The following is a 55,601-nucleotide window of genomic DNA, read 5'->3' as shown; positions in this document are numbered from 1 at the left end:
CCGGTTGCTCCGTCAGCCCGCGGACCAGCTCCCGGAACTCCAGAAGATCGATCGTGCCTTCCGGCGCGGCCTCGGCGGTCTCGACCCGGCGCAGCCGCTCGGCGGCCAGACGCTCGCCCAGCGTCGCGTCGAGCGGCAGGAACGTCATCGTGGTGCGCGAAGCTTCGTCCAGGTCAGCGAACGCGGGGTGATGCACTGCGACGTCAACCACGCCGTCGTCCACCTGCGCGACAACCCGGACGTCAGCGAGCGAGATGCGATGCTCGCCCAGGTTCACCGTCACCTCGGTCGGATCCGGGACCGGAGGCACCGAATCGTGGTACTCCCAGATCGCGTCGTCGGGCGGTCCGGCCGCTTTCCACGCGTCGGTGTACGGACGCAGCTCCGGGTCTTCCTGCCCGCTGACGACCAGCGCGTAGATCGCCATCCGACCGCGCTCCAGCGAGAAGTGCAGCCGAGGGTGCAGCGTCTCGACCAGCACGCACAGATCGTGCTCGACGCGATGCGGCTCGCCCTCGCCCAGTGCGGCACTGACCTCGGGCAGGAGGTCGTACCACCCTTCCCAGAACGCGGCCGCCGCGGCGACAGCGTCGGACGGCACCTGCTGCTCAGGCCACGGCGTACGAGGATCTGGCGGCGCGGCTTCGGTGTCGGCTTCCGAGCGGCGGCGACGGAACAAACGCATGATTCGGAATTTCCCCCGGTTGTTTCTCTTCACCAGTCACGGTACGCGCCACGGCAGCGGCGCGTCCGCGAAATCACCAGTTCTCGGGCGGCTCCACGAACCCTTTGCCCAGGTCGCGGCTAAGAGCGAGCGCACGGCGCATCCACTCGTTCGTGGCACCGGCCAGACCGCAAGTAGGCGTCGGAACAGCGCGCTCGGCCAGGATCGAACGGTTGAAACCCAGCCGGTCCACGAGCCTGAACGCCGGCGACGCGACTTCCTTCAACCCCGGAGCCGTCACCGGGTCCGTGGCCGGCACGAGGCCCAGGAAGAACGAAATACCGCTGTCCCAAGCCTCGCCGATCTCGTCCAGAAGCGCGGCGGACGCCCCGGCGAGCATGCTGACGTCGAACGCGACAGCCCCAGCACCCGCGGCGCGGAAGAGCGCGATCGGCGGACGCGAAGCGCAGCAGTGGACGACCACCGGCTGCCCGGTCATCGCTCCGATCCGTTCGATCGTCGTCGCCAGCAGCTCCCGAACCTCGGGTTCAGGCACTGCGGGCACGTTGCCGTATCCCGACGGAGTAGCCAGTTTTCCGGCGAGAACAGCAGGCAGCGACGGCTCGTCGAGCTGCACGACCACCGGCGCGCCGGTCCTCGCGGTCAGCTCCGCGACGTGCTGGGAAAGCCCGTCGAGCAGCGACGAGGTGAAGTCCTGCAACGCCCCGCGGTCAGTGAGCACCCGATGTCCGCGGGCGAGCTCGATCCCCGCGCCTAGCGTCCAGGGTCCGGCGATCTGTGTCTTGAGGACTGATGGCGCACCAGCGTTCTCGCGGGCGGCTTGGACGGCGTCGAGGTCCCACTGGAGCAGGTCACGCCCACGCCGATGGTCGTGACCCGGCCGCCCGGCGACCCGGTAACCGCTGGGCATGACCTCGACGGCGAGGTCCACGAGCAACGCCGCGGTCCGGCCGAGCAGGTCGGCGCCGACGCCGCGAGCCGGCAACTCGGGCACATATGGGAAGCCAGGAAGTTCTCCGAACACGACGGCAGCGGCCTCGACGGGATCGGTCCCCGGCATGGACCCGATTCCCGTCGCCGCGCCCGCGGGCCAAGGTCGTTCACTCACAGGCCGGATTGTCGCGGAACGGACGCCCGCGGTCCGCACCGCCCCTCGGGACAAGCTTCACCCGACCGCGCGGCAATAGCCGGACATTCGCCGCATATCCCTTTGCCTGCACCGAATTCGCGGTCACCGCGTTAGTCTGGATCGTCATGACCAGCCCCGCCCCGCCACCGCCCGGCAAAACACCCGGTGACGCATCCGCCCGGGAGCCGCGGCGGGGCACTATGCCCGGAGCACCGTACCGCCGAGCGTCAAGCCGCTCCTTTGAGCGGACTCTCTTCACAGAGCCGGTCCTTTACGTCAGCCGGGAGGCAAAGCCGACTGCCGTCGGCGAGGAGTACGGCGTGTTCGACCGCCAGGGCCTCCACATTGGCGGAGTTGCTGTCACCGCCCCCAGTTTCCTGCGCAAATTGATTCAGCTCCTGTGGAAATCTGATCAGTACGTCAGCCGCAGGTTCGAGGTCCGCGACGCGAACCAGAGCACTGTCCTCAAGGTCGAGAAACCGTCGAAGGACCCGCTGGCCCGCTTCGTGGTCACCCGCGCGGACGGGACGCCGATCGGCGAAATCATCCCGGCCAGCGCAGGCGGCGTCCGTTTCACCCTGCGTGCCGAAGGCAAAGCAATCGCCAAGGTCGTCGCCCGTGGCAGGCAACGATGGGAAGTCACCGTCGAGGACCCAGCCGGCACCGAAGTCGCCCACGTCGGACACCCGTCGCCCGAGCTTTCGCCGATCAGCGGCAACGCCTGTCTCGTAGAGATCCCGCTGCAGGTTCCGGAGCCCCTGGCCAGCATGCTCGTCGCGACAACGTTGACCATCGACATCGCACTCACCGCGCAACCCGGCTGACCACGTGACCGGTGTCTCAGCGCCGCCAGGTGGACAGCGACCGGAATACGGCCCAATGTAAGGAAAGTCCGGGACGCCGAGGTCCCGCCTGGACGGAGGTCACCGTGGAGCCGTTGCCCGAAGGCAGTAACTCGAACTGGGCGGATCCCGGGGTCTACGAAGTGGCCGCCGGCGTCTACCGGATCCCCTTGCCGCTGCCGAACGACGCCTTGCGGGCAGTCAACGTCTACGCAGTCACCGATGGCACGAATCTCGTGCTCGTCGACTCGGGTTGGGCTCTCACCGAATCTCGCCAGTTATTGGCCGACGCACTCAAGGCGATCGATGCCGAACTCGGCGATGTTCGAGAGTTCCTCATCACCCACGTCCACCGTGACCACTACACGCAGGCAGTCGCGCTTCGGCGCGAGTTCGGCAACCGGATCGCCCTCGGCAAGCTCGAACAGCCTTCGCTCGACGCGAGCGCAAACCCGAACCAGTTCCCCATGCAAGCCCAACTCGACCTCCTCCGCCTCAGCGACGGACAAGAGGTCATCACCGCGCTCAGCAAGCTGTTCGGTTCGGAACCTCGCCACACCGAGGCCAATCTTTGGGAAGAGCCGGACGAATGGCTGACGCCCGGCCGGCGCGCAGTGCTGCCCGACCGCGAATTCGACGTGGTCCATACTCCAGGACACACCAACGGGCACGTGGTTTTCGTAGACGGCGCGGCCAATCTCTTGTTCACCGGCGACCACGTGCTCCCGCACATCACTCCGTCGATCGGATTCCAGCCGGTTCCGGCCGAGTTGCCGCTGAACGACTATCTCGACTCCCTCCGCCTCGTTCGCGGCATGCCGGACCGGCGCATGCTGCCGGCTCATGGGCCAGTCACCGACAGCGTGCATGCCCGGATCGACGAGCTTGTCGAACACCACCGGCAACGTCTCGAAACGATGGCGGCTCAAATCGAAGCCGGGGCCACGACCGCTTTTGAAGCTGCCAACCGCCTCGGCTGGACCCGTCGCGGCCGCAAACTGTCCGAAATGGACGCCTTCAATCAGATGCTCGCCGTACTCGAGACTGGCGCGCACCTGGATCTCCTGGTCTCGCAGAACAAGCTCGCAGCCAAAGACGTCGACGGCATTCGCCGCTACAAGACCACGTAGCGGACAACCGTCCATCACCCGCCCAGTGGAATACTGATCCTCCGTGCCTCCCATCACTGTGAGACGAGCTCGCTCCGAGGACGTCGAAGCCATCGTCCAGATGCTTGCGGACGACCAACTCGGAGCAACCCGCGACTCGCCAACCGACCTTGAGCCCTACCTGCGAGCGTTCAAAGCCATTGCTGCAGAACCAAATCAGCTGCTGGTCGTCGCAACATCAAATGACCGACCGATAGCCACACTTCAGCTCACGATCATCCCCGGCCTCGCACGACGCGGGGCCCTTCGCGGACAAATCGAAGCTGTGCGCGTACACCGCGACCACCGCGGCTCAGGCTTGGGCGCGCAGCTCGTCCAGTGGGCTATCGACGAATCGCGGCGACGTGGCTGCAACCTCGTCCAGCTCACCTCGGACACAACGAGGACGGCAGCGCACCGCTTCTACGAACGATTGGGCTTCGTCGCGAGTCACACCGGTTTCAAGCTGCATCTCTGATCACCTCCTCTGCACAGCTCTAGCCATGCTCGCGCGATCACCCGACTTTCACCGTGCCAGAGTTGTCACGCAAAAGCCAAGCGATTGCACGATGGGTCCCTTCGCGCAATTTAGCTGACTGTGCCCGAATAGATGCGTATCGTGACGATCATGAGCCAGTCGACTACACCGGCGAACCACGCCGATCAGGCCAACAAGACCACCGAAACCGCAGACCTCGCCTTCCTGCTTCGCACCATGCACGCGAACCTCGACCTCTTCAATCGCCTGCAGACAGACCAGCTGATGGCAGCGGTGAAGGACGCGAACCGCCAGATCGCCCGTTTGCAGGCCCTGCAGCTGCATTGCATGGCAGGCATGCGAAGACGAAGATCAGACCCGCATGAGCTGGCGTGCGAGTTCGCGCTTGCCTTGCACATCACCGATACCCGAGCCGGAGCGATGATCGCCGCCGCCGACGCTCTGGCCCAGCGTCTGCCTCGAACCTTCCGGCTGATGGATGAGGGCAAATTCGACCTCTATCGCGCCATGAAGGTCACCGACGGCACGAGTCAACTGTCCGACCGCCACGCACGGATGGTCGACTACCTGCTTGAACACCGGCTGGAGGACAAGAACCCGACCCAGGTCCGCAAGGCAACCGCTTACGCCGCAACGAAAATCGACCCGGACGGCGCAATGGACCGACTGGCTCAGCGGAAAGCCGAGCGCCGCGTCATCCTGCAGCACCAGAGCGAAGGCATCTCGCGGATCTCGGTCGACAACGCCTCGACCGACAAAGCGACAGCGGCCTACCTCCGCGTCGACAAGATCGCTCGATCGCTCAAGACCGGCGACGAGAAGCGAACTCTAGACCAGCTGCGTGCTGACGTCGCGATCGATCTCTTGCTTAGCGGCAAGGGCGGCGTTCCCGAGCAGACCGAGGTGTATCTCTATGTCGATCTGCAGACCTACCTGGGGCTCAACGACAATCCCGCCGAGCTGGCCAGCCACGGTCACATCCCGGCCGAACTCGCGCGCCACATCGCCACCGGCCCCGACACGGTCGTCCGCCGAGTCATCACTGACCCGCTGACCGGACAAGTGATCGAGGTCGGCAAGTTCCGGTATCGGCCGAGCATCGATGTGGACGAGTTCGTGCGGGTCCGCGACCGTGAATGCCGACAGCCCGGCTGCCCGCGGCCCGCGCAGAACTGCTTGACGGAACCGACAGGGCCAGATTCCGCGGACGCAGACTCGACGTTGAGCTACTGCCTACGGCACCGCCGTCTTAAGAATCGAGCCGACTGGACCTACGAGGTCCTGCAGGACGGAAAGCTCATCGTCACGACACCGACCGGCGAGAAAGCTGAAAGCGCGCCTCCGCCGCTGCACGATCCCCAGCCCACGCCAGAACAGCCTGGAGAGGAACGCCTAGGCGCATAAGGAGGTCAGTGCGTGCCAGAGATCTTGGCGCTCCCAAGGACGAGGTCGCCGGCCTGGTCATCTCGCCGATAAAGGACAACGACCTGGCCCGGTGCCACCCCACGCAACGGCTCGCGCAACTGGATCGCGACCTGCCCGTCTTCATCCACTTCGGCGACCGCATCGGCGATGCCGCCATGTGCGCGAACCTGGACGGTGCATTCAGTCGGTCCGTCCAAAGCTCGTCCGCTCGGCCAGATCGCCCGGTCCGCGTCGATGGCTTGGACACCGAGGTCTGCTGACGACCCGACCTTTACCGTGCCCGAAACAGGTTCGAGCGAAAGGACATAACGAGGTCGCCCATCAGCGGCCGGCGCGTCGATACCGAGGCCCTTCCGCTGGCCCACGGTGAATCCGTGCACGCCGGTGTGACGCCCGAGCACCGCACCCGTCTCCGCATCGACCAGTTCGCCGGGACGCTCGCCAAGCCGCTTCTCCAAGAAGTTCTTGGTGTCGCCGTCCGGGATGAAGCAAATGTCGTGGCTGTCTGGCTTCCGTGCCACGGAAAGCCCACGCTGCTCCGCCTCAGCCCGCACGTCCGACTTCCAGGAGTCGCCCAGCGGAAACATCGCGTGGCGAAGCTGGTCTGGCTGCAGTGAAGCCAGCACGTACGACTGGTCCTTGCCTTCGTCCGCGCTCCGGCGAAGCTCCAGCTCGCCGTCGACGGTCGCCAGCCGCGCATAGTGGCCGGTCGCAACAGCGTCGAAGCCAAGAGCGAGCGCTTTCTCAAGCAGCGCTTCGAACTTGATCTTCTCATTGCAAGTCACGCAAGGGTTCGGCGTACGGCCCGCCGCGTACTCGCCGACGAATGTCTCAACGACCTCTTCGGTGAAGCGCTCGGCGAAATCCCAGATGTAGAACGGGATACCGAGGATGTCCGCGGCCCGGCGGGCGTCATGGGAGTCTTCGATGGTGCAGCAGCCGCGGGAACCAGTCCGCAGCGTGCCAGGTTGAGCCGAAAGCGCCAGGTGCACTCCGACGACGTCGTGGCCTGCGTCGACTGCACGCGCAGCGGCGACGGCCGAGTCGACTCCTCCGCTCATTGCGGCCAAAACCCGCATTGGTTACACCTCTTGCTTCTGCGTTTGCTTGCGCATGCCGGCGAGACCGGCCTGTCGGGCGCGGGTGACGACGCCACCGATCTCACGGGCCAGGGTATGCACGTCTTCCAGCGTCGACGTGTGGCCAAGCGAAAATCGGAGCGAGCCGCGGGCTGCGGCTGCGTCTGCCCCCATTGCCAGGAGAACGTGACTTGGTTGCGCAACACCGGCGGTGCACGCCGAACCGGTGGAGCACTCGATGCCCTTGGCGTCCAAGAGCATCAGCAGGCTGTCGCCCGCACAGCCGGGGAAAGTGAAGTGAGCGTGGCTCGGCAAACGCTCACCGTCGCGGCCGTTGAGAATCGCGTCCGGGACTTCGCGCAGGACCCCGGCGACAAGCTCGTCACGCAGCTTCTCGACCCGGGCGGCGTACTCCGCGCGACCGCTGATCGTCGCTTGCACCGCAGCGGCGAAGCCAGCGATCGCCGGAACGTCGAGAGTGCCTGAGCGAACGCTGCGTTCCTGGCCACCGCCGTGGAGAACGGGGACGCACGAGGTGTCGCGGTCGAGCAGAAGCGCGCCGACACCGTACGGGCCGCCGAGCTTGTGGCCGGTCAGTGTGAGCGCGGCCGCGCCGGATGCGGTGAAGTCGACGGGAACTGCACCGACCGCCTGGACGGCATCGGTGTGCAGGGGGATCGAGTGTTCGTTGCAGACCTCAGCGAGACCGGCGACCGGATTGACGGTGCCGACCTCGTTGTTCGCCCACATCACCGTCGCGAGGGCAACCGTCTCAGGGGCCGAATCAATCGCGGCGCGGAGCGTTTCCGGCGATACCCGGCCGTGGTCGTCTACTTCCAGCCAGGTGATCTCGGCACCGGCGTGCTGCTCCAGCCACTCGACCGTGTCGAGGACCGCGTGATGCTCGACCGTGCTGCACAGGATGCGACGCCGAGCCGAGTCCTCTCCGCTGCGGGCCCAGAAGATGCCCTTGACCGCGAGGTTGTCACTCTCCGTACCGCCGCCGGTGAAGATGACCTCCGACGGCCGCGCGCCCAAAGCGGCGGCGATCACTTCGCGTGCTTCCTCGACGGCTCGCCGAGCTCGCCGTCCCGAAGAATGCAGCGCGGAGGCGTTGCCCACGGTGGACAAAGCCTCAGTCATCGCCGCAATGGCTTCGGGCAGCATCGGAGTGGTTGCCGCGTGGTCGAGATAGGTCATCGCCCTATCAGGGTAGACCGATGCGGCCTGTGACGAAGCTCGCCCCAGGCCGCAGAGTGGCACGTCACACCTGTTTCGGCCACCTGCTCGTGAGCCAGACGCCGAGCAGCGCGAGCAGGACGAGGGTGACACTGAGCAGTCCCATCGCGGCAGAAGGCTGCGCGGCGGAGGCGACGGCGGCAAGGAGCACCCCGCCGAGGCCAATGAGCAGCGCTGATCCAACCCAGTCGGCCAGCTGCATTGCGGAGGTGTTGAACCCCCGCTCCCCCTCCGGCGAGTAGCGCAACAGAAGGACCGAGACGGCGGGCATCGCGATTCCCATCCCTGCTCCGCCGACTGCGCAGACAGCGAAGGCCACCCAGGCGGGGAACCACGGTTGGGCGACAAACCCGAAGCCGACCAGACCCACAGCGACGAGCACGAAGCCGGTGCGCAGCGATGCCTCTCGCGACCAGTCGAGGAACCGGCCTTGGAGTGCCGACGCGGCGGACCAGCCAAGCGCGGTGATGGTCAGCGGCAGGCCGGCGAGAGCGGGGCTATAGCCGTGGACAGCGGTCATGGTCAGCGGGAGATACGCCTCCATGCCCGCATACGCGCCAGCGAGCAGGGCGCGAGAGGCGACCACCGTTGGCAATCCGGGACGAGAGGTCATAGTTCCGGCGGGCAGGAGTTTGCGCAGAGCGACAGCTAGCGCGACAAGACCTACGGCTCCATAGGCAAGCGCGGCAGGCGATGGGTGTTGCGCGGCCCAGCTCAGGGCGGCGACTCCGAGCGCAGCTACAACAGCGGAGATGACGCCTGCGCGACGTCCGGCTGGGAGTGGCACATGGGCGGGCAAGCCACGAGTGATCTTGTAAAGGAGGACGACTCCGATCCCGACCAGCGGGAGCAGGCCGAGGAAGACCCATCGCCAGCCGACGGTCACAGTCACCAAACCGGCAACGGACGGGCCGATGACCGCTGGGAGGACCCAAGCCGCAGCATTGGCGGCATAAATGATGGGGCGTTCGCGGTCGGTGAACGTCAGGGCGATCAACAGCGAGACGGACACCAGCAGAAATCCCGAGCCGAAGCCCTGCAGCGCACGGCCGACTAGGAGCGTCGGCATCGTGGTGGCGACGCCTGCGACGGCTAGTCCCGCGGCGAACAGCACCGGCCCCACCAGGAGAGCTGGCGCTGGTCCCCTGCGGTCGCCTAGCCGTCCGGACAAAACGGTGGCGACGACGCTGGCCACCAAGAAGGTGGTGAACGGCCAGGAGTAGAGGGCGAATCCGTTCAGTTCGGCGACCAGCGTCGGCATCGCAGTGGCGACGCCCATGTTTTCGAAGGCCACCAGTGTGACCACAAGCAGCAGGCCGACGGTGACAAGACGGTGTTCGCGACTCCAAAGGACGCTTTTTCGGGGCTGTACTCCGACGGTCTGGCTCATGATCGTGAGCTTGCAACCTCCAGCGCTCTGGAGGTCAAGCTGCCGGCCGGCCTTTCGGGGGTGCGCGGTGAGGCACACCGCGGCGGGAGGGGATTCGAAGCGTCAGGAGGTGGGGTTTCGCGGTTCAAGCTTGGGAAGCCGGACCTGCGGGATCCCTGCGCATGCCGCGTCCGGGCAGTCGAGGGGCGTTCGGCGCAGCAAGTCGATGACGCCGGGTAGCTGCTGACGTTGTATTGGTCGCCTAGACCGATGAATCAGGCTTCCTGGGCGCCACCGTTGGGCATCGTCTGCGTCACGACGCCGGGGCAGGGGAAGGTGAGCGAGCGCGACAGGGCGGGGGTGTTGCCGTTTACTGGCGAATCGAGCGTGCGGTTCGGAATGCGCCGGATGCTGGTTGGCTTTAAGTAGGACGTACGGCGACCGAAGGAGAGTGCGAACCGAGATGCGAGCCATCACATTCGCCGAGTACGGCGGGCCCGAAGTGCTGCAACTGAAGGATGTCCCGACGCCGGAGCCCGGTCCGGGGCAGGTCCGGGTCGCCGTCCGGCGCGCGGGGATCAACCCGATCGATTGGAAGATTCGTTGTGGGGCGATGGCCGGCGGCGCGGCGCTTGAAGGTCCGCGGATACCGGGACTGGAGATCGCGGGAGTAGTCGACGCGGTGGGCGACGGCGCTGAATTCGGCGTCGGAGACGAGGTGCTCGGCTGGTCGGCGACCGGTGGGTACGCGGAGTTCGCGCTCGGCGGAGCGATCGTTCGCAAGCCGGCTGGCCTCTCCTGGGACGACGCCGCGGCATTGCCGGTTGCTGGCGAAACCGCGTTGCGCGTGTTGCGTCTGCTGGATGTCAAAGCTGGCGAACTGTTGGTTGTCCACGGAGCGAGTGGCGCTGTCGGCCGGTTCGCGACACAGATCGCGGTCGCGTTGGGCGCGACGGTGATCGGAACGGCTGGACAGCGCAATCTCGATGAGGTGAAAGCGCTGGGCGCGATTCCGGTGCGTTACGGCGACGGGTGGCTGGAGAGGGTCCGTGAAGTGGCGGACCGTCCGGTGGACGCGGTGTTCGACGCGTCCGGGCATGGCGTTTTGCCGGAATCGGTCGAGCTGCGAGGGTCGAAGGATCGCATCGTCACCATCGCAGATGGCGCGGCGTTCGAGCTCGGTCTGCCTTTCTCGTCTGGAGGCCAGGACGGGCAGACGCCAGAGGTACTGAACGAGATCCTCGGGTATGTACACAATGGACTGCGGATTGCGCAGGGGAAGACTTTTCCGTTAGAGGAAGCCGCAGCCGCACAGGAGGAGAGCCGGAATGGGCACCCAGGCGGGAAGCTGACTATTGCCGTTTCCTGACCACGATTGTCGGCTAGGATCGACGATGGCGCACCTGCAGGTGATCGTTAGTGTCGGCGACTTGCGCCAACCGCGGCGAGCAGCCGTTGCCGCTTAGTGGCGAAAGACTGAACTCGACGGGCGGGCCGCGCCGAAGCAAGCGACTGTCGCCGCTCAACGGCGATAGACGCGGAGCGCGGAGACCAGGTGCGCCGACGCGAGCGATTCGTCGCCATTCGGCGGCGACGGATGGCGAGCTGCGGGCACCGGCGGGGGGGGGACGGGCAGTCGTGGCCGTCCGGCGGCGAGGCGAGTTAGGTGACTGTTGCCGTTGAGTGGCGAATGGGCTGACTGTTGCCGGTGGAGAGACCAGCATGCAGGGGTCGGAGAGTTGCGGAGGGGTGTCGCCAAAAAACGGCAAAACCCCTCCGCAGCATCGTGACCAGGGTTTTCGTCAGTGCACAACCGGCTGGGAGGGCGCGCGACGGCCGACCAGGACCCGGCGACGCTGTGGCGGGATGCGGACGGTGCCGAGGGCCGAGTGGACAGAGGCTTCGGCAAGAGCAGCCAGCGAACGGCGGTCCTCGGCGCGGCCGGGAGCGATCTCCGGGCACACATGCACTTCCAGGACCAGGCCGCGCAGCGCGGCGACCCGGCGCAGGGAGGCGATGAGCGACTCCGGGCCGATGAACGCCGGCTGGCTGGTTTCGCGGCCGTCGGCGAGGCGGTAGCGAAGGGCGATCGGCCGGACTGGGACACCGCCGTCGATCGCGGCTTGGAAGGTGGCCGTCGTGAAGCGGCCGGAGGCCAGGCCGCACCAGGTGGTGCCCTCGGGGGTGACGTTGACGAGCGCGCCGGAGCGAAGGCTGTCGGCCAGTTCGGACATGGTGCCCGGCAAGGTGCGCAAACGGTTGCGGTCCAGGAAAATACTTCCGCCGCGACGCACGAGCGTGCCGAGGATCGGCCAGGAGCCGATTTCGATCTTCGCGAGCGCACGCATCGGACGCAGAGCGTTGATGGCGATGATGTCCAGCCACGAGATGTGGTTGTTCACCACGAGCGCGCCGCGGCCAGCCGGAGCGGCGAGGAAGTCCGCACCGCCCACGACAGACATCCGCACCCCGAACGCCCTCAGCACCGCGCGGAAAATCCGGCGCAGCAAGCGTTCCCGGCTTCGGCCGCGAATCACCAGCAACGTCGGCGCGACCAGCAGCGCCGCGAAGACCACGGAAATCGCTGCGGTGAAGCGCAAAATTCGCCGAGGGAAGGCAACAGTCGGCGCGCCTTCGGTGAGGCAACCGTCACCGCAAGGCGACGTCGGCATCCAAGCGTGACTCATCCTTGCGCTCCGAGGAAGAACTTCAAGTACCGCTCGTCGACCTGCTGCAGATCAAGAAGGACGAAGAAGTCCGCGACCCCGAAGTCGGCGTCGAGGGCCGGCGGGCCGCACACTTTGGCGCCGAGCCGCACGTAACCCTTGATCAGCGGCGGAAGCACGGCCCGGTCAGGACGCGCGATCGCGTCCGGGTCCCACGGGTGCAACGGCGAGACGCGCAACGAGTCGTCAGCGTGGTGTTTGGTGCGCAAGACATCCCAGACGCCTGCCGCGTAACTGCCGCCATCGTTCAGCTGGACCGAAGCGCAGCCAGCGAGATAACGGTGCCCGGAAAGGAGCATGTAGCGCGCGATCCCGGCCCACACCAGGCTCACGACGGCGCCGCTGCGGTGGTCGGGGTGGACGCAGGACCGTCCGGTCTCGACCAGGGACGGCCGCAGCGCGGCGAGCGTCGTCAGGTCGAATTCGCTGTCAGAGTAAAGCTTTCCGGCCTGCGCGGCGCGGTCTGGCGGAAGCATGCGGTAGCAGCCGACGATCTCGCCGGTGTTGTCGTCGCGGACCACGAGGTGGTCGCAGAATTCGTCGAAGTAGTCGACATCCCGGCCGGGCTCCGGGGAATGCAGTTCCGCCCCCATCTCCTCGGCGAAAACCCGGTATCGCAGTTTCTGTGCGGCGAGCACTTCATCGTTCCCGTTGGCGACCAGAAGCGAATACCGCGGCGCGCCTGCGGGAAGGTCGGCACCCGCCTGATCAGTACTGACGAGGAGCTGTGACGACGTCATGGTCAAGGTGTACCTGCCGGTAAGCGGCCTCGGAGAGTGCCAATCGATGACCGGTCAGTGCACGTTGAGTTAATTGCGGGTTCTCAGGTTCCTCTCAGACAGACGAGAAGGTTCCGGAGAACGCGGAAGGCCGCCGCGTGGCGAGCACGCGACGGCCTTCCGGGCGAAAGAAAACGTCAGCCCTTGCGCTTGTCGACAGCCTCGGTCAGCTGCGGCGCGACGTTGAACAGGTCGCCCACCACGCCGAAGTCGGCGATCTCGAAGATCGGAGCCTCGGCGTCCTTGTTGACCGCGATGATCGTCTTCGACGTCTGCATGCCGGCGCGGTGCTGGATCGCGCCGGAGATGCCGAGCGCGATGTACAGCTGCGGCGACACCGTCTTGCCGGTCTGGCCGACCTGGAACTGCGCCGGGTAGTAGCCGGAGTCGACAGCGGCACGGGACGCGCCGACAGCCGCGCCGAGCGAGTCGGCCAGCTTCTCGACGACGTCGAACTTCTCCGCAGAGCCGACGCCGCGGCCACCGGACACGACGATCGACGCCTCGGTCAGCTCCGGACGGTCGCCGCCGACGACCGGCTCGATGCCGGTGATCTTGGCGGCCTTCGCCGGGTCCTGCGCCGGAATCTCGACGGTCTCCTCGGCAGCCGCGCCATCGGCGGCTTCCGCCTCGACCGCGCCCGGACGCACCGACACGACCGGCGCGCCCTTGGCAGCCTTGGCCTTCACGGAGAACGCGCCACCGAAGATGGACTGGTCCACGGTGCCGTCGGCGTTGACACCGACCGCGTCGTAGAGCAGACCGGAGCCCAGCCGCAGCGCGACCCGCGCGGCCACCTCTTTGCCCTCGGCGCTGGCGGCGACGAGCACCGCGGCCGGCGAGACCTGCTCGGCGAGCTTCGCGAGCACGTCGACCTTCGGGGTCACCAGGTAACCGGCAGCGTCGTCGCCCTCGGCGACGTACACCTTCGCCGCGCCGTGGCCGGCGAGCGCTTCCTTGGCCTTCGCCGCGGTGCCGGTCGGGCCCACCACGACGGCGGAGGGCTCGCCGAGGGCGCGCGCAGCGGTCAGCAGCTCGAGCGTGACCTTCTTGACATCACCGTCGACGTGGTCGACGAGGACGAGTACTTCAGCCATTTTCCGGAATCCTCCTCGAAACCGTGTCTCAGATGAGCTTCTGCGCGACCAGGTACTCAGCGACCTTCGAGCCGCCGTCGCCCTCGTCCTCGACCTTCTCGCCCGCGGTGCGCGGCGGCTTCGGCGAGGCCTCGACGACCGTCGACCACGCGTTGCCGAGGCCGACCTCGCCCGCGTCGATGCCGAGGTCGGCGATGGTCAGCGTCTCGACCGGCTTCTTCTTCGCGGCCATGATGCCCTTGAACGACGGGTAGCGCGGCTCGTTGATCTTCTCGCTCACGCTCACCAGCGCCGGCAGATTCGCCTCGAGGTGGGTGATGCCGTCTTCCGTCTCGCGGTCGGCCTTCACGGCGGAACCCTCGACGGTCAGCTGACGCACGTAGGTCAACTGCGGCACGCCGAGCAGCTCGGCCAGGATCGCGGGCACGGCGGCGCCGCGGCCGTCGGACGCCTCGTTGCCGGCCAGGATCAGGTCGTAACCCTCGACCTTGCCGACAGCGGCGGCGATGACCTTCGCGGTGGCGATCGCGTCGGAGCCGTGCAGCGCCTCGTCGGAGACGTGGATGGCCTTGTCGGCGCCCATGGAGAGCGCCTTGCGGATCGCGTCGGTGGCGCGGTCCGGGCCGACCGAGATCACGGTGACCTCGCCCTCGCCGGCTTCCTTGATCTTGAGGGCCTCTTCGACGGCCTTCTCGTTGATCTCGTCGAGCACGGCGTCGGCGGATTCGCGGTCAAGGGTGTTGTCGGAACCGGAGAGCTTCCGCTCCGAGTAGGTGTCCGGTACCTGCTTGACCAGGACAACGATGTTCGTCATGGGTCTTCTTCGACCTCCCGGTTGGGGCCGGCTCTCGGCCGCGGGACAGTGCTCTACTGAGCGGTAGATTAGGGGCAATTCCGCGGCCGGACCCCTCGAGGTGACGGCATTCACCTGGATGAGCAATCTATTGGGACCATCGTCCCGGTAGTTGACCGGTTAGCCCGTCCAGCGAGCCACTCGCCCGATCGGAGCAACGGTCACTTACTCGCAGTAGGCCGTTAGGGGTTACGCTCCGGCACCATGTCCGCGCACATCGCCGTAGTCACCGACTCGACCTCGTGCCTGCCCGAGCAGCTCGCCGCTCAGTGGCGAATCAGTGTCGTCCAGGTCCAGCTGCACGTCGGAGACCAGACGGACGACGAGCACCGCTTCGACCGGAGCGAGCTCATCCAGACCATGAAATCCGGCGCGGCCGTCACGACCTCGCCGCCCGATCCCGGCGCGTTTTTCTGGACCTACCAGGACGCGGCCTCCGCCGGCGCGTCCGCCATCGTGAGCCTGCACATCTCCGGACGGCTTTCGCAGACCGTCGAAGCCGCCCGCGAAGCCGCCCAGCAGGTCCGGATTCCGGTGCACATCCTCGACAGCGGGACAGCCAGCATGAGTCTCGGCTACGCAGCGGTGTCCGCCGCCCGCGTCGCCGGGGCCGGCGGACAGCTCGAGCGGGTCCTGGACGCCGCGGAACGGCGAGTGCGCAACTCGACCGAACTGATCTACGTGGACACTCTTGAGTACTTGCGGCGATCGGGCCGGATCGGTGCCGCCCAGTCGATGCTCGGAAGTGCGTTCGCGATCAAGCCGCTGCTCACCGTCCGCAATGGAGAAGTGAGCCCGCTCGCCCGTGTTCCCGGCACTAAACGAGCGATGAACCGGCTCGTCGACCTCGCCGCGAAGGCCGCCGGCGACCAACCGGTGGACCTCGCGGTCACCCGATTCGGCTCGGACGAGAGCGAAGTCGTCCGGAAGTTGCGGGAGCGAGTGCCCGGCGCGGGCGAGATCGTGGTGGGCGACGCGAGCACCGTGATAGGAGCTCACGTCGGCCCGGGTGCGCTCAGCATCACGGTGTCGCCGTCGAACTGACCTCGATTCGCCGCCCGGGGACGACAAGCACCACGAGCGGCAGCAGGACCGTCACCGCGAGCCCGCCGATGATGAGCACCTGGTCGAGCTGCGGATAGTGCCCGACGTGACCCGCGTGATAGACGAGGTGCGGCACGGCGAACAGCAACGCCGCGACCGCGACCAGCCGCGCGACCGTTGTGGTGCCCATCACTGCGGCGCCGACCAGCATCGCGCCGAGCGCCAGGCTGAGTCCGCCGAAATCGATGATGAAGTGCTCGTTGTAGGGCCCGTCCATGGAGACCCAGCCGTGCCGGAAACCGGGAAAGTCCTGGTAAAACCCCATCGGGTCGAGCAGCGGCCACAGCCCCTGCACCAGGGTGTAGAGACCGAGCAGAATCAGGAGGATGCGCGTGATCGTCCGTTGCATACGGCTGGAACGAGACGGCTGCGCGAAACGTGACAGGCGCTAGGGTCGCGCAGGTGACCAACGCAGCCACCCGGGCTGAGGCACTGCACCTCACCGGCGAACGGACCGTCCCCGGCATCCCAGAGGAAAACTACTGGTTCCGCCGCCATGAAGCCGCCTACCTCGCCCTCCTCCCCCACTGCGCCGACGCGACGGTGCTCGAAGCCGGCTGCGGCGAGGGCTACGGCGCCGGGCTTATCGCCCAGCACGCCCGTCGAGTGTTCGCGCTGGACTACGACGTGCCGACCACCGAGCATGTCGCACGCCGGTATCCGGACGTAGCCGTCGCGCGGGCGAACCTGGCGTACCTCCCGCTGCGCGACGGTGCCGTCGACGTGGTGGCGAACTTCCAGGTGATCGAGCATCTCTGGGACCAGGACGCTTTTCTCGCCGAATGCTTCCGCGTCCTGCGCCCGGGTGGGAAACTGCTGGTCACCACCCCGAACCGGCTCACCTTCACGCCGGACAGCGACACCCCGCTCAACCCGTTCCACACGCGCGAACTGGCACCGTCCGAATTGGACGGACTGCTGCGCGCGGCCGGGTTCACCGTCGCCGCGCTGAACGGGCTGCACCACGCGGAAACCCTGCGTACCACCGAAACCCGCTACGGCGGCTCCATCATCGACGCCCAGCTGGACGTCGTCATGGGCTCCCTTCCCGGCCAGGCCATCTGGCCCGCCGACCTCCTCGCGGACGTCGCGGCGATCCGGGCCGACGACTTCGCGGTGCACAACGACGACCTCGACGCAAGCCTCGACCTGGTGGCCGTGGCGGTGCGCCCGTGAGCGCCCGGAATCCCGCGCCCGAAGGCACGTTCTGCCTCGTCCTGCACAGCCACCTGCCGTGGCTGCCGCACCATGGCAGCTGGCCGGTCGGGGAGGAATGGCTGTACCAGGCGTGGACCCATTCGTACCTGCCGGTCGTCGACCTGCTGCGCCGTTTCGCCGCTGAGGGGCGACGCGACGTCTTGACGCTCGGCATGACGCCAGTACTCGCCGCGCAGCTGGACGATCCGTACGCCATCCGCGCCTGCCACGACTGGGTCGGCCACTGGCAACTGCGCACGCAGCACGCATCGACGCTCTGGCACGGCAATCCATTGCTGCGCGACCTCGCCGCCGCCGAGCACCAGGCCGCGATGCACGCCACCGAGGAGCTGGAAACGCACTGGCGACACGGTTTCTCGCCGATCCTGCGGTCGCTTGTGGACAGTGACACGATCGAGCTGCTCGGCGGACCGCTGGCGCATCCGTTCCAGCCGTTGCTGGACCAGCGGGTGCGGCGGTTCGCCCTCCAGGCTGGACTAGAGGACACCGCGCTGCGCATTGGCCGCGCACAAGAGGGTATTTGGGCACCTGAATGTGGTTATGCACCGGGAATGGAACAAGATTATCACGACGCCGGTGTTCGACGCTTCCTTGTCGACGGCCCTTCACTCCATGGTGACACTTCGTCCGCGCATCCCGTCGGCGACTCCGACGTCGTCTGCTTCGGCCGCGATCTCGAAGTCACGTACCGGGTTTGGTCACCGAAAGCCGGCTATCCGGGCCATGCCGCGTACCGGGATTTTCACACCTGGGCACACGAAGTCGGACTGAAGGCGTCGCGTGTCACCGGGAAAACCGTGGAGCCGCAGGACAAAGCCCCCTACGACCCGACTCTCGCCGCGGACGTTTTAGGTTCGCACGTCAAGGATTTCGTCGAAACAGTCGTCGCGCGCCTGCGATCCCTCCGCGAGCAAAACGGCCGCGAATCGCTGGTAGTTGCCGCATACGACACGGAACTCTTCGGGCATTGGTGGCACGAAGGCCCTGCCTGGCTCGATGGGATCCTGCGGGCACTGCCCGAGGCAGGCGTCCGCGTGACCACACTGCGCGGCGCGCTCGAGGCTGGCCACCTGGGCGAGCCCGTCCAGCTGCCCGCGTCTTCGTGGGGTTCGGGCAAGGACTGGCGAGTCTGGGACGGCGAACAGGTCGCGGACATGGTGCAGGACAACACCGCGCTGCAGACCCGGCTGCTCGACTTGGTCGACAAGCAGGATGGGACCACTCGTGACGTCGTTGCCGATCAGGCCGTCGCCGAGGCGATGATGGCGCTGTCCAGCGACTGGGCGTTCATGGTCACCAAAGACTCCGCCGCCGACTACGCCCGCCGGCGCGCCCGCGTGCACACCGAACGATTCGATGCCCTGGCGGGGTTGCTCCGCAGCGGGGATCGTGCCCGCGCTCTCGCCCTGGCCGAGGAATACCGCCGGGCCGACGGCCCGTTCGGACATCTGGACGCGCGCGCCCTGCGCCGTCCTTCCGCGTGACGATCGAAGGGAATTACATGGGAATCCGCGACCTGCCGCTCAAGACCCTGTCCGGCGACGACGCCACTCTCGGCGGACCGCTGGCCGGCAAGACGCTGCTTGTGGTGAACGTGGCGTCGAAGTGCGGGTTGACGCCGCAGTACACCGGTTTGGAACGCCTGCAGGAACGCTACAGCGACAAGGGTTTCTCGGTTGTCGGGTTCCCGTGCAACCAGTTCGCCGGCCAGGAGCCGGGCACCGCGGAGGAAATCCAGACGTTCTGCTCCACCACGTACGGAGTGTCGTTCCCGTTGTTCGAGAAGGTCGACGTCAACGGCGAAGACCGGCACCCGCTCTACGCGAGCATCACGGAAGCTCCCGACGCGGACGGCGAAGCGGGCGACGTGCAGTGGAACTTCGAGAAGTTCCTGATCAGCCCGGACGGCGAGGTTCTCGGTCGCTTCCGTCCGCGCACGGAGCCCGAAGACGAGACGATCGTCGCGGCGATCGAAGCGGCTCTGCCTGCTTGAGTTTCGGCCCGGCTCTCCGGCCTGCGTTTATCGCGGCCGGAGAGCATTTGCCGTTTTTCGGCAACTGGCGGCCAAAGCGGAGTCCGCTGGATTCCGGTTGGAATACCGCTGGCGGTTGATTCGCGCCATGGCCGTTCAGCGGCGAAAAGCCAGGTGTACCTCGCCTCTGCTCCCTTACAGCGTTATCGCTTCTCACCGGCTACGGCCGACCAACGACGCGGGATGCTATGAGCTGACGATCCCACTCGCGGCGGCGTCGGCTCCGCGACACCGGCCGCCTCAGCTGCCGTCGCCGTTGGCGGGCAAATTCGACGCCACCGGCCGCCGCGCCGCTTTCGCCGCTTTCGTCGTTGAGCGGCGAGGCGAAGCAGTACCTCCGGGTTGGACGGCACCGCGCAGGCGTCGAAGCGCCGTTGACCAGCTCGTCGCCACTGGGCGGCGAATCGCAAGTCAGCTGGGTTCGTCCCCAGGCCGCAACCCTGTGCGGGAGGGCAGACCTGGCGTTGCCGCTCAGTGGCGAATCGCAGGTCAACGGCTGTCCTGAACCTCGTCGGCTAGTTCGGCGGCGGTCTTCACCTCGGGGTACGAACCGCGTGCGATCACCGCTCGGTTGTGGTGCGAGGCGTCCGCGAAGTCGAGCTTCTGCACTCGGCGGTCGTAGGTGAGGAGGCCGTTCACTTCGTTCTCTACATCAGTGGTTTGAGTGTAGATCGCGGCGGACAACCCCAGCTCGGAAACCAACCCTTCGAGGCGTTCGCTGACCTCCGCGTACCGGCGAGTGAGGTGCGCCGAATCGGTCGTCATTTCGTAGGCGTTTGGCGGGCCTGGCCAGACGTGGTCTTCGAGGACTAAGCCCAGGCCGCCGTATTCGCCGTCCACCAGTGCGCGATGGTCCCCCTCGTGCGGCTCCCCCGGCCCGACGTAGGTGTGATCGTCGTAGATGTCACCGGCGCCAGTGTCCGGGCGGGAGAAGCAGCAGTTCACGCCGCTGTTGGCGATCACCAGCCGGGTGGGGTCGAGTTCCTTCACGAGCGCGGCTATCCGGGCAGTATCGAATTCTCCCCAGCCTTCGTTGAACGGCACCCAGGCGACGATCGACGTGATGCTGCGCAGCTGGGCGATCATTTCGCGCAGCTCGACCTCGAATCGCTGCTGTCCTTCGTGCACCGGATCCGGCGCGGGCCCGGGCGGGCCCGCGAACGACACGACCAGCGACGGCATGTCCTGCCAGACTGCCAGGCCCAGCCGGTCCGCCCAGTAGTACCAGCGCGCGGGCTCGACCTTGACGTGCTTGCGGACCAGGTTGAACCCGAGTTCTTTCGTCTTCTCGAGATCGAACCTGAGCGCCTCGTCGGTCGGAGCCGTGTAACCGCCGTCCGGCCAGTAGCCCTGGTCGAGTGGACCGTGGAGGAAGGTGATCCGACCGTTCAACGCGATCCGTGGCTGCCCGTCGACATCCGGGACGATCTCTGCCGTTCGCAGGCCGCAATAGCTGGCGACCTCGTCCAGGACGTCACCGTGCGCATCCAGAAGCCGGATGGTGATGTCGTAGAGAAACGGATCGTCCGGAGACCACAGATGGGGTTCTGGGAGGTTGGCCCGCAGCCGCGCGCCGGCGGTGCCGCGAACGCGCGCTGCCTCGTCGCCGTTTTGCGGCGAAACGATCAACTCCACTTGAGTACCGCCAGTGACCTGCGGGAACACCGACACGCCAGACAGGTCCGAGGCGACGTCGAGGCCGGAAATGCGCTCGTTCGGCACCGGCTCGACCCACACGGTCTGCCAAATTCCTGACGTCGGCGTGTAGCAGATACCGCCAGGTTCGTTGCGCTGCTTGCCGATCGGGTACGGCTCGATATCCGTACGGTCCTCTGCGCGAACGGTAATTTCCTGCGGGCCTGATACACGGAGCGCGTCCGTGATGTCCGCTGAGAACGACGTGTACCCGCCCTCATGGGTGACCACCGTCTGGTTGTTGACCCGCACTTCGGCTTTCTGGTCGACTGCACCGAAATGCAGCAACACCCGCTGCCCGCTCCAGCTTTCCGGGATCTCGAACAACCGCCGGTACCACAACACTTCGTCGCGTCGGCCGATTCCGGAGAGCGCCGATTCCGGTGCGAAAGGAACCAGGATGCGCTCGCTGTAGCCGACGGGTCGTGGCTCCTCGGGCGAAGCAGGCCATCCTGCGTACTCCCAGATGCCGTTGAGGCTCAGCCATTCCGGCCGGCGGAGCTGGGGGCGCGGGTACTCGGGCAGCACCGCGGCCGGGTCGACTCGGTCGGTCCACGGTGTGGTCAGCGGCGGATCCGCGCGCTGCCATTCGGGCTCTGTCGGAGTCATCACCGATCATGGTGGCAGAGAATCGCGATCCGCGGGATGGCTTGAGGAGTGCTCGGACTGCCGGTGAACCGATCCTGCTCGATGGGTCAATGTCGGTTGCCGACGGTCGGCGACTGATGGCTGGTCTTCGGTGGGACCTCCTGCGGTGGCGTAGCGGAGCAGGTGTCGACGACCGTTTCGCCGCTCAGTGGCTAACAGCTGGTCAGCCGCTCGCGAGCCGGCTTCAGCGCCGGGAGCGCGGGCGGCTGCATCGGGCGAAGCTGGCAATCTCGACGGGTGGCGGCCGCCGGAACTCACGCAATCAGTCTGACAGTCGCTACTGGGCCGGGATAGCAGTGCTGAGCTGCGCGGATGCTGTCTTCACGGGTCGGCTGGCCGGCCAGGTGGAGCTGTTGCCGTTTTTTGACGAAACGCTCTGACCAGCGGATTCTTCCGCGACCAGGCACTTTTCTGCCAGGTGTCTGAGAGGCGTTCCGGCGGTCGTTCGGGCGGCCGCCCCAGGGTAAGCGACTGGCGAGTAACCTCGGGCCATGCGCGTGCTGATGTTGTCCTGGGAGTACCCGCCGGTGGTCATCGGCGGGCTGGCCCGGCACGTTCACGCGCTGGCGCGACATCTCGCGCAGCAGGGCCACGAGGTAGTCGTGCTCTGCCGGCACACCGCGGGCACTGACGCGTCGACGCATCCGCGCAGCGATCGGGTCATCGAGGGTGTCCGGGTCGTCCGCGTGGCCGAAGATCCGATGCACCTGACCTTCGAGCGGGACCTCGTCGCGTGGACGCTCGCCATGGGCCACGCCATGATCCGGGCGGCGCAGGATTTGCTCCGCACGTGGCAACCCGACGTCGTCCACGCCCACGACTGGCTGGTCACCCATCCGGCGATCGCTGTCGCCGAGGCGGCGCGGGTGCCGCTCGTCGGGACGATCCACGCGACCGAAGCGGGCCGGCATTCGGGTTGGCTGTCGCATCCGCTCAACCAGCAGGTGCATTCGGTCGAATGGTGGCTGGCCAATCGCGCCGACGCGGTGATCACCTGTTCGCAGGCCATGCGCAAGGAGGTCGCGCACCTCTTCGAGATCGACCCGGCCGACGTCGCGGTGATCCACAACGGCATCGAGGGACGCAGCTGGCGCGTGTCGTCCGGCGAAGTCGCGAAGATGCGGGCGCGGCACAGTCCGGACGGTGCTCCGTTCCTGCTGTTCTTCGGCCGGCTGGAATGGGAAAAGGGCGTGCAAGACCTGCTGGCCGCGTTGCCCCGGATCCGCCGTCAGTTCCCGGGGACGCGAGTGGTTGTCGCCGGAAAAGGGCGACATCACGACGAGCTTGTCGCTCAGGCTCGAAAGCTGCGGATTCGCCGGGCGGTGGATTTCGTCGGCCATCTCTCCGACCGCGACCTGCGCGCTCTCCTGGCCGCGGCCGATGCGGTTGTGTTGCCGAGCCGGTACGAGCCGTTCGGGATCGTCGCACTGGAGGCCGCGGCTGCGAAAGCGCCGCTGGTGGCTTCGACCGCCGGCGGGCTCGGCGAGGTTGTCATCGACGGGGAGACCGGCCTGGCTTTCGCGCCGGGCGATGTCGCCGGGCTCGCCTCATCCGTGACGACCGTCCTGAGCGACGTTCCGGCCGCGACCCGGCGTGCGCGGGCGGCGCAGGCTCGACTCGGCGCTGACTTCGATTGGGGGCGGATCGCGGAGGCGACCGTCGAGGTCTACCGGCGGGCGCGTGTCGGCGAGCCGATAGAATTGGGGCGGCCGAAGATCGCGACTGGCAACGCGTTCGAGGTGTAGCGCGCGCTGGTCGGCGTGGTTCGCGAGATTCGCCGTTCAGTGGCGAATGCCTGGTCAGGGCATTTGTCAGCGGGGGTCGACGGCGGCGATCAGGTCTCGGTAATCGGGGTCCGCCGCCACTCGGTCGAAAGCGCTCGCCAGGGCGGTTTCGTAGACCGGGACGGCTTTGCGCAAGGTGGCACGTCCGGCGTCGGTGATTCCGGTGTAGACGCCGCGGCGGTCGTATTCGCAGAGACGTCGTTCGGTGAGGCCGGTACGCTCAAGGCGGCCTACGAGGCGGGTCGCGGAGCTCTGGTTGAGCGACGTCGCGTCAGCCAGTTCCTGCATGCGGAGCTCGCCGTCGGGGCGGTCGGCCAGCGACATCAGGGCGACGAATTCCGAGAAGCCCAAGTGCAACTGCCGTTGCAAGGCTTGCTCGACCTCGTGGTCGACGCGACTGCGAAGCGCCATCATGCGGGGCCACATCGCGCCGAGGGTGGTGAGTTTCGCCCCTGCCGACTTGCGTCCAGGGGAAGGTGTGGTGACCACGGGAACGACCTCTCCGGCAAAACCTTGCCCAGCATCGAGAAGCGGTGCCGAGACCTCTTGTATAGCACATGTGCGTGCATGCAATTGAGTGCTCGTCGAGCCTCACGCCCTCGGGCGACCGTCGAGGTTCGCCGTGTTGGGCTGGAGCTAGGCACTCTGGTCGAGCAGGAAGCCTGGACGAATCGTCGGGCTGCGCAGTTTTAGTCCGGCCTGGATTGTTTGGGTTTAGTCCAGCCTGGATTGTTTGGGCGGAACTGGGCAGGCCTGCGTCCGGAGGAACTGTTTCAGCAACGGGTTGACCTGCTCTGGATGAGTCAGGGTCGGAGTGTGGGCCGCGCCGTGGATGACGTGCACGTCGCCGGCGTTGGGGAGGCGTTCGCTCAGCAGGTCCATGCGGTCGCGCGGGAGGGAAACGTCCTGCTCGCCCCACATCAGCAACGTCGGGCAGGTGATCTCGTTCAGGCGGCCCGAAACGTCGTCTCGCTCCAGCAGGCAGTGCGCGGCCGGGCCTAGCGGCAGCGCGGGTGCGGCGCGCCATCGTGCGCGCAACTCGTCACGCAGGTCTGATTCTCCGAGCAGTTGTGTCGACAGGGGTATGATCAAGTCATCAATTGGTCCGTATTCGCGCAAGGCGGCGAACATGCCGTCGTAGGCAGCTTTGTCGGCCGGATCGACGGTGTTGCTTCGGTGTCCCACAGCACCAGTCCCGTGACACGTTCGGGTGCCAGCAACGCAATCCGTAGCGCGGTGAAGCCGCCTTGCGACAATCCGCCTACGACGGCGCGTTCGATGCCCAGGTGGTTCAGCAGGCCGAGCGCGTCCTCGGCCTGGTCCCAATAGGTGTATGACGTGCCGGGGTCGTCGTCCGGGGTTTGCCCGTGGCCGCGAGCGTCCCAGGTGATCACCCGCTGCTCCGGCGCGAGCATCGCTGCTTGCGACGAGAAGGTTGAGTGGTCCAGGAAGTAGCCGTGCCCCAGCAACAAAACCGGTCCGTCTCCCCCGGTGTCGGCGAAGAAGATCGGACGGTCGTTGACGGTCGCTGTGGGCATTCGACCGGCCTCCAGGTTCGTCGAAAACAGTGGTGCCGCGCCGGTGCAGCGTAGTGGCGATCACGCTGCCTGCGGCCAGATCTCGGCAGATTCAGTGTCGGCTGGCGAGTGTCAGTTCGACGCCGGGCTGGATACGGTCAGTCGCCGGTTTTCGCCGAATCGGTTGAGCCGCCGGCAAGTTTGAGGCAGATGACTCCGGCGATGATCACGGCGAGAAACAGAATGCGCAGCGGTCCCAGGCTTTCGCCGAAGATGATCGCGCCGAAGATCGCGGCTCCGCTCGCGCCGATGCCGGTCCAGACCGCGTAGCCGACGCCGACGTCGATGGTGCGCAAAGCCAGGCTGAGAGTGAAAATCGTCGCGGCGGCGGTGATCACGGTGGCGATCGACCACGGCAGGTTGGTGAAGCCGCGGCTGCCGTCCGCGCTGACGGCGAACGCGATTTCGCAGACCCCGGCGAAGAGGAGAATGCCCCACGCCCGGCGAGCGGTCTGCGTCTTTTCCGGTGCGATGACTGGTGCTGCTTCTGGCTGAACGGACACAGCGGAAATCCTTTCGGGGACAGGAAGAAGAGGGTCAGGCACCGGTCAACTGAAGGCCGATGATGCCGCAGACCACCAGGCCGAAGCCGATGAGCTTGCGCCAGTTGAGCTTCTCTTTGAAGATCAGCGCGCCCAGCAGCACGATGCCGACCGAGCCGAGACCGGTCCAGATCGCGTAGCCGACGCCGACGTCCATGGTCAGCAAGGCGCGACTGAGGAAGAAGATGCCGCCGGCCGCCATGACCAGCGTGAACGCCGACGGCCACAGCTTGGTGAACCCGTCGGTCGCGTTGGCTCCGAGCGCGAAGGCGATCTCGAAGAAGACAGCGATGCCGAGGTAGAGCCAGTGCATGGTTTCTCCGGGTGAGAGTGAGATCGGAAGCTGCTCGGCGCCCTCGCCGGCGACGCTCCCCCAGGTAGTTACATGTGCAATATATGTATGTCTAATCAAATAGGCAAGGGGTGCTCGGCAGGTGGACGGAGAGACGCCGGAGTTGCTGCCGATGGAACGAGCTGCGGTGGACGTCGGGGCGACGGTTGCTCGGAAAGTGGCGCTGACCAGGTATTCGCCACTGAGCGGAAACGGCAGTTCGGGCGGCTGGGACCGGGGGCGGAGGGTTCTGCGCAGACCGTTCGGATCGCGGGTCGGACGGGGCGAGGTGTCGGGCTTTCGGCCGGATCGTCCGACTGGAGCGCGTGTGGCTTGGCGGTCGAGGCCCGGATACCGGTGGAGCGAATCGGACAGTCGGCTCGGCAAGGATCCTCGCGGAACGCGGCTGTTCGATGGGGCGTGCCCGGCCGGATGGATCGGGCGGATGGGCACGTCCGAACTGGATAGCGCAAGTGGATAGTGCGAGTGGATCGCGTGAGCCGGATGCGGCGGTCGGGCGGGCCGGACGAGGAACGTCTGTAACAGAGTCCTACTGCCGTTGCAGGATCCGTTGCCGAGCTACTGCGGCAACGTGGATCCGATCGTGAAGCGTCCGAGCTGAGCAGCATGAACAGGGAGGAATGCGGGCAGGACCAGCAGCGCCCGCTAGCGAGCGGTTACCTCGCCTGTTAGTTCCTGAATCAAGCGATGGTCCGCATGCGAGCACTAAGCCGGGCCACGTCAGACGGAGCGGAACGAACTGCCCACGAACGCCCCCGAACGAAAACACAAGACAGGCCTCGAAGCGAAGACCCCGACCCCAGACCGCAACAAGACTCCCCGAAACCGAAAACCCGCGCCCTCGCCATTCAGCGGCGAAAGGGCGCGGGTCCGGAAAGACCCGGGTCCGGTGGCGGGGAGCCTCCGCCACCGGACCCGTTCCCAGCACCATCCCAAAATGCGGTGCGGGGTAACCGGTCGCCGGTGGTCAGGTCACTGGCGACCGGAGCTTGTCACCGCTCGGTCAGATAGCGGGCGTAGGCGACCGTCGTGAGGAAGCTCGGCAGCTTCTCGCCGAGAGCGGTTTCGGTGAAGATCGCGCGGGCGTCGTCGAGGCGGGCGGACTGGCCGAGGTCCGCGCGGACCTTCGCCAGTTCGTCGTCCAGGAATTCGCCGGCCAGCTCGTGGGTCAGCGCCGTGCCGTCCTCGAGCTTCGTGCCGTTGCGGATCCACTGCCACACCTGGCACCGCGCGATCTCGGCCGTCGCGGCGTCCTCCATGAGGTTGTGGATCGCCGCCGCGCCGGTGCCGCGCAGCCAAGAGTCGATGTAGCGGAGGGCGACGTTGATGTTCGCTCGCACACCCGCTTCAGTGACCTCGCCGCCGGCGCTCGCGACGTCGAGCAGGTCCGAAGCGTCGACCGTGACGTCTTCGCGCAGCTTGCCGAGCTGGTTCGGCCAGCCGCCGAGCACGCGGTCGAAGACCTCGCGGCACACCGGGACCAGGCCGGGGTGCGCGACCCACGAGCCGTCGAAGCCGTCGCCTGCCTCGCGTTCCTTGTCCTGGCGGACCTTCTCGAGCGCGTTCTCGTTGGTGACCGGGTCCTTGCTCGGGATGAAGGCCGCCATCCCGCCGATCGCGTGCGCTCCGCGACGGTGGCAGGTGCTGACGAGCAGTTCGGTGTAGGCACGCATGAAGGGGACCGTCATCGTCACCTGGGCGCGGTCCGGCAGCACGAAGTCGGCACCGTGCGCGGAGAAGTTCTTGATGACGCTGAAGATGTAGTCCCAGCGACCGGCGTTCAGACCCGCCGCGTGCTCGCGCAGTTCGTAGAGGATCTCGTCCATCTCGAAGGCCGCGGTGATCGTCTCGATCAGCACGGTCGCGCGGATCGTGCCGCGCGGGATGCCGAGTTCCTTCTGCGCCAGCAGGAACACGTCGTTCCACAGCCGCGCTTCCTGGTGGCTTTCCAGCTTCGGCAGGTAGAAGTACGGGCCGCTGCCGCGCGCCAGGAGCTGCCGGGCGTTGTGGAAGAAGTACAGGCCGAAGTCCACGAGGCTCGCCGAGACCGGGCGACCGTCGATGCGGATGTGCTTCTCGACCAGGTGCCAGCCGCGGGGACGGGCGACGATCGTCGCCGGGTCGTCGCCGATCGTGTAGCGCTTGCCGGCCTCGGTGGTGAAGTCGATGTTGCGGCGGATGGCGTCGAACAGGTTGAGCTGGCCGTCGACGACGTTGTGCCAGGTCGGCGAGGTCGCGTCCTCGAAGTCCGCCAGCCACACCTTCGCACCGGAGTTGAGCGCGTTGACCGTCATCTTCCGGTCGGTCGGGCCGGTGATCTCCACCCGCCGGTCTTCGAGACCAGGTGCGGTGGGGGCGATGTGCCAGCTCTCGTCCGAGCGAATGGACCGCGTCTCGGGCAGGAAGTCCAGCTGCTCCTCCCCCGACTGCAGACGCTCGCGACGGCGACGGCGCTCGTCGAGGAGTTCGCGGCGGCGTCCGGCGAAGGTGTTGTCGAGCTTGGCTACGAAGTCCAGTGCTGCCGGGGTGAGGATCTCGGCGAAGCGGCCATCGGCGGGCCCGGTGACCTCGATGCGGGTGTTCAACGTGTCAGCCATCTCGTACCTCCGCGAAGGGGGAAAGGGAAGGGGCGGGCCGGCGACCGGAATCGCCGGCCCGCGGGGTGCGTCAGTGGAACTGGTCTTCTTCGGTCGAACCCTTGAGCGCGGTGGTCGAGCTCTCCGGGTTCAGCGCGGTGGACACCAGGTCGAACCAGCCGGTGCCGACCTCGCGCTGGTGCTTCGTCGCGGTGTAGCCGCGCTCCTCCGAAGCGAACTCGCGCTCCTGCAGGTCGACGTAGGCGCTCATGCCTTCGCGGGCGTAGCCGTGCGCCAGGTCGAACATCGAGTAGTTCAGCGCGTGGAAGCCGGCCAGCGTGATGAACTGGAACTTGTAGCCCATGGCGCCGAGTTCGCGCTGGAACCGCGCGATGGTGTCGTCGTCGAGGTGCTTCTTCCAGTTGAACGACGGCGAGCAGTTGTAGGCCAGCATCTGGTCCGGGTACTGCGCCTTGATCGCCTCGGCGTACTTGCGGGCGACCTCGAGGTCCGGCGTGGAGGTCTCCATCCACAGCAGGTCGGCGTACTGCGCGTAGGCCAAGCCTCGGTCGATGCACGGCTCGATGCCGTTGTTGACCTCGTAGAAGCCCTCGGAAGTGCGGCCGCCGGTGAGGTACTTGCGGTCGCGCTCGTCGACGTCGCTGGTCAGCAGGGTCGCGGCCTGCGCGTCGGTGCGGGCGACGACCAGGGACGGCACGTTCAGCACGTCGGCGGCGAGACGGGCGGCGTTCAGAGTGCGCTCGTGCTGCTTGGTCGGGATGAGGACCTTGCCGCCGAGGTGGCCGCACTTCTTCTCGGAAGCGAGCTGGTCTTCCCAGTGCACGCCCGCGGCTCCGGCCGCGATCATGCCCTTCATCAGCTCGAACGCGTTCAGCGGACCGCCGAAGCCTGCCTCGGCGTCGGCGACGATCGGGGCGAACCAGTCGATGTCGCCGTTGCCCTCGGCCCAGTTGATCTGGTCGGCGCGGCCCAGCGCGTTGTTGATGCGGCGGACGACGGCCGGGACCGAGTTGGCCGGGTAGAGGCTCTGGTCCGGGTAGGTCTGGCCGGCGAGGTTGGCGTCGGCGGCGACCTGCCAGCCGGACAGGTAGATGGCCTTCAGGCCGGCGCGCACCTGCTGCACGGCCTGGTTGCCGGTGAGCGCGCCCAGGGCGTGGACGTAGTCCTCGCTGTGCAGCAGCTCCCACAGCTTCTCCGCGCCGCGGCGGGCGAGGGTGTGCTCTTCGACGACCGAACCGCGAAGCTTCACCACGTCGGCGGCGGAGTAGGTCCGCTGGACACCCGCCCAGCGGGGGTCGGTCTTCCACTGCTCGGCCAGCTCGGCCGCCGCCTGCTCGAGCTGATTGGCCTGCTCGGTCATCGGACTCTCCCGTGTTGCGAAGTTTGCGATTGCTCGCCTTGCCTGGTCACGACCCTGACACGAGCGGGAAAACTCGGTCTACGGCTCCAATTTGCCAATTTCTGCGAAGATTGCCTAGCATGTTGCAAAGGTTGCGAATCTGCCGTTCGCAACCGCAGCGAAAATTCGCGGGCTTGATCGTTCACGTAATCGTTCAGGCCCGGAAACCTTCCGGCCGGACGGAGCACTCATGGACAAAACTTTCGCCGGGGCGCGGCTGCGGCATCTGCGCGAAAGCCGGTCGATGAGCCAGGCGGATCTCGCCCGTGTGCTCGAGATCTCACCCAGTTACCTCAATCAGATCGAGCACAACTCGCGCCCGCTGACCGTGCCGGTGCTGCTGCGGATCACGCAGGCGTTCGGCGTCGACACGGAGTTTTTCGCGAACAACGACACGTCGCGGCTCGTCGCCGACGTGAAGGAAGCCCTGCTCGACGAGGCCGTGGGCGTCGAAGCGACCACAAGCGAGCTGAACGACCTGGCCAGCAACCTGCCGTCGATCGCCCAGGCGCTGGTCAAACTGCACCGCAGCTACCGCAACGCGGTCGAGAGCACTGCCGCGCTGACCACGGAAAACGGCCTGGGCCTGCACGGGAGCGCCGCCGCGCCGTTGCCGCACGAGGAGGTCCGCGACTTTTTCTACGAACGGGAGAACTACGTCGCCGAGCTGGACGAGCGCGCCGAGCGGATGGCCGCCGAGATCCCGCTGCGGCGCGGAGCGGTGCTTGGGTCGCTCAAGGAACGGTTGTGGCAGCGCTACGGCGTCGACGTGACGAGCGAGGGCATCAACGAATCCGCCGGTGAACAGCACCGGTACGAACCGGCGACGCGGGTGTTGCGGCTGGCGCCGAGCCTGCGGGTCGGGCAGCAGGCGTTCCGGATGGCGTCCCAGATCGCGTTGCTGGAATACGACGACCTGATCACTGAACTTGCCGATTCGTGGGCGTTTTCCGGCCCGGCCGCGCGGACGCTCGCGCGGGTCGGCCTTGCGAACTACTTCGCTGGCGCGCTGATCCTCCCCTACAGCCCGTTCCTGGCCGCGGCGGAGGAGTTCCGGTACGACATCGAGCGGCTTTGCGACCACTTCGGCGTCGGTTTCGAGACCACCTGCCACCGGCTGTCGACTCTTCAGCGGCCAAAACAGCGCGGGGTGCCGTTCTCGTTCGTGCGCGTGGACCGGGCCGGGAACATGTCGAAACGCCAGTCCGCGGCGGGTTTTCACTTCTCGCGAGTCGGCGGGGCTTGCCCGTTGTGGAACATCTACGAGGCCTTCACCTCGCCGGGCAAGATCCTCACGCAGATCGCGGCGCTGCCGGACGGCAAGCGGTACTTCTGGGTCGCGCGGACGGTTTCGCGCAATATCGGCGGCTACGGCAGCCCGGGCAAGACGTTCACCGTCGGCCTCGGCTGCGAGCTTCGGCACGCGGGCCGGCTGATCTACTCGACCGGCCTTGACCTGGACGAACCCGCCGCCGCGACGCCGATCGGCATGGGTTGCAAAGTGTGCGACCGGCCCGCTTGCTCGCAACGCGCGTTTCCGGCAATCGGCAAACCGCTCACGGTCGACGAAAACACCAGCACCTTCGTCCCGTACCCGGCGGTGCCGAAGACGTGAACGCGGTCGGTGACGTGAGTGCCCCGTACGTGGTCACCGGGTGCGAAGTACATTCACCCGAGTGCACGACATCGACACGGTGAACGCAGAACTGGTCGAACAGGCCGCCGAACGACTCGCGGGCGTGGTCACACGCACGCCACTTGAGCCCAACGCGCGTCTGTCGTCCCGCGTAGACGCGCGCGTCTGGCTTAAGCGCGAAGACCAGCAGACTGTGCGCTCGTACAAGATCCGCGGCGCGTACAACTTCATCGTGCAGCTCGACGCTGCGACGCGGGCGCGCGGTGTCGTATGCGCGAGTGCCGGCAACCACGCGCAGGGCGTCGCGTACGCGTGTCGCCGCCTAGGGGCGAACGGTCGCGTGTACGTGCCGGGCACGACGCCTCGGCAGAAGCGTCAGCGAATCGCAGCGCTCGGTGGCGCGCACATTGAGGTCATCGTCGTTGGCGAGACGTACGAAGACGCCTTCGCCGCGGCTAAGGACGACGCTCATCGCACTGGAGCGACGCTCGTGCCGGCGTTCGACGACGTCCGCACTGTCGCCGGTCAGGGCACTGTCGCGCTCGAAGTGGTTTCGCAGCTCGGCTTCGTGCCAGATGTCCTGGTCGTGCCGGTCGGTGGCGGCGGGTTGCTGGCCGGGATCGCGACGTGGGTCCGCGAGCGGCATCCGGACATCCGGGTCGTCGGCGTCGAACCGGCGGGGGCGATGTGTATGGCTGCGGCTATCGAAGCGGGCAAGCCGGTGCGGATCGACGCGGTCGACCCATTCGTGGACGGCGCGGCTGTACGCGAGGCAGGCCAGGTGACGTTCCCGTTGATCCGGGACAGCGGCGCGGAGCTGACGTCCGTCGCCGAGGGCGCGGTGTGCACGGAAATGCTGTCGATGTACCAGTCGGACGGCATCATCGCCGAACCCGCGGGTGCGCTGGCGGCCGCTTCGCTCGGGACCAGTGTGCAGGTCGAGCCAGGGCAGACGGTGGTGTGCGTCGTGTCCGGGGGCAACAACGACGTCAGCCGGTACAGCGAAATCCTCGAACGCTCGCTGATGCACGAGGGGTTGAAGCACTACTTCCTCGTCAGCTTCCCGCAGGAGCCCGGGGCGCTCCGGCGGTTCCTCGACGAAATCCTCGGACCGGAGGACGACATCACGCGGTTCGAGTACGTGAAGCGCAACAACCGGGAGATCGGTCCGGCGCTGATCGGCGTCGAGATCCCGCGGCGCGCGGACCTGCCCGGGCTGCTGGCGCGGTTGGAGAAGAGTCCGCTGCAGGTGGAGCAGGTGGAGCCGGGGAGTCCGTTGTTCCACTTCCTGCTCTGAGATGTCGCTGGTGTCGCCGGTGTTTCTGGTTTCGCCGCTGGCTGGCAACAGGCCCACCAGCTGCGGCTAGGAGACGTGTGCCCGATGCGTGCCGGCGACGGGACGCATCGAAAGGTCGGCTCGAGTGGATATCCCAGTCGGGATGGTGGACTCGCGCAACGTCTCGAGCACGTCGGCAGCACCGCGGTCCCCCGGGCTGGCCGCCAAGCCGATCATCGACCTGACCGTCGTCATCGCCAGTCGCGAGGATCTGGCCGCTGTTGTCGCCGGTCTGCGCGCGATCGGTTACCGGCATGAAGACGATCTCGGCATTCCCGGACGAGAAGCGTTCGCCCGGCATCCCGGCACAACCACCGCACCGCATCTACGTCTGCGCAGCCGACAACGGGAATCTCGCACTGGTGCTGGCGTTCCGGGATTTCCTGCGCGGCTCACTCGTACGTGGTTCTGAAGCGATCACTCGCCCAGCGATTCCCTACTGACCGTGCTGCTTACACCGCCGCGAAGACCACCTTTATCGACGACGTAGTGGCAAATGCTCTGTCCGAGTCGTCTCTCCGCGGCGACGGTTGAAGACAGTTCGCTGCCTGCCGCCGACCGGCGAATCGAGCCGCACAGGTGAAGGTTTACACAGGTCAGCGCGATTCGCCAAAAAACGGCAACGCTGGTCAGCCGAGTTCTGCGCTGCCCTCGCGGTAGATCTTCGCCGACTTGATGCGGTCTCCAGCCAGCCGATAGAAGCCGGCGATGGCGAAAACGTGGTCCTCGCCGTTGTGGGTGAGGCGTTCGGTCAATTGGGCGGCGACCTGGTCACCGTCCGCGAGAACGTTCTCGACCGTCAACGTCGGGAGAAGTTGTTCCATCGCACTGCTGAACAGCTCGGTGAGCTCTTCACGTCCGCGCACGACGCTGCTGCCGGTGATCCAGACCGCGTCCTCGGTGAAGCCGTCGAGGAGCGCCTGAAGGTCGCGATCATTGAAGGCGGCGACGTGCCGACGCAGGGCTTCGCTCATAAGGTGAGGTTATCGACGCTGTCCTGCCATTTTCGCGGCTTGAACCGGACGGACGGCCGCGTTAAGTCAGCTGTCGCCGAGCGTCTTCTGCAGTGCTTTGTTCGCCTTTCGCGCCATATCGGCAACGGCCTCGCGTCGGGCCGCATCCGCGGCGTAGTCGTCCTCGCGGTTGCGGACCACCCGGGCCGGTGAACCGACCGCGATCGAGTAGTCCGGGATGTCACCGCGCACGACCGCGTGCGCGCCGAGAACGCTGCCGCGGCCGATGCGCGTGCCCTTGAGGACGCTGACCTTCGTGCCGAGCCACGTGTCCGGGCCGATCCGGACCGGCGACTTGACGATGCCCTGGTCCTTGATCGGCACGTGGATGTCCGCGGTCACGTGGTCGAAGTCGCAGATGTAGACCCAGTCGGCGACGAGCGTGGCGGCGCCGAGCTCGATGTCGAGGTAGCAGTTGATCACGTTCTGCCGCCCGAACACCGACTTGTCGCCGATGCGAAGGGACCCCTCGTGACAGCGGATGGCGTTGCCGTCGCCGATGTGCACCCAGCGGCCGATCTCCAGCCGGCCGTATCCGGGCCGGCAATGGATCTCCACGTTCTTGCCGAGGAACAGCATGCCGCGCAGGATGATGTGCGGGTTCGCGATGCGGAATTTGAGCAGCCGGTAGTAACGCACGAGGTACCACGGCGTGTACGCGCGATTGCGCAGCACCCAGCGCAGCGAGTCGGCCGTCAGGAACTTCGCCTGGTGCGGGTCCCGCCGGGCCCGCCGCCAGGCGCGCACGCGCGACAACGCGGGCGCACCCCACATCGACGTCATGCCGTTGACCGTAACCTGTGGACGACGGCCAGCCACAGGCAAGGGGAGCACGATGGGGACCAAGCTGATCATCGATACCGACCCCGGTGTCGATGATGCTTTCGCGATCGCGTTGGCCGCGAGGTCGGCGGACGTGGACCTGCTGGGCGTGACGACAGTCTTCGGCAACGTGCCGCTGACCACGACAACCTCGAACGCGCGCCGGCTGCTGCAGCTGTGCGACCGGCCGGACGTCCCGGTCGCCGCGGGTGCTTCGCGCCCCCTCCTCTACCGCGAGTTGCACCGAGCGAGCACCGTCCACGGTTCCGACGGGCTTTCCGGGCACGCCGCTTCGCTGCCCGAAGCGACCCGCCCGCTCGAAGATTCCGACGCGGTCAGCCTGATGGTCTCGTTGCTCGAAGCCTCGGACGAACCGGTGACCATCGCGCCGATCGGTCCCCTCACGAACATCGCCGCCCTGCTCGCGGCCCACCCCGGGGTGCGCTCGAAGATCGCGCGAATCGTCCTGATGGGCGGCGCGCTCGCCCTCGGCAACTCGACCGCGGTCTCCGAATTCAACATCTGGGCCGACCCGGACGCGGCACGTCGGGTGCTCGCCGAGGACGACGTCCCGTGCGTGATGGTTCCCCTCGATCTCACTCACCGGTGCGCGGTCGACAGCGCGTGGCTGGCGAAACTCGCCGCGTCCGGACCGGTCGGGCAGGCGCTGGACTCGTTCACACCGGACTACCTCGCGCACTACCGGCAGGTACTCGGCTACGAAGGCATCGTTCTGCACGACGCGGTGGCCGTCGCTGAGGCGATCCGCCCGGGCATCCTGCGCACGGAGACTTACCCGGTCGATGTCGACTCCGGCCTCGGCCCGACCCGCGGGATGACGATCGTCGACCGCCGGGCGGTCCCGACCGCGCCCACGGGGAGGCCGGTCGAGGTGGCGGTGGACACCGAACTGGATGTGCTGCGCGAGTTCGTGCTGTCGAGACTCGCCGGGGGTCGGTGATGGAGGGGGCCGGGAGATCGCCGCTGGATGGCGAATCGCAGGTCAAGCGCGACGCGGCGGCCGGTTCGGACAGTGGTGAGCCCGAGGGCGCGGGTTCGTCGCCAGTGAGAGGCGAATCGGTTGAGTCGGGTGATCCGTCGGCGGGGCGGGCGGCGCCGGTGGGCGGCGAATCGGTCGGCTCGAGTGGCTCGTTCGCGGGCGAGGCGGCGTCGGTGGACGGCGAGAATCCTGAGTCGACCAGCGTGTCGCCGCTGAGTGGCGAAACTTCCGGGGTGGCTGATGAGTCATCGTTGAGTGGCGACTCGCCTGAGTTGACCAGCGCGTCGCCGCTCGGTGGCGACGTTCCCGGACCGGAGGCTCTGTCGCCGTCGGATGGCGAAAGATTTGGATCGGCTGCTGATTCGCCGCTGAATGGCGAACTGGATGAGCGGGGTGCTGCCTCGCCTCTGGGTGGCGACGTATCTCAGCCGGCCAGCGCTTCGCCGTTGAGTGGCGACGGGGCGGCACAGCCAATGGGTGACGAAGGAGCACTGCACCCGCGGCAGGGTTTTCTCGCGAGGAACCGGCGGGCTGTGATCGCGTTGGCGGCTGTCGTCGTGGTTGTTGCGGCGTTGGCCGTCGCGGTGCAGGTTTTGCCGGGCGGGGCCAGTGACGCGAATTCTGGGAACGTCGCGGCGACATCGTCGGTGGCACCGGCGACCTCGAAGACGGCGGCGTCCCCCGCGCCTTCGTCGGTGGTGCCGGTTCAGCCTGGGGTGCCGCGGGCTGGGGAGTTCGGGGCGTGGGCGTCGCGGACCAGTCAGTGGCTCGACATTCCGTTGCGGGCGATGAACGGGTACGCGCAGGCGACTGTCACGCTCAGCAAGGAACAGCCCGATTGTCACCTGTCCTGGATCACTCTCGCTGCGATCGGGAAGATCACCAGCGATCACGGGCGAGTGCAGGGTAATCAAGTCGGGGAAAACGGGACTCTCGCGAAACCGCTTGGCACGGTGGAGGTTCTCGACTTTTATCACCGGACCGTTTCGACGCCGGGAGCCGCGGGGCCGTTGCAGCTGTCCCCCGCGGTGTGGAGCAAGTGGCAGCGGAGTGCGTCCGGCGGCAAGGCTGACATTCAGAACATCGACGATTCGGCGCTTACGGCTGGTCGTGCGCTCTGTGCGAATGGCCGGGATCTGGCGACTGACTGGTGGAACGGGGTCGCCACGTTGGAGCCTGCACCAGTCGTTCTGCATCGGACGCTGGCGACCACCAATGTCTACGGCACAGTCGGACAGAACGAGCAGCCGCCCAATCCGGCGGTGCTCACGGCGGTCGACTTCGCGATTGACCAGATTGGGCTGCCGTACGTCTGGGGTGGCAACGGAACTCGCGATGCTGACCCTGGTTTCGACTGTTCCGGTCTCACGACCGCGGCTTATGCGAGCGCTGACGTCCGGCTGATGCGGACGGCGGACACGCAGTTCCGCAGCATTGCCCATGTGAGCGAACCCCAGTTGGGGGATTTGATCTTCTACGGTGCGCCCGCCACGAAGATCCATCATGTGGGGCTGTACATCGGGAACCAGCAAATGATCGACGCGCCGCAGACTGGACAGGCGGTGCAGGTTCATCCGTATCGGAAGCCGGGCGACGACTACGCGGGGGCGGGGCGGCCGACGGCCTGACCTGCGCGGCGACAGCTCGAGAGTAAAGCTGTGCCGTCTCGTGGATTGGCGAGATTAGCGCGTTGGCGGCGCTTTCGCCATTCAGCGGCGAAAGCCTGGGGCGCGGGATCGCCGGGTTTTGGCAAGTGCTGCCGCGCACTGAGCGTGGGATCTGTGAAGCAGTGCAGGACGAGGTCGTCGGCCGGGCTGTCATTCGAGAGCTGCGACAAAGTGGAAGGATCCGCGAGCCAGGGCACGGCCGGAGTGCGGGCCGCCGAAGTAGTTAGGTCGGCCAGTCGGTGATGCCTAGTTGTTCCAGCAAAGCGGTACCAGTGACGAATGCCTGGGCTGCCAGTGCGCCGTCGCCGTCGGCGAGGCGGCGGTATTCGCGGAGGGCCGCGCGGTGGTCGCCTAGGCGGCGGTACAACCTGCTTTGCGCTGACTGTGTTGGGATATCCAGTGGGCGCGGTCAGGGTTGACGGATCAGGTCCAGGGACACCTCCCACAACCTCCGTGCGGTCGCGCCGTCACGGGCCCAGCGTTTGACGGCGTGGCTGTTGCCCGCCAAGTCGACGTCGTCGGGAACTGTCGCGGCTTCGTTGCCGTCGTCCAGGTAATGACCACCGTTATGGGCGAATTCTGGGGCGGTCGCGGCGACGAGCGTGGTGGCCGCGCCTTGTTCGATGGTCTTGTAGGCGAAGACGCCGGCGGCTTCCAGCCGGTCTAGGTGGTCCTTCATGTCTTGGGTGAAATCTCGTTGCAGGCCAGTGGAAACTCCGCCGGGGTTGACTGCGTTGGCGACGATTCCGTCCGCCGACCATCGGCGGGTCGCTTCCACCGCGAACAGCGAGTTGGCCGTTTTCGACTGTCCGTAAGCCAGTTGGGGGTCATAGGCTCGTCGGGTAAAGTGGATGTCATCGAAGACAACAGATGAGTACATGTGCGCACCGGAAGTCACTGCGACGATTCGGGCCGTTCCTCGGTCGTTCGCGCCGGCGGTGAGGGCGTCGTGCAGGCCCAGCGCCAGTGTGAAGTGGCCTAGGTGATTGGTCGCGAACTGCAGTTCCCAGCCCTGCGGGGTGCGGCCCAGCGTCGGGCGCATGACGCCGGCGTTGTTGATCAGCAGGTGCAGCGGGCCGTCCCAGCTGGCGGTGAAGCGGGCGACTGTGGCGAGGTCCGCCAGTTCTAGGTGCGCGGCGCGGACGGCGCGGTTTCCGGTGGACGTCGCGATGGCGTCGGCGACGCCCTTGCCGGCGGCGGTGTTGCGCACGGCCAGGGTGACGTCGGCACCAGCTGAGGCGAGCGCCCGGGCCGTTTCGCGGCCTAGGCCAGACGTGGCACCGGTGACGACGGCGCGGAGACCGGCGAGGTTCAGGCCTGTGACGACGTCAGCGGCGGTACTGGTGGCGTCGAAGGCCGTCCGGATCAGGTCTGCGCCTACGGCGACGGGGGTGCTGGCGGCGGCATTGAAAGCCGTGTGGAGTAGTCCTGCGTTGACGTCGGCGGCGGCGCTGGTGGCGTCGGACACCGCGAGGCTCAAGTCTGCGACGACGGCGACGGGGGTGCTGATGGCGTCGGACACCGCAAGGTTCAGGTCCGCGACGACGGCCGCGGCAGCGCTAGTGGCGTCGAAGGTCGTGAGTTTCTGGTCTGGGCCGACGTCGGTGGGAGTGCTGGTGGCGTCGAAGGCTGCGTGGATCGGGGAGGTGTGAGACACCCTTCCGACTATACGAGTTAGGCGCGAGTTGTATAGTGCGTCTATGGGCAGTGATCGGCGTACGCAGGTGCTGGACTCGGCGTTGGAGGTTTTCGCGCGCTACGGCTATCGCAAGGCGTCCATGGACGATGTAGCGAAGGCGGCGGACATCTCGCGCCCTGGCCTGTATTTCTACTTCTCCTCCAAGCCGGAACTGTTCCGCGCCACGGTGCGGCATTCGCTCGACGGCAGCATCGCGGCGGCGCGGAGTGTTCTCGCCGATTCTCGGCAACCGTTGCGCGAGCGGTTGATCGGGGCGTTCGATCATTGGGCCGGGCGCTACGTCGGGGCGATGGCTGCGGAGATCGGCGTCCTGATCGACTCGAACCCTGAATTGCTCGGTGCCATGCCGGCTGAATATCCGAAGCTGTTCCGGGCGCTCGTCATCGAGGCGATCGGGGGGCGCTCCGCGGGCGACGTGGCCGGGACGTTGATCAGCACGGCGATCGGCATCAAGCACGACGCCGAGACTCGTGACGAGTTCCGGGAGCGGATGACTGTCGCGGTTGATCTTTACTGCGGGCGCTGAAAGTCGGGCCAGTTGCGCAGGGCCGTGTCGGCGACTTCCTGCAACTCTTCCCGGCTTGCGCCGCTGGCTGCTTCGACGGCGATGCCGAAGGCGACCGTCATGATGTAGCGAGCTAGCTGGGCCGAATTGGCGGACGGGGGCAGGTCGTGTTCGTCCACGGCGCGTTGGAAGCGTTTCTCAAGGGCTCGGCGTGCGGCGTTGCGCCATTCGACCAGCAATTCGCGTGCGGGCAGGCCTAGTTCGCCCGCCGCCAGCGAGCCCTGGACGCCTAGGCAGCCAGGTGGACAGTCGGGGTCGGTTGTTGCTTCGACGGCGCCGTTGAGGATCGCAGCGGCTACCTTGGCGGCGGTCGGTTCCGCCCAGGCTCGTGGGCCGTAGGATGCGGGGCCTTCGTCGTAGCGGGCCAAAGCCTTGCGGAACAACTGTTCCTTGTTGCCGAAAGCCGCGTACATGCTGGTTTTCGTGATGCCCATGGCCCCGGTCAGGTCGGCCAGGCTGGCCCCTTCATAGCCCTGTTCCCAGAACACCAGCATGGCGCGACGCAGTGCTTCGTCGGCGTCGAAGCCGCGCGGGCGGCCTACGTGCGCCTTGTTCTGAGTGGTCACCGCGCCAGCCTACTCCTTCAGTACCGATCGGTCCGGAAGTGCTACGGTTGTGATCAGTACCGATCGGTACCGAATTGTGCGGAGGTCAGCAAATGGGACAGCTTGAGGGCAAGACGGCGGTCGTCACCGGCGGGAGCAGTGGGATCGGCCTGGCCGCTGCCGAACGGCTCGCGGGCGAGGGGGCGTTCGTCTTCATTACTGGGCGGAACAGGGAAGCGCTGGACGCGGCCGCGAAGACCATCGGGTCGGCTGCCGCGGTACCGGGTGACATCGCTGACCTGACCGACCTGGATCGGCTCTACGACGCGGTTCGCGCTCGCGGCAAGGGGCTCGACGTCGTGTTCGCCAACGCGGCGGCTGGGTCGTTCGCGAGCTTGGAGGAGACGACGCCGGAGCATTTCGACCAGGTCTTCGGCGCCAACGTTCGCGGCACGCTTTTCACTGTGCAGAAAGCGTTGCCACTGCTCAACAAGGGCGCGTCGGTGATCCTGAATTCGTCGGTCCGCGCGGATGACGGCCTGGAGTCGTTCGGGACGTATTCGGCGTCCAAGGCCGCGCTTCGGTCCTACGCCCGCACCTGGGCCAACGAACTGAAGGGCCGCGGCATCCGGGTCAATGTGGTTTCGCCGGGCACCATCGACACGCCGGTGCTCGAGAAGGCGGTCGGCGCGGACAAGGTCGACGAGGCCCGGGCGAGTTTCACGGCTCGAGTTCCGCTCGGTCGGATGGGGACGCCGCGCGAGGTTGCCGACGCCGTGCTGTTCCTCGCGTCGGAGCAGAGCAGCTTCATCCTCGGGGCGAACATCTACGTCGACGGCGGCGAGAAGCAGTTCTGACCAGCACAAGCGCGGGGACAACGGGGTTCTTGCGCTCAGGCACCTGGCGCTAGGGCTATACGTGAGTATAGCGTGCTGTTCATGCGTATAGTGGCCGCGTCATGACTGATCCTGACGATCTGACCGCGCGTGCCCGGATTCGGGACGCGGCGATGCGGCACTTCGGCGAGCACGGCTTCGAGCGCGCCACGATCCGGGGCATCGCGGCGGAGGCCGGGGTGTCTTTGGGGTTGGTGCGGCACCACTTCGGGTCCAAGCAGGCGCTTCGCGAGGCGTGCGACGCGCACTTGGCGAAGCTCCTCCGTCAGCTCAACGACCAGGTCCCGGCTGATCTGGCCGACCTGGCCGATCCCCACGCCGGCGCCGTCGCGAATCCCGTTGCGGCGGCGCGAATCGCCGTCGGGCCGTACCGGGATTACCTCGTCCGGGCGCTGGTCGAAGGAGGGGCCGCGCCGTTGTTCGACGAGATGGTCGACGCCGGCGCGAATCGGCTCGTCGCCGCTGATCGGCGACGGCCGGACCCGCCGACGGTCGATCCCCAGGTCCGGGCCGCGATCGGCACCGCGATGGCGTTGTCGATCACTGTGCTGCATCAGCACATTTCCCGCGCGGCCGGCGTCGACATCCTCAGCCCGGCGGGCGACCACCTCCTCGCCCGTGCGCTGATCGACCTCCACTCGCATCCACAGCTCAGCCTCGACGAAGCGCAGGCCGCCCTCGATCGCCTGCCCGCGGAAGGAAACTGACATGCCGCACGCGACGATTCCCCGCATCCCGCCGCTCGAACTCGACGAGATGGACCCCGAACAGCGAAAACTCGCGAAACTCGGGGCGGACACGGTGATCCAGGTCCTCGCCCGCGCGCCGGAGGTGCTGGAGGCGTCCGGGAAACTGGGTGGTTTCCTGTTGAGTCAAGGGAAACTGCATCCGCGCATCCGCGAACTGGCGATCCTCCGCGTCGCGCTCCGGTGCGACGCGCCGTACGAATGGGCCAACCACGCGCCCGCCGCGCTCGGCGGTGGCGCGACCGAAGCCGAGATCACCGCCCTCTCCGACCCGGACGCCAGCTGGCCGCCCGAGGACGACGCGGTGCTGCGGGCCGTCGATGAACTGTGCGCGGATGTCTTTGTGTCCGACGAAACCTGGACGGCTCTCGCCGCGACCCGCGACCATGCCGAGATCATCGAGATCCTGTTCCTCGTCGGCTATTACCGGATGATGGCGGGGTTCCTGAATTCCGCGGGCGTTCCGGTGAAGCCGGGACAACCCGCGCTCGGCGAGCCGCCGGCGCCGGTGGCCCGCCCGGAGCGCGTTTCCCGGCCTGCCAGCGGGAAAACCGGCCCGGACGGCCGATGGAAGATCACGTTCGTCCACCCGGCCGGAAGCAAAGACCTGCTTCTCGACCTCGCGACCGACGGCGCCGCGGTGTCCGGTTCCATTTTCGACACTCAGCTGAAGATCACGGTCCCCATCGTGTCCGGAACGGCCGACGGCCAGGAAATCGCCTTCACCGCGCTGGTGACCGACCCGGTTCGTTTCGAGGTGGACGTGACCGGCACGGTCGACGGGGACGCGTTCACCGGCTCCGTCACGATTTCCGGCGGCGGCACCTTCCCGCTGTCCGGGGTCCGGGAGGTCAGTCCCAGTAATTGAACAGGGCTTCGCCGACCGTCGCCGGTTTCCAGTACGCGATGTCGGACCGGGTGAGGTGCGGCCAGTCCTCGGCCTTGAAGGAACGTCCGAGGTCGGCTGGCGTGAGCACCCGGAACTGGTCCGTTTCCGCCAGCACGGCGGCCAGTTCCGGCTCGTCGACGAACTCCAGCGGACCCCATTCCCGGGACGGCGCGAAGTCGAGCGAGCGAGGCCGGGCGAGCGCGAGCACCGGCGCGTCGTTGGCGGCGACGACCGAGATCGTGCGGTCGGGATACTCGACGACGGCTTGCCAGAAGTTCGGCGTGACATCCGGGACGCGGAATTCAGCGAGAGTTCCGCCGGTTTGGCGCGCGAAGCCGTAACAGAGCCGGCGAACGTCGCGAACATCGACCACCGCCGCATTCTACGCAACCGGTCCCCCACCAGTGGGCGCGGAATTGCGGCGGGCGAGGACGGGTGGTCTTCTTGGCTCAAGATCGAAAGGTGAGCCCGCCATGCCGTACGCGTACACATTCGACCAGATCCGCGACCGGCCGGTCACCGTGTTCGGTGCCGGGACGCTGGGCAGGCGCATCGCGCTGATGTTCGCCTCGCGCGGCGGAACCGTGCGGATCAGCGACCCGAGCGCCGAACAGGTCGCGGCGGCGGCGGAATACGTGGCGGAGGCGTTGCCCGTCCTGCTCGAAAAGCGCGGCTCCGGCGAGGTCGGCCAGGTCGAGGACGCGGCGTCGATCGAGGACGCCCTGCGCGACGCCTGGCTCGTCGTCGAGGCGGTGCCGGAGCGGCTGGACATCAAAATCCCGCTGTGGGGCCAAATCGACCAGGCCGCGCCCGCCGACACGATCTTCGCCACGAACTCGTCGTCGTACCCGTCGCGGATGATGGCCGAGAAGGTGCGCGACAAATCGCGGCTGTGCAACATCCACTTCTACATGCCGCCGACGGCGAACGCGGTCGACCTCATGTCCGACGGCGAAACCGGCCGGACCGTGCTCGACACGCTGCTCGGGGTGTTGCCGGAATTCGGCATTCATCCGTTCGAGGCGCGAAAGGAAAGCGTCGGCTTCATTTTCAACCGCGTGTGGGCGGCGATCAAACGGGAATCGCTCGCCGTGGTCGCGGAGGGCGTCGCCCGGCCCGAGGACGTGGACGGGATGTTCAAAATCAACTGGCATCTGCCGTACGGGCCGTTCCAGATGATGGACCAGGTCGGACTGGACGTGGTGCTGGACATCGAAACCCATTACGCGGACGAGAATCCGCACCTGCCTGCCGGGCCGCGGGACCTGCTGCGCACGTACGTCGAGGCGGGCAAGCTCGGGATCAAGACCGGCGAGGGGTTCTACTCGTACGGCTGAATCGCGGCGGCCCGGACAGCGGAATCCGGGCCGCCTCGCCGGTTCACGGCAGCGAAGCCGCGACCTCTTCCAGCGCGTCCATCGACTCCTGCATTCCGCCTTCCATGCCGGATTCCAGAATGGTGTCGCGGAGTTCCTTGGTGTGCGTTTCGGTCAGGATGGTCACCGTGGTGCGGTCGCCCGATTCGGCGAACGTCACGGTGACCACGGGGGCCTCCACGTCCAAGGCTTCCGGGGTTTCGTAGACCTCGGTGTGGACCAGGCGTTCCCCGGGGACTATCTCGCGATATTCGCCGTGGAAGGCCACCTCGAAGTTGCCGTTCGCGATCAGCACATAGCGCCACTGGCCGCCGACTCGCAGGTCGATGTCCACGGACGTCACGTTGCCGCGTTTGCCCGCCCACCAGCGTTTCACCAGGTCCGGCGTGGTCCAGGCACGGTAGACGTGCTGCCGCGGGGCGGCGAAATCCCGGGTGATCAGGATCTGGTCGTCAGCGGGCAGCGTCACCTTCGCCGTGCCGGTCGTCGTGTCGGTCATAGTCGTCCTCCTCGGTCGAGCCCATCTCTTCCAGCACGGCGTCCAGCGATTCGAACCGTTCCTCCCAGGACCGTTCGTAGCGGCGCACCCAGTCGTGGATCGGCTTGAGAGCGCGGGCATTCAGCCGGTAAAGGCGTTGCCTGCCCTCGTCTCGCACCTCGACCGCGCCGACCTCGCGCAGCACCCGCAGATGCTTCGACACCTGCGGCTGCCCCAGGCCCAGCACGCGGACGAGGTCGTTCACCGGACGCTCGCCGTCGGCGAGGACGTCCAGGATCTCCCGGCGCCGTGGTTCGGCGACGGCGTTGAAGACGTCCGCGGTGGTCGCTGCCCGTGCCATGCGCCAATCATATGCCGATATGGGTATGCGTCAAGAGGCAGGTCGGGCGCGGACGTGGAAGCGCTCCCCTTGCGGGCCGAAAAGGGCCAGGACCTCGCAGGGCTCGGTGCCCGCGTTGCCGAACCAGTGCGGAACGTGCGTGTCGAACTCGGCGACTTCCCCCGGCCGAAGGATGACGTCGTGCTCGCCGAGCATCAGGCGTAACTGTCCGGATAGGACGTACATCCACTCGTACCCCTCGTGGACCCGCTGGTCCGGGGGTTCGGCGGAACGCTCCGGCGGAAGGATCATCTTGTAGGCGCGCAAGCCGCCTGGCCGCCGGGTGAGCGGCAGGTAGGTCCGGCCGCTCCGGACGAACGGTTTCGGGTGCAGGCGCGGGTCGCCGGTCGGGGGCGCGCCGACCAGTTCGTCGAGCGGGACCTGGTAGGCGCGGGCCAGCGCGAGCAGCAGTTCCAGGGTCGGTTTGCGCTGGCCTGCTTCGAGCCGCGACAGCGTGCTCACCGAGATTCCGGTCGTTTCCGAGAGACCGGTCAGCGTCGCGTTGCGCTGCTTTCGCAGGGCGCGCAGCCTCGGGCCGACCGCGTGCAGGACCTCGCCGAGGCCCTGGTCGTCTTCGCTCATGCCGTTCAATTTGCCACTTCGGCAAAGAACTTTGTCAAGTCGGCGCGTTCTCCGGATAGTCCGGGGCACGGGGACTACAGGAGGATCCAGTGGACGAGAAGTACGACGTGGTGGTGGTCGGCGGCGGCGCGGCCGGACTCAGCGGAGCGGTGGCGCTCGCGCGGTCCCGGCGGTCGGTGCTGGTCGTGGATTCCGGCGAACCGCGCAACGCGCCGGCCGGGCACGTGCACAACTACCTTGGCCGCGAAAGCACGCCGCCCGCCGAGTTGCTCTCGCTCGGCCGCGCGGAGCTGGCCGGGTACGGCGGCGAGGTGGTCGCGCAGACGGTGACGTCGATTGCCAAGGGGGACAACGGGTTCGAGCTCTCGCTGGCCGACGGGCGGCGCACGGGCGCGCGGCGGGTGCTGGTCGCGACCGGTCTCGTCGACGAGCTGCCTGAGGTCGCCGGGCTGGCGGCGCGGTGGGGCCGGGACGTGCTGCACTGCCCGTACTGCCACGGCTGGGAAGTGCGCGACCGGGCGATCGGCGTGCTCTCGACCGGTCCGATGACCGTGCACCAGGCGTTGATGTGGCGGCAGCTGACCGACGACGTCGTCGTTTTCCGCCACACGCACGGGGATTTCGACGAGGCTCCGCTGCTGGCGCGCGGGATCCGGATCGTGGACGGGGTCGTCGCGGCGATCGAGGCCGAGGACGACCAGCTGACCGGGGTACGGCTTGAGTCGGGCGAGGTCGTGGCGCGCGAGGCGCTGGCTGTCGCGGCACCGGCCAGGACGCGCGCGGACTTTCTCGCGCCGCTCGGGATCGAGCCGGAACCGGTGGAGTTCAACGGCTTCGTGATCGGCACGAGGGTTCCCGCGGACGCGGCCGGCCGGACGTCCGTTCCCGGCTTGTGGGTGGCGGGAAATGTCACGGACATGCGCGCGCAGGTCGTGGTTTCGGCCGCGGCGGGGTTGATGGCCGGGGCGGCGATCAACGGCGAACTGGTCGAGGAAGAGGCCGCGGAAGCCGTGCGGCAGCGGGAAACGCCGTTCTCGCACGAGATGGAGCGGGAGGTCGCGCGGGCGAACGAGCATCCGCCGTTCGACCGCGGTTCCTGGGAGGAGCGGTATCGCTCGCGGGACGAGATGTGGAGCGGGCGGCCGAACGACCAGCTCGTGACCGAGGCTTCCGGGCTGGAACCGGGCCACGCGCTGGACGCTGGCTGCGGCGAAGGCGGCGACGCGATCTGGCTCGCGCAGCAGGGCTGGCGCGTGACGGCGGTCGACTTCTCCACGACCGCCATCGAACGCGGGCGGGCGCAGGCGGCGAAGCTCGGCGTGGGCGAGCGGATCACGTGGGTCGCCGCGGACTTGGGCGAGTGGGTGCCGGAGTCGAAGTTCGACCTGGTGACGACGCATTTCCTGCACATCCCGTCGGCGGCCCGGACGGTGGCGTTCGCGCGGCTCGCGGACGCGGTGGCTCCGGGCGGGACGTTGCTGGTGGTGGGGCATGACCCCGCCGACCTGCACGCTGGGCGGCCGCATATGCCGGACATGATGTTCACGGCTGAGGAAGTGGCGAAGACGCTGGACCGGTCTTGGGCTTCGGTGGCAGCGGAGGTTCGGGAGCGGGCCGCGGTCGGGGCGGAGACGGTGGTGCGGGACACGGTGCTGGTGGCCCGGAAGGGGTGACGGTGGCCCGGTCCGGCCAGTCAGGGGGCGGCCGGACCGGGCCACCGTGCCGAGCGGACCGGACGAGGCGGCAACTCCTCCGGTCAGGCGCAGTGCACGGTGTGCAGGTGCGGTTGGCATTCGGTCAAGGCCGACGCGGCGGACAGGCGCTCTTGGCATTCCGGAGCGGTGGCCGATCACCTCTTCCGTCGCCTCTGGCGCGACAGATTCCCGACAAGGGACCATTGTGTGTAAGGTTCCTGTCATGAGTCAAGACGCAACGACGCGACGGCCGGGGTATCTGGTGAAGCGGGTGCAGCAGGCGTTTCGGCAGGCGTCCGACGAGCGATTGCGGCCGATCGGATTGTCGATGTCACAGTACGCAGTGCTGGCGGCACTGGCGGCGAACCCGGGGGCGTCGTCGGCCGAGCTGGCGCGGCGGTGTTTTGTGACGCGGCAGTCGTTGCGAGACGTGCTGGCCGGGCTGAAGACGGCTGGGCTGGTCGCGGTTGCCGAGGAAGCGTCGACGGGGCGGGCGCGGCCGGTGCGGCTCACCGCGACCGGCGAGTCCCGGCTGAAAGAGGCGGAGCGGGTGGTCGCCGAGGTCGAGGAGCGGATGCTGGCCGGGATGCCGGAATCCGAGCGGCGGCGACTGGCCGAACTGCTGAGCGTCTGCGCGGAGAATCTGGCAGCCGAGGACCGATGAGTTTTCGCCGGCCCGCCGGTCTACCTCGTATCGAAAGAACGAGGAGGACGCATGGGCAAGGTGCTGTGGCACGTCGCGATGTCGCTGGACGGGTTCGTCGCCGCGGACGGGCATGCGATGGACTGGATGTCGGGCGTGCGCGTCACGCCGGGGGTGCACGAGGAATCCGTCGCGCGGATCGGGGCGATTCTGGGCGGGCGGCGCGGGTTTGACGCGCTGGCGGCGAGGGTGCCCGGAAAGGTCGCCAAGCAACCGTACGGCGGGGCGTGGAGCGGGCCGGTTTTCGTGCTCACCCATCATCCGGACGACGCGCCGGCCGAGGACGGCGTCACCTTTCTCAGCTGCGACGTCCGGGAGGCGGTCGAAATCGCGCTCGCCGCGGCGGACGGGAAAGATCTTGAGCTGCACAGCCAAGATATCGCGCGACAGTGCGTTGAGCTGGGGATTGTCGACGAGTTCCAGGTGCATCTCATGCCGGTGATGCTCGGGTCCGGCATCCGGCTGTTCGACAATCCGGGCGGGAAACCGGTTCGGTGGGATCGCGTGCACGACGGCGATCCCGCGCTGGCGATCGACCTGCGGTACCGGCTCGCCGCCCAGCGCTGAATCCCGCTCAGCGGGACGGATCGGCATACTAATGGCCCATGGCCTCCACGGGATTATTGGTCTATACCTTTTGGACAGGGGTTTTCCACCCCTCGGTCCTCACCGTGGAGGTTCCACCCATGCGTCTGTCCTCCCCCAGGAAACTGGCGGCCGCGCTCGGCGGGCTGCTGGCCGTTGCCGGACTCGCGGTCCCGCCGGGCGCCGCGGCCGCGGCGAGCGATTCGTCGATCGCGCTCGCGCCCTATGTGGACATGGGCGCGTGGCCGTCGCCCGTGTTGTCGTCGATGTCGCAGCAGAGCGGCATCAAGAGTTTCACCCTCGGCTTTGTCACCGGAGCCGCATGCAAGGCCAGCTGGTTCGCTGCCTACGACCCTCGGCAGGGCTGGCAGTCCGACGAAATCGCGAAGATCCGCGCGGCCGGCGGGGACGTCAAGGTCTCCTTCGGCGGCGCGTCCGGCGTCGAGCTCGCGCAGGCGTGCGGTGACGTCAATTCACTGGTCGGCGAGTACGAGGCGGTGATCAAAGCCTATGACCTCAAGTACATCGACGTCGACATCGAGGGCGCGGCGGTCGCCGACCCCGGTTCGATCAAACTGCGTTCCGAAGCGCTGAAAAAGGTGCAGGACGACAATCCCGGGATCAAGATTTCCCTGACCCTGCCGGTGCTTCCCACCGGGCTCACGTCGGACGGACTGAACGTCGTGACCTCGGCGCGGGACGCGGGCGTCACTCTCGACCTGGTGAACGTCATGGCGATGGACTATTACCAGGGCGCCGGCGACCAGGGAGCCAAGGCGATCCAGGCGGCGCAATCCACGCAGGGGCAACTGAAAACGGCACTCGGACTGTCCGATGCGGACGCTTGGCAGAAGGTCGGCCTCACGCCGATGCTGGGCGTCAACGATTCGCAGAACGAGATCTTCTACCAGAAGGACGCCAGCGCGGTGGTCAGCTTCGCGCAGAGTGTCCACCTGGGAATGCTGTCGTTCTGGGAACTCGGCCGCGACGCGAACGCGTGCACCGGCGCGCTGTACCGGTGCACCAACATTTCCCAGCAGCCGTACGAATTCTCGAGGATCTTCGCCGGATATTCCGGCTGACGAAGACGGAGCAGCCCGGGCCCGGCGCGGGACCCGGGCTGACTCCGGCACAAGAGATCAGGGCAGGTAGTACATCGGGTTCGGCAGCTTCACCGGGTGATCGGCGTAGCCGCCCTCAAGGTCGCTGAATTGGTCGCCGAGATTGAGCACGATGTGCGCGCCGGTCGACTGGATGTGCGCGCGGGTGCCCGACTTGTACTGCACGGTGTTGCAGTTCAGCCCGCACGGCAGGTAGTCCGGCGCGGTGGTCTTCGGCTTGAAGTACGCGCCGGTCGGCGTCGGGTAGCCCTCGTTCGCGAGGTTCTTGAGCGACTGCGGGCCTTGCTTGTCGTTGCGGCCGGTCAGGAAATAGACCTGCACGCCGCGTTCGGCGGCCCACTTCGTCAGTTCCAGCACCGGCTTGTTGGCCTCGAAAGTGCCGTCGTCGATGGCTTTCTGCTGTTTCACCGGGTCGAAGCCGAAGTCGTTGTCGGCTTCCCAGCCGTAGGTGATCTCGGACGTGTCGTCCACGTCGAGCACGATCGCCGGGTTCTTCACCTTGCCCAGCTTCTGCTGCAGGTACCGCTTCGCGTCGGCCACCACGCGCTTGGTGTCGGTGACGAACCGGCTGGTATCGGAGTAGTGGTGCTTGCCGGACGCGTCGAGCCAGTCGCCGTAGTACGCCTTGACGTCGTTCTTCACCTGGCCGATGTTGGCCGGCTCCCGGCCGTGCGCGGCGGTGACGGCGTCCGACCCGGCGAGCGCGGTCGCGCCTCCTGCGACGGTGGCGCCGACGGCCGCGGCGGCGGCCAGTTTGACGAGAGCGGGAAAACGAGACACAGCGACCCTCCAGTGATTATTCGCCAACCCGCAGAACTTACGCCGCGTCAACCGGCTTGAAAACCCTCCGTTGGGATGCGTTCGGCCCGGCACACGAACGCCACCGGCGACCGGCCGATCCTCGTCAGCACCACAGTGGACTCTTCGTGACCGCGCGGTTTCAGCTTGCGACGCAAGGCGTCCGGGTCTACGTCGAGGCCGCGGACGAGGATTTCCAGCCGCCCGACGTCGAGCTTCTTCAACGCCTGCCCGAGCGTTTTTTCGCGGTACGGCAACTGTTCCAGGACGCGGAACGCGCGCACTCCCGGCGGTGGCGTGTCACCGGTGAGGTAGGCGATGCGTTCGTCCAGCTGCCACAACCCATGCCGCGCCGCGTAATGTCGCACGAGTCCGGCGCGGACGACTGCGCCGTCTGGGTCCACCAGCCACTCCCCCGCTGCCCGCACGGGAACGTCGTCCGCTTCCGCGTCGGTAAGCGTCCACTGTGTACCGTCCGAACGCAACACTGTCGCCCGGCGCGTGACACCCGACGAAAGCCCCCGCCACAGACAGGCCTCGCGGACTTGACCGTCGAGCGACACGAGTTCCACCTCGTCCGCCCAGGGTGCGATGGAGAAATCCATGCCGGGCGCGCATTTCACCGACAGGATCCGGCCGGGATAGGCGGCCACGAGTTCGTCGAGCGGCGGCAGGAAGTCGGCCGGACGCCACACGCGGCGACCGGCTGAGTCGCGGCGGGCCGGATCGGCGACCACAGCGGTGTCCCGGGAAACCGGCCGCAGGGCGTCGGCCCGTGCGACGAGCGGTGAGACTCCGGCGACGGAAGCGTTGTGCTGAGCCATTTCCAGCCGCACTGGGTCCACATCGGACCCCATCGCCGCCGAAGCGACCCGCGACAGCTCGACCAGGTCCGCACCCACTGAGCACGTGACATCATGAACGGCGAGACCAGCCAGCCGGGAAGCTCGATGCCGAGCCACCGGAGTAGCGCTCGCCTGCTGTAAGGCGTCGGCCGTGAACAACCACTCGGCAGAAGAAGCCAGCTTCAAGACCGATTTACGCCGCAGCGCAACGGTTTCCAGCACCGGTGAAGCGTGCTCCCCGACCAGGCGGCGAGCCGTGGTGACGTCCGCGATCCGCGAGGCGTCCAAAGTGGAGCACTCGGCGAGCGCCGCCCGTCCCGCGGCCGAGCGCAGGAAGGCGACGTCGTCGAGCGTGAAACTGTAAGGCAATTCAGGACGGCCGCTTGGTCCCGGTGATCATCACGTTGTAGAACAGCTCGCGCGGCAGCACCTTCGACAGCAGCTTCTTGTCCAAAGCGGACAGTCGCAGCCACAGGTGGTAGGCGAACAGCCGCCAGCGCACGGTGAGCTTCTCCTGCGGCACCGCGGCCTCAAAGGTGCGGATCGGCCATCCGGCCAGCGCCGCCGAGAACTCCTCGGTCACCGCGCGGACGTCCTGCGCACCGGCCCCGCGCGCCATCGCTTCCAGCTCCGACGGGTCGAAGGTGTGGATGTCGACCACGGCCTCGAGCGCCGCCGCCCGCGAGGATTCGTCCAATTCGGACTGTGGCCGCCGCCAGCCGCTCAGCGCGGGCAGCTTGGTGAGGTTCGTCGTGAGGTACCAGGTGAACTGGCCGAGCCGGCGCGCGTAACGGTCGCCGATCTTCGTCGGCTCGCCGGCGAACACGAACCGCCCGCCCGGCTTGAGCACGCGCAGCACCTCGCCGAACGCCTGGCGCACGTCCGGGATGTGGTGCAGCACCGCGTGCCCGACCACGAGGTCGAACGTGTTGTCGTCGTAGGGGATCCGCTCCGCGTCGGCCACCCGGCCGTCGACGTCGAGACCGAGGCCTTCGGCGTTGCGCAGCGCGACCTGCACCATGCCCGGCGACAGGTCGGTGACCGAACCCTTCTTCGCGACGCCGCCCTGCATCAGGTTCAGCAGGAAGAACCCGGTGCCGCTGCCCAGTTCCATCGCGTGCTGGTACGGCTGGCCGTCCTCGCCCGCGACCGCGTTGAACACGTCAGTGGCGTAGGAGATACAGCGCTCGTCGTAGGAAATGGACCACTTCTCGTCGTACGTCCCGGCTTCCCAGTCGTGGTAGAGGACGTTCGCGAGCTTCGGGTCGGCGTAGGCCGCCTTGACCTCGTCTTCGGTGGCGTGCGGGTTCGGCGCCGGGTCGGTCACGGAAGTCACTTCCCCTCGAAACTGGCTTTGCCGGGGCCGTTGTCGATGAACGACTGCATGCCGTTTTTCTGGTCCTCGGTCGCCCACAGCGCGGTGAACAGCTGCGTCTCGATCTTCAGGCCGGTGGCCAGGTCGACGTCGAGGCCGGAGTCGATCGCCGTCTTGGCCGCGCGCAGCGCCACCGCCGGGCCGTTCGCGAACTGCGAGGCCCACTTGTGCGCCGCCGCGTACACGTCGTCCGGAGCCACGACCTCGTCGACGATGCCCAGCTTGAGCGCCTCCTCGGCCTTCACGAACCGGCCGGTGAAGATGAGGTCCTTGGCCTTGCTCGGGCCGATCAGCCGGGTCAGCCGCTGCGTGCCGCCCGCGCCGGGGATGATGCCGAGCTGGATCTCCGGCTGGCCGACCTTCACGTTGTCGCCCGCCACGCGCCAGTCCGCGGTCAGCGCCAGTTCGAGGCCGCCGCCGAGGGCGTAGCCGGTGATCGCGCAGACGACCGGCTTCGGGATGTTCGCGACCCGGGCCAGCGACGCGGTCAGCTCGGCGCCGAACTTCGCGATCTCCGGGTACGTGCGGGACGACATCTCCTTGATGTCCGCGCCGCCGGCGAAGGTCTTCTCGCCGCCGTAGAGGATCACCGCGCGCACGTCGTCGCGGTCGGACGCCTCGCGCGCGGCCTCGGCAAGTTCGGCCTGCACCTGGTTGTTCAGCGCGTTGACCGGCGGCCGGTCCAGCCGGATCGTGCCGACCCCGCCCTCGACCTCCAGGGTTACGAACTCTCCCACGCGAATCCTCCTTGTTAACGGCGTTCACTCAGCCGGCAGCAGGCTACCGGCCGGTAAGGACAACCTACCGGCGGCGGGCGAAGAACCGCTCGCCCGAGCGCTCCAGCACCAGGTCCTGGTCGAACGTCTTGGACAGGTTCTCGCTCGTGATCACGTCGTCCACCAGCCCGGACACCACCGCACGGCCCTCGCGCAGCAGCAGCGCGTGGGTGAAGCCCGGCGGGATCTCCTCGACGTGGTGGGTGACCAGCACCATCGCCGGCGCGTCCGGATCCATCGCGAGCACCGACAGCCGGGCCACGAGGTCCTCGCGGCCGCCGAGGTCGAGGCCCGCGGCGGGCTCGTCGAGCAGCAGCAGCTCCGGGTCGGTCATCAGCGACCGGGCGATCAGCACGCGTTTGCGCTCGCCCTCGCTCAGCGTGCCGAACGTGCGCTCGGCCAGGTGCGCGATGCCGAGCGTGCCGAGCAGTTCGGTCGCCCGGTCGAGGTCCATCCGGTCGTACTGCTCGCGCCAGCGGCCCATCACCGCGTACCCGGCGCTGACCACGACGTCGGCGACCCGCTCGTCGCCGGGCACGCGCTGGGCGATCGCGGCGGAGGTGAACCCGATGCGCGGGCGCAGGTCGAAGATGTTCACCTTGCCGATGCGGTCGCCGAGCAGGTCGACCGTGCCGGAGGTGGGGTGCAGTTCGGCGGCGGCCAGGCGCAGCAGGGTGGTCTTGCCGGCCCCGTTGGGCCCGAGCACCACCCATCGCTCGTCCAGCTCGACCGCCCAGTCGAGGGCCGCGAGGAGGTCGTTTCCGGTACGGCGGACGCCGACACCGGACATCCGCACGACGAGGTCGTCGGGATCGCTGGGCAGGATCGGCTCGCTCACGAGCCCATTGTGGCGGTCGCCCGGTCCCGCGCGCGCACCCGCCCGGGGTAAGAGCCAATGCCGCGAACTCGAGCCCCGCTGACCGCAGCTTCACGTCCGTGAGGGGAACCCTGAGGGACTCTGATTCCCTCGGGGTTCCCCTCACGGACCACAAGCGCCGCTGCGCGGGATGTCCAGCGGATGGGACAACAGGCCGTGATCGCGAGGCTGTGGCAGCATCCACGGCATGGTCAGGTCCGCGCGCCCCGTGTTGTGGCGCCGTCGTGCGATCGACCTTCTCCTGGTGGCTTCCAGCGGGTGTAGCCGGGCGCGGCACGCACGCTGATCCTCGTCGGCGTGCCGCGTCGCCTCGCGTCCGGCACCATCCGAGCTAGTTTCCAGGAGCCTCCGTTGACCACGTCCATCGTCCGTCCGGAAGTCGAGATCCACCCCCAGCTGACCGATCCGCTGCTGCCCGAACTGCTGCACCCGTCGCGGCTGCTGTGGACGCCGCGCGAACTGGCCGACCTCACCCGCACGGTCACCACCGAACTGACCACCAGCCTGCGCGACGTCCTGCGCTTCGACGAAGACCGGCGCTGGTGGGCGCGGCTGGCCCTGACCGACGGCGTCGAGCTGTGGCTGCTGTCGTGGCTGCCCGGCCAGCACACGAAGCCGCACGACCACGGCGGCGCGTCGGGTTCGTTCACCGTGCTGCAGGGCGAACTCGGCGAGGAGTACCGCTACCCCGGGGGCCCGGTGCGCCGCCGCACGCACACCGCCGGGCAGGGCATCGGCTTCGGGGCCGGACGCGCGCACCAGGTGCTCGGCGTCGGCGAGGAACCGGCGGCCAGCGTGCACGCCTACTCGCCGCCGCTGGTGCCGACCCGCGAGTACACGAGCCTCGCGGACGTGCCGAACGAGATCCCGCCGCTGCCTGCCATTGTGCGGTCATGACCACTCTTGACGGCTTTCTCGCCGACGCCCGGTCCTCGCTGGACCGGGCGGAACCGGCGCGCGCCGCGGACCTGCAGGCCGACGGCGCGCTGATCGTCGACATCCGGCCGTACGCCAACCGGGTCGCCGAGGGCGAGATTCCCGGGTCGGTGGTGGTCGAGCGGATCCACCTGGAGTGGCGGCTCGCCCCGGACAGCGAATGGCGGCTGCCGGGCGTTTCGGCGGAGACCGTCGCGGTGGTGGTGTGCAACGAGGGGTACGCGTCGAGCCTGGCGGCGGCGGATTTGCAGCGGCTGGGGCTGGCTAACGCGACGGATTTGGCGGGCGGATTCCGGGCTTGGGCGGCGGCTGGGCTGCCGGTGCAGAAGGGCGGTTCGCCCGCGGTCCCGTGAGCCGGGAGCGCCCCAATGGGGGTTTTTCATCTTGGTTTGTGCTGGTCATGGTGGGTTGACCGGGTGTGGT

Annotated in this window: 58 protein-coding genes (1 of these 58 running past the window's edge); 26 read left to right on the top strand and 32 right to left on the bottom strand. The window is 67.4% G+C overall.

Features of this window, described 5'->3' with window-relative positions:
• Together ABD156_RS37515 and ABD156_RS37510 are read right to left on the bottom strand one after the other, a co-directional pair.
• On the bottom strand, positions 1-685 hold the 5' portion of the coding sequence (locus ABD156_RS37515) for a hypothetical protein (RefSeq protein WP_344285533.1). The gene continues 26 nt to the left of window position 1, outside the view; 685 of the gene's 711 nt are visible here — the first part of the coding sequence; the start codon lies at positions 683-685; its stop codon lies beyond the left edge, outside the window.
• Between the two features lie 73 nt (positions 686-758).
• Positions 759-1,793 carry a uroporphyrinogen decarboxylase/cobalamine-independent methonine synthase family protein gene (locus tag ABD156_RS37510; RefSeq protein ID WP_344285530.1) on the bottom strand — a complete coding sequence of 345 codons (1,035 nt, stop codon included), beginning with the start codon at positions 1,791-1,793 and terminating at the stop codon, positions 759-761.
• Positions 1,794-2,134: 341 nt separating this feature from the next.
• Between ABD156_RS37510 and ABD156_RS37505 the strand changes: the two genes are divergently transcribed.
• From ABD156_RS37505 to ABD156_RS37490, 4 genes are all read left to right on the top strand, one after another.
• Entirely contained in the window at positions 2,135-2,638 is a 504-nt protein-coding gene (locus ABD156_RS37505; protein ID WP_344285528.1) for a hypothetical protein, read from the top strand.
• 104 nt (positions 2,639-2,742) lie between these two features.
• On the top strand, positions 2,743-3,786 hold the full coding sequence (locus ABD156_RS37500; protein WP_344285526.1) for an MBL fold metallo-hydrolase: 1,044 nt from the start codon (positions 2,743-2,745) through the stop codon (positions 3,784-3,786).
• Between the two features lie 52 nt (positions 3,787-3,838).
• Complete coding sequence (locus tag ABD156_RS37495) at positions 3,839-4,282, top strand: GNAT family N-acetyltransferase (RefSeq protein ID WP_377926235.1); 444 nt, start codon at positions 3,839-3,841, stop codon at positions 4,280-4,282.
• Between the two features lie 150 nt (positions 4,283-4,432).
• Complete coding sequence (locus tag ABD156_RS37490; protein WP_344285522.1) at positions 4,433-5,707, top strand: DUF222 domain-containing protein; 1,275 nt, start codon at positions 4,433-4,435, stop codon at positions 5,705-5,707.
• A 5-nt stretch (positions 5,708-5,712) separates the two neighbouring features.
• Here ABD156_RS37490 and mnmA read toward each other — a convergent pair whose 3' ends face one another.
• The 3 genes from mnmA to ABD156_RS37475 form a co-directional block, all read right to left on the bottom strand.
• Complete coding sequence (gene mnmA / locus ABD156_RS37485; protein ID WP_344285520.1) at positions 5,713-6,807, bottom strand: tRNA 2-thiouridine(34) synthase MnmA; 1,095 nt, start codon at positions 6,805-6,807, stop codon at positions 5,713-5,715.
• A gap of 3 nt (positions 6,808-6,810) precedes the next feature.
• Positions 6,811-8,007 carry a cysteine desulfurase family protein gene (locus ABD156_RS37480; RefSeq protein ID WP_344285518.1) on the bottom strand — a complete coding sequence of 399 codons (1,197 nt, stop codon included), beginning with the start codon at positions 8,005-8,007 and terminating at the stop codon, positions 6,811-6,813.
• 64 nt (positions 8,008-8,071) lie between these two features.
• Complete coding sequence (locus ABD156_RS37475; RefSeq protein ID WP_344285516.1) at positions 8,072-9,436, bottom strand: MFS transporter; 1,365 nt, start codon at positions 9,434-9,436, stop codon at positions 8,072-8,074.
• 442 nt (positions 9,437-9,878) lie between these two features.
• Here ABD156_RS37475 and ABD156_RS37470 point away from each other — a divergent pair, with 442 nt between their 5' ends.
• Positions 9,879-10,784, top strand: a complete 906-nt coding sequence (locus ABD156_RS37470) for an NADP-dependent oxidoreductase (protein WP_344286102.1) — start codon at positions 9,879-9,881, stop codon at positions 10,782-10,784.
• A 433-nt stretch (positions 10,785-11,217) separates the two neighbouring features.
• Here the strand turns inward: ABD156_RS37470 and ABD156_RS37465 are convergent, their stop codons facing one another.
• The 4 genes from ABD156_RS37465 to ABD156_RS37450 form a co-directional block, all read right to left on the bottom strand.
• Positions 11,218-12,102, bottom strand: coding sequence for a lysophospholipid acyltransferase family protein (locus tag ABD156_RS37465; RefSeq protein WP_344285514.1), 885 nt, complete (start codon positions 12,100-12,102; stop codon positions 11,218-11,220).
• On the bottom strand, positions 12,099-12,881 hold the full coding sequence (locus ABD156_RS37460) for a GNAT family N-acetyltransferase (RefSeq protein WP_344285513.1): 783 nt from the start codon (positions 12,879-12,881) through the stop codon (positions 12,099-12,101). Before ABD156_RS37460 ends, ABD156_RS37465 begins: the two co-directional genes overlap by 4 nt.
• Positions 12,882-13,057: 176 nt before the next feature.
• On the bottom strand, positions 13,058-14,017 hold the full coding sequence (locus tag ABD156_RS37455; RefSeq protein ID WP_116198804.1) for an electron transfer flavoprotein subunit alpha/FixB family protein: 960 nt from the start codon (positions 14,015-14,017) through the stop codon (positions 13,058-13,060).
• Between the two features lie 28 nt (positions 14,018-14,045).
• Positions 14,046-14,831, bottom strand: coding sequence for an electron transfer flavoprotein subunit beta/FixA family protein (locus ABD156_RS37450; protein ID WP_116198805.1), 786 nt, complete (start codon positions 14,829-14,831; stop codon positions 14,046-14,048).
• Positions 14,832-15,074: 243 nt separating this feature from the next.
• On the opposite strand from ABD156_RS37450, the gene ABD156_RS37445 reads away from it, so the two are divergent.
• Positions 15,075-15,914: a DegV family protein gene (locus ABD156_RS37445; RefSeq protein WP_344285504.1), complete on the top strand. Its 840-nt coding sequence runs from the start codon at positions 15,075-15,077 to the stop codon at positions 15,912-15,914.
• On the opposite strand, the gene ABD156_RS37440 is transcribed toward ABD156_RS37445, so the two are convergent.
• Positions 15,892-16,323, bottom strand: coding sequence for a hypothetical protein (locus ABD156_RS37440; protein ID WP_344285501.1), 432 nt, complete (start codon positions 16,321-16,323; stop codon positions 15,892-15,894). The two genes, ABD156_RS37445 and ABD156_RS37440, sit on opposite strands and share 23 nt — an antisense overlap.
• 53 nt (positions 16,324-16,376) lie before the next feature.
• Here ABD156_RS37440 and ABD156_RS37435 point away from each other — a divergent pair, with 53 nt between their 5' ends.
• The 3 genes from ABD156_RS37435 to ABD156_RS37425 are packed head-to-tail and all read left to right on the top strand — an operon-like array spanning position 16,377 to position 19,185.
• Positions 16,377-17,150 (top strand): class I SAM-dependent methyltransferase, encoded by a 774-nt coding sequence (locus ABD156_RS37435; protein ID WP_344285498.1) that lies wholly within the window; start codon positions 16,377-16,379, stop codon positions 17,148-17,150.
• On the top strand, positions 17,147-18,676 hold the full coding sequence (locus ABD156_RS37430) for a 1,4-alpha-glucan branching protein domain-containing protein (RefSeq protein ID WP_344285494.1): 1,530 nt from the start codon (positions 17,147-17,149) through the stop codon (positions 18,674-18,676). The genes ABD156_RS37435 and ABD156_RS37430 overlap by 4 nt, the downstream gene beginning before the upstream one ends.
• A 17-nt stretch (positions 18,677-18,693) precedes the next feature.
• Positions 18,694-19,185 carry a glutathione peroxidase gene (locus tag ABD156_RS37425; protein WP_344286101.1) on the top strand — a complete coding sequence of 164 codons (492 nt, stop codon included), beginning with the start codon at positions 18,694-18,696 and terminating at the stop codon, positions 19,183-19,185.
• A gap of 528 nt (positions 19,186-19,713) precedes the next feature.
• Here ABD156_RS37425 and ABD156_RS37420 read toward each other — a convergent pair.
• Entirely contained in the window at positions 19,714-21,528 is a 1,815-nt protein-coding gene (locus tag ABD156_RS37420) for a glycoside hydrolase family 2 protein (RefSeq protein WP_344285491.1), read from the bottom strand.
• Positions 21,529-22,058: 530 nt separating this feature from the next.
• On the opposite strand from ABD156_RS37420, the gene ABD156_RS37415 reads away from it, so the two are divergent.
• Positions 22,059-23,312 carry a glycosyltransferase family 4 protein gene (locus ABD156_RS37415; protein WP_344285488.1) on the top strand — a complete coding sequence of 418 codons (1,254 nt, stop codon included), beginning with the start codon at positions 22,059-22,061 and terminating at the stop codon, positions 23,310-23,312.
• 66 nt (positions 23,313-23,378) lie between these two features.
• Here the strand turns inward: ABD156_RS37415 and ABD156_RS37410 are convergent, their stop codons facing one another.
• From ABD156_RS37410 to aceA, 7 genes are all read right to left on the bottom strand, one after another.
• Positions 23,379-23,840, bottom strand: coding sequence for a MarR family winged helix-turn-helix transcriptional regulator (locus tag ABD156_RS37410; protein ID WP_344285485.1), 462 nt, complete (start codon positions 23,838-23,840; stop codon positions 23,379-23,381).
• Positions 23,841-24,065: 225 nt separating this feature from the next.
• A complete protein-coding gene (locus ABD156_RS37405) occupies positions 24,066-24,443 on the bottom strand; it encodes an alpha/beta fold hydrolase (protein WP_344285482.1) in 378 nt (125 codons plus the stop codon).
• Positions 24,440-24,889, bottom strand: a complete 450-nt coding sequence (locus ABD156_RS37400; RefSeq protein ID WP_344285479.1) for an alpha/beta fold hydrolase — start codon at positions 24,887-24,889, stop codon at positions 24,440-24,442. Before ABD156_RS37400 ends, ABD156_RS37405 begins: the two co-directional genes overlap by 4 nt.
• Before the next feature lie 137 nt (positions 24,890-25,026).
• Positions 25,027-25,431 (bottom strand): DMT family transporter, encoded by a 405-nt coding sequence (locus ABD156_RS37395; protein WP_344285477.1) that lies wholly within the window; start codon positions 25,429-25,431, stop codon positions 25,027-25,029.
• 34 nt (positions 25,432-25,465) lie between these two features.
• Positions 25,466-25,783, bottom strand: coding sequence for a DMT family transporter (locus tag ABD156_RS37390; protein WP_344285474.1), 318 nt, complete (start codon positions 25,781-25,783; stop codon positions 25,466-25,468).
• 1,031 nt (positions 25,784-26,814) lie between these two features.
• Complete coding sequence (gene aceB, locus ABD156_RS37385; protein WP_344285471.1) at positions 26,815-28,419, bottom strand: malate synthase A; 1,605 nt, start codon at positions 28,417-28,419, stop codon at positions 26,815-26,817.
• Between the two features lie 70 nt (positions 28,420-28,489).
• On the bottom strand, positions 28,490-29,779 hold the full coding sequence (gene aceA, locus ABD156_RS37380; RefSeq protein ID WP_116198817.1) for an isocitrate lyase: 1,290 nt from the start codon (positions 29,777-29,779) through the stop codon (positions 28,490-28,492).
• 229 nt (positions 29,780-30,008) lie between these two features.
• On the opposite strand from aceA, the gene ABD156_RS37375 reads away from it, so the two are divergent.
• From ABD156_RS37375 to ABD156_RS37365, 3 genes are all read left to right on the top strand, one after another.
• Positions 30,009-31,433, top strand: a complete 1,425-nt coding sequence (locus ABD156_RS37375; RefSeq protein WP_344285467.1) for a short-chain fatty acyl-CoA regulator family protein — start codon at positions 30,009-30,011, stop codon at positions 31,431-31,433.
• Between the two features lie 61 nt (positions 31,434-31,494).
• Positions 31,495-32,751: a threonine ammonia-lyase IlvA gene (gene ilvA, locus ABD156_RS37370; RefSeq protein WP_344285464.1), complete on the top strand. Its 1,257-nt coding sequence runs from the start codon at positions 31,495-31,497 to the stop codon at positions 32,749-32,751.
• A 124-nt stretch (positions 32,752-32,875) separates the two neighbouring features.
• Complete coding sequence (locus tag ABD156_RS37365; RefSeq protein WP_344285462.1) at positions 32,876-33,202, top strand: GrpB family protein; 327 nt, start codon at positions 32,876-32,878, stop codon at positions 33,200-33,202.
• Between the two features lie 217 nt (positions 33,203-33,419).
• On the opposite strand, the gene ABD156_RS37360 is transcribed toward ABD156_RS37365, so the two are convergent.
• Positions 33,420-33,764 carry a nuclear transport factor 2 family protein gene (locus ABD156_RS37360; protein ID WP_344285459.1) on the bottom strand — a complete coding sequence of 115 codons (345 nt, stop codon included), beginning with the start codon at positions 33,762-33,764 and terminating at the stop codon, positions 33,420-33,422.
• Positions 33,765-33,830: 66 nt separating this feature from the next.
• A complete protein-coding gene (locus tag ABD156_RS37355; RefSeq protein ID WP_116198821.1) occupies positions 33,831-34,586 on the bottom strand; it encodes an acyltransferase in 756 nt (251 codons plus the stop codon).
• A 52-nt stretch (positions 34,587-34,638) separates the two neighbouring features.
• Here ABD156_RS37355 and ABD156_RS37350 point away from each other — a divergent pair, with 52 nt between their 5' ends.
• Positions 34,639-35,586 (top strand): nucleoside hydrolase, encoded by a 948-nt coding sequence (locus ABD156_RS37350; protein ID WP_344285452.1) that lies wholly within the window; start codon positions 34,639-34,641, stop codon positions 35,584-35,586.
• Between the two features lie 512 nt (positions 35,587-36,098).
• Positions 36,099-37,253 carry a C40 family peptidase gene (locus tag ABD156_RS37345; RefSeq protein WP_344286100.1) on the top strand — a complete coding sequence of 385 codons (1,155 nt, stop codon included), beginning with the start codon at positions 36,099-36,101 and terminating at the stop codon, positions 37,251-37,253.
• Between the two features lie 262 nt (positions 37,254-37,515).
• Here the strand turns inward: ABD156_RS37345 and ABD156_RS37340 are convergent, their stop codons facing one another.
• Positions 37,516-37,659, bottom strand: a complete 144-nt coding sequence (locus tag ABD156_RS37340) for a hypothetical protein (protein WP_344285449.1) — start codon at positions 37,657-37,659, stop codon at positions 37,516-37,518.
• Positions 37,660-37,701: 42 nt separating this feature from the next.
• On the bottom strand, positions 37,702-38,949 hold the full coding sequence (locus ABD156_RS37335; RefSeq protein ID WP_344285446.1) for an SDR family NAD(P)-dependent oxidoreductase: 1,248 nt from the start codon (positions 38,947-38,949) through the stop codon (positions 37,702-37,704).
• Between the two features lie 43 nt (positions 38,950-38,992).
• On the opposite strand from ABD156_RS37335, the gene ABD156_RS37330 reads away from it, so the two are divergent.
• Positions 38,993-39,517 carry a TetR/AcrR family transcriptional regulator gene (locus tag ABD156_RS37330; protein ID WP_344285443.1) on the top strand — a complete coding sequence of 175 codons (525 nt, stop codon included), beginning with the start codon at positions 38,993-38,995 and terminating at the stop codon, positions 39,515-39,517.
• On the opposite strand, the gene ABD156_RS37325 is transcribed toward ABD156_RS37330, so the two are convergent.
• Positions 39,502-40,122: a TetR/AcrR family transcriptional regulator gene (locus ABD156_RS37325; RefSeq protein WP_344285440.1), complete on the bottom strand. Its 621-nt coding sequence runs from the start codon at positions 40,120-40,122 to the stop codon at positions 39,502-39,504. The genes ABD156_RS37330 and ABD156_RS37325 overlap by 16 nt on opposite strands.
• 92 nt (positions 40,123-40,214) lie before the next feature.
• Here ABD156_RS37325 and ABD156_RS37320 point away from each other — a divergent pair, with 92 nt between their 5' ends.
• The 3 genes from ABD156_RS37320 (at position 40,215) to ABD156_RS37310 (ending at position 42,611) form a co-directional block, all read left to right on the top strand.
• On the top strand, positions 40,215-40,958 hold the full coding sequence (locus tag ABD156_RS37320; RefSeq protein ID WP_344285438.1) for an SDR family oxidoreductase: 744 nt from the start codon (positions 40,215-40,217) through the stop codon (positions 40,956-40,958).
• 101 nt (positions 40,959-41,059) lie between these two features.
• A complete protein-coding gene (locus ABD156_RS37315; protein ID WP_344285436.1) occupies positions 41,060-41,704 on the top strand; it encodes a TetR/AcrR family transcriptional regulator in 645 nt (214 codons plus the stop codon).
• Between the two features lies 1 nt (position 41,705).
• A complete protein-coding gene (locus ABD156_RS37310) occupies positions 41,706-42,611 on the top strand; it encodes a carboxymuconolactone decarboxylase family protein (RefSeq protein ID WP_344285433.1) in 906 nt (301 codons plus the stop codon).
• Here the strand turns inward: ABD156_RS37310 and ABD156_RS37305 are convergent.
• Positions 42,595-43,005, bottom strand: a complete 411-nt coding sequence (locus ABD156_RS37305; protein ID WP_344285430.1) for a hypothetical protein — start codon at positions 43,003-43,005, stop codon at positions 42,595-42,597. The genes ABD156_RS37310 and ABD156_RS37305 overlap by 17 nt on opposite strands.
• A gap of 100 nt (positions 43,006-43,105) precedes the next feature.
• Here ABD156_RS37305 and ABD156_RS37300 point away from each other — a divergent pair, with 100 nt between their 5' ends.
• On the top strand, positions 43,106-43,969 hold the full coding sequence (locus tag ABD156_RS37300) for a 3-hydroxyacyl-CoA dehydrogenase family protein (RefSeq protein WP_344285427.1): 864 nt from the start codon (positions 43,106-43,108) through the stop codon (positions 43,967-43,969).
• A 43-nt stretch (positions 43,970-44,012) separates the two neighbouring features.
• Here ABD156_RS37300 and ABD156_RS37295 read toward each other — a convergent pair whose 3' ends face one another.
• Genes ABD156_RS37295 through ABD156_RS37285 form a run of 3 tightly spaced genes read right to left on the bottom strand, consistent with a single transcriptional unit; the run spans position 44,013 to position 45,468 of the window.
• Positions 44,013-44,507 carry an SRPBCC family protein gene (locus ABD156_RS37295; RefSeq protein WP_344285424.1) on the bottom strand — a complete coding sequence of 165 codons (495 nt, stop codon included), beginning with the start codon at positions 44,505-44,507 and terminating at the stop codon, positions 44,013-44,015.
• Positions 44,461-44,847 (bottom strand): ArsR/SmtB family transcription factor, encoded by a 387-nt coding sequence (locus ABD156_RS37290; protein WP_344285421.1) that lies wholly within the window; start codon positions 44,845-44,847, stop codon positions 44,461-44,463. Before ABD156_RS37290 ends, ABD156_RS37295 begins: the two co-directional genes overlap by 47 nt.
• 30 nt (positions 44,848-44,877) lie before the next feature.
• Entirely contained in the window at positions 44,878-45,468 is a 591-nt protein-coding gene (locus tag ABD156_RS37285) for a helix-turn-helix domain-containing protein (RefSeq protein WP_344285418.1), read from the bottom strand.
• A gap of 89 nt (positions 45,469-45,557) precedes the next feature.
• Between ABD156_RS37285 and ABD156_RS37280 the strand changes: the two genes are divergently transcribed.
• From ABD156_RS37280 to ABD156_RS37265, 4 genes are all read left to right on the top strand, one after another.
• Positions 45,558-47,141: a methyltransferase domain-containing protein gene (locus tag ABD156_RS37280; protein WP_344285415.1), complete on the top strand. Its 1,584-nt coding sequence runs from the start codon at positions 45,558-45,560 to the stop codon at positions 47,139-47,141.
• A gap of 244 nt (positions 47,142-47,385) precedes the next feature.
• A complete protein-coding gene (locus ABD156_RS37275; RefSeq protein WP_344285413.1) occupies positions 47,386-47,826 on the top strand; it encodes a MarR family winged helix-turn-helix transcriptional regulator in 441 nt (146 codons plus the stop codon).
• 51 nt (positions 47,827-47,877) lie between these two features.
• Positions 47,878-48,432, top strand: coding sequence for a dihydrofolate reductase family protein (locus tag ABD156_RS37270; RefSeq protein ID WP_344285412.1), 555 nt, complete (start codon positions 47,878-47,880; stop codon positions 48,430-48,432).
• Positions 48,433-48,551: 119 nt separating this feature from the next.
• Positions 48,552-49,532, top strand: coding sequence for a chitinase (locus tag ABD156_RS37265; RefSeq protein ID WP_344285409.1), 981 nt, complete (start codon positions 48,552-48,554; stop codon positions 49,530-49,532).
• Positions 49,533-49,589: 57 nt separating this feature from the next.
• Here ABD156_RS37265 and ABD156_RS37260 read toward each other — a convergent pair whose 3' ends face one another.
• The 5 genes from ABD156_RS37260 to ABD156_RS37240 all read right to left on the bottom strand — a co-directional run bounded on the left by ABD156_RS37260 (position 49,590) and on the right by ABD156_RS37240 (position 54,203).
• A complete protein-coding gene (locus ABD156_RS37260; protein WP_344285407.1) occupies positions 49,590-50,351 on the bottom strand; it encodes an HAD family acid phosphatase in 762 nt (253 codons plus the stop codon).
• Positions 50,352-50,398: 47 nt separating this feature from the next.
• Complete coding sequence (locus ABD156_RS37255) at positions 50,399-51,583, bottom strand: class I SAM-dependent methyltransferase (protein WP_344285405.1); 1,185 nt, start codon at positions 51,581-51,583, stop codon at positions 50,399-50,401.
• Position 51,584: 1 nt separating this feature from the next.
• The gene (locus ABD156_RS37250; RefSeq protein ID WP_344285403.1) at positions 51,585-52,550 is read right to left on the bottom strand and encodes a class I SAM-dependent methyltransferase; all 966 of its coding nucleotides are present in this window, start codon (positions 52,548-52,550) and stop codon (positions 51,585-51,587) included.
• Positions 52,547-53,326, bottom strand: coding sequence for an enoyl-CoA hydratase/isomerase family protein (locus ABD156_RS37245; protein ID WP_344285400.1), 780 nt, complete (start codon positions 53,324-53,326; stop codon positions 52,547-52,549). The genes ABD156_RS37250 and ABD156_RS37245 overlap by 4 nt, the downstream gene beginning before the upstream one ends.
• A gap of 64 nt (positions 53,327-53,390) precedes the next feature.
• On the bottom strand, positions 53,391-54,203 hold the full coding sequence (locus ABD156_RS37240; RefSeq protein WP_101435363.1) for an ABC transporter ATP-binding protein: 813 nt from the start codon (positions 54,201-54,203) through the stop codon (positions 53,391-53,393).
• 390 nt (positions 54,204-54,593) lie between these two features.
• Between ABD156_RS37240 and ABD156_RS37235 the strand changes: the two genes are divergently transcribed.
• Both ABD156_RS37235 and ABD156_RS37230 read left to right on the top strand, forming a co-directional pair.
• A complete protein-coding gene (locus ABD156_RS37235) occupies positions 54,594-55,139 on the top strand; it encodes a cysteine dioxygenase (protein ID WP_344285394.1) in 546 nt (181 codons plus the stop codon).
• On the top strand, positions 55,136-55,531 hold the full coding sequence (locus ABD156_RS37230; RefSeq protein WP_344285391.1) for a rhodanese-like domain-containing protein: 396 nt from the start codon (positions 55,136-55,138) through the stop codon (positions 55,529-55,531). The genes ABD156_RS37235 and ABD156_RS37230 overlap by 4 nt, the downstream gene beginning before the upstream one ends.
• The last annotated feature ends 70 nt before the right edge of the window (positions 55,532-55,601 follow it).

It is taken from the genome of Amycolatopsis albidoflavus (assembly GCF_039525725.1).
GTDB lineage: Bacteria > Actinomycetota > Actinomycetes > Mycobacteriales > Pseudonocardiaceae > Amycolatopsis > Amycolatopsis albidoflava.
Note: the sequence above shows the minus strand (reverse complement) of the source record. Positions and strands in the feature narration are given on the sequence as shown.

Bases quoted from the DNA above. Each gene is read 5' to 3' on its own strand.
- ABD156_RS37490 (WP_344285522.1), top strand. From the start codon at position 4,433: ATGAGCCAGTCGACTACACCGGCGAACCACGCCGATCAGGCCAACAAG.
- mnmA (WP_344285520.1), bottom strand. From the start codon at position 6,807: ATGCGGGTTTTGGCCGCAATGAGCGGAGGAGTCGACTCGGCCGTCGCC.
- ABD156_RS37480 (WP_344285518.1), bottom strand. From the start codon at position 8,007: ATGACCTATCTCGACCACGCGGCAACCACTCCGATGCTGCCCGAAGCC.
- ABD156_RS37475 (WP_344285516.1), bottom strand. From the start codon at position 9,436: ATGAGCCAGACCGTCGGAGTACAGCCCCGAAAAAGCGTCCTTTGGAGT.
- ABD156_RS37470 (WP_344286102.1), top strand. From the start codon at position 9,879: ATGCGAGCCATCACATTCGCCGAGTACGGCGGGCCCGAAGTGCTGCAA.
- ABD156_RS37465 (WP_344285514.1), bottom strand. From the start codon at position 12,102: ATGAGTCACGCTTGGATGCCGACGTCGCCTTGCGGTGACGGTTGCCTC.
- ABD156_RS37460 (WP_344285513.1), bottom strand. From the start codon at position 12,881: ATGACGTCGTCACAGCTCCTCGTCAGTACTGATCAGGCGGGTGCCGAC.
- ABD156_RS37455 (WP_116198804.1), bottom strand. From the start codon at position 14,017: ATGGCTGAAGTACTCGTCCTCGTCGACCACGTCGACGGTGATGTCAAG.
- ABD156_RS37450 (WP_116198805.1), bottom strand. From the start codon at position 14,831: ATGACGAACATCGTTGTCCTGGTCAAGCAGGTACCGGACACCTACTCG.
- ABD156_RS37445 (WP_344285504.1), top strand. From the start codon at position 15,075: ATGTCCGCGCACATCGCCGTAGTCACCGACTCGACCTCGTGCCTGCCC.
- ABD156_RS37440 (WP_344285501.1), bottom strand. From the start codon at position 16,323: ATGCAACGGACGATCACGCGCATCCTCCTGATTCTGCTCGGTCTCTAC.
- ABD156_RS37425 (WP_344286101.1), top strand. From the start codon at position 18,694: ATGGGAATCCGCGACCTGCCGCTCAAGACCCTGTCCGGCGACGACGCC.
- ABD156_RS37420 (WP_344285491.1), bottom strand. From the start codon at position 21,528: ATGACTCCGACAGAGCCCGAATGGCAGCGCGCGGATCCGCCGCTGACC.
- ABD156_RS37415 (WP_344285488.1), top strand. From the start codon at position 22,059: ATGCGCGTGCTGATGTTGTCCTGGGAGTACCCGCCGGTGGTCATCGGC.
- ABD156_RS37400 (WP_344285479.1), bottom strand. From the start codon at position 24,889: ATGCCCACAGCGACCGTCAACGACCGTCCGATCTTCTTCGCCGACACC.
- ABD156_RS37390 (WP_344285474.1), bottom strand. From the start codon at position 25,783: ATGCACTGGCTCTACCTCGGCATCGCTGTCTTCTTCGAGATCGCCTTC.
- aceB (WP_344285471.1), bottom strand. From the start codon at position 28,419: ATGGCTGACACGTTGAACACCCGCATCGAGGTCACCGGGCCCGCCGAT.
- aceA (WP_116198817.1), bottom strand. From the start codon at position 29,779: ATGACCGAGCAGGCCAATCAGCTCGAGCAGGCGGCGGCCGAGCTGGCC.
- ABD156_RS37375 (WP_344285467.1), top strand. From the start codon at position 30,009: ATGGACAAAACTTTCGCCGGGGCGCGGCTGCGGCATCTGCGCGAAAGC.
- ABD156_RS37360 (WP_344285459.1), bottom strand. From the start codon at position 33,764: ATGAGCGAAGCCCTGCGTCGGCACGTCGCCGCCTTCAATGATCGCGAC.
- ABD156_RS37355 (WP_116198821.1), bottom strand. From the start codon at position 34,586: ATGACGTCGATGTGGGGTGCGCCCGCGTTGTCGCGCGTGCGCGCCTGG.
- ABD156_RS37350 (WP_344285452.1), top strand. From the start codon at position 34,639: ATGGGGACCAAGCTGATCATCGATACCGACCCCGGTGTCGATGATGCT.
- ABD156_RS37345 (WP_344286100.1), top strand. From the start codon at position 36,099: ATGGGTGACGAAGGAGCACTGCACCCGCGGCAGGGTTTTCTCGCGAGG.
- ABD156_RS37330 (WP_344285443.1), top strand. From the start codon at position 38,993: ATGGGCAGTGATCGGCGTACGCAGGTGCTGGACTCGGCGTTGGAGGTT.
- ABD156_RS37320 (WP_344285438.1), top strand. From the start codon at position 40,215: ATGGGACAGCTTGAGGGCAAGACGGCGGTCGTCACCGGCGGGAGCAGT.
- ABD156_RS37315 (WP_344285436.1), top strand. From the start codon at position 41,060: ATGACTGATCCTGACGATCTGACCGCGCGTGCCCGGATTCGGGACGCG.
- ABD156_RS37310 (WP_344285433.1), top strand. From the start codon at position 41,706: ATGCCGCACGCGACGATTCCCCGCATCCCGCCGCTCGAACTCGACGAG.
- ABD156_RS37300 (WP_344285427.1), top strand. From the start codon at position 43,106: ATGCCGTACGCGTACACATTCGACCAGATCCGCGACCGGCCGGTCACC.
- ABD156_RS37295 (WP_344285424.1), bottom strand. From the start codon at position 44,507: ATGACCGACACGACGACCGGCACGGCGAAGGTGACGCTGCCCGCTGAC.
- ABD156_RS37290 (WP_344285421.1), bottom strand. From the start codon at position 44,847: ATGGCACGGGCAGCGACCACCGCGGACGTCTTCAACGCCGTCGCCGAA.
- ABD156_RS37285 (WP_344285418.1), bottom strand. From the start codon at position 45,468: ATGAGCGAAGACGACCAGGGCCTCGGCGAGGTCCTGCACGCGGTCGGC.
- ABD156_RS37275 (WP_344285413.1), top strand. From the start codon at position 47,386: ATGAGTCAAGACGCAACGACGCGACGGCCGGGGTATCTGGTGAAGCGG.
- ABD156_RS37270 (WP_344285412.1), top strand. From the start codon at position 47,878: ATGGGCAAGGTGCTGTGGCACGTCGCGATGTCGCTGGACGGGTTCGTC.
- ABD156_RS37265 (WP_344285409.1), top strand. From the start codon at position 48,552: ATGCGTCTGTCCTCCCCCAGGAAACTGGCGGCCGCGCTCGGCGGGCTG.
- ABD156_RS37230 (WP_344285391.1), top strand. From the start codon at position 55,136: ATGACCACTCTTGACGGCTTTCTCGCCGACGCCCGGTCCTCGCTGGAC.